We start from the raw sequence: 55,384 nt of genomic DNA on the forward strand, positions 1-55,384 counted from the left end.
TACCGGGACCCGACGACGGGCGAGGGGCGCCTGACGCCCCAGACGATGTCCGAGGCAGAGGTCCGGCGGGTCCACCCGGAAGCGAAGGGGCTGCCCTGGACCGAGGAGACCCGGATGATCGGCGACGGGCCTTTCTGCGCCGAGATGCCGTTGCGGGCCGCAGCCTGAGGCCGGCCAATCCGGACGGGCGGGAAACCGCCCGTTTTTTATGCCCTGGCGGGCGCCAAGACCGCCTCGTTGCCCGGAGCAAGGGGAGCGGTTTCGGGAAGCAAACGGCGCCACGCCCAGGCGTAAGGCGCTGCGTCCCGGACCTTGATCCAGGGACGGTGGAGATCGTTAAGAAGTGCAAGGGGCGGCGCGCCAGCCGTCGATTCGTTTTATCGTATGGGCGCGTGCCGAGCGCTGATCGGAGTCCGTCGCCGGCGTTTACATGAAGGCGCCGAAACCCGGCCAGGGCTTCGCGGAAAGCGCGCTATGTGCCTGTCGTTCGGGCGATCCAGCCAAGCCGGTCCGGGAATTGCTTGGCGAGAAGCGGGCGCGGCGACCTTTGTCCGCGAGAGCCTCGCGGCGCCGAAAGGCCCTGGAACAAGTCAAATAAAGCATCCCGTGGGGGACACGGGCCAAAGGATAGGAGATGGCAATGCCAGACCTCGCCGCCTTGTTGCAGCTCGACGGGCTCGCCCGGCGCCTCGTGTCCCAAGCGAGCCGGGATGAGCTGGCCGAAGCCGCCAGGCTGCTCGCCCTCAACCTGGCGTGCTACCAGCACCGCTATGGGCCCCTGCCCCTCAAGGAACCCGCCATCCCGCCCGCGGAACTCGACGAGGCGCAAGTTGCGCTGGTAACCAACGGAACCGAAATCCTCGTGACGGTGCTGGAGGGATTGCGCTTGTCCCACCGCGGGGACGCGAGAAGCCAGTGAAAGTGCGGTGAGGGCGGCAAGCCTCTCGCCTTTCGAGGGCTTTCCTCCCGCTTCCAGGCAAACCATCCTGTCCCTGCGCCGAGCCACAAAGCCGGCGCTCGCGGCCCGGCCCGAAAACGACGCCGGTCAGTCCCGGGCGCTCACCCGGGAAGTCAGGAGCATCAGGAGACTCAGGCACCCCATCAGCATCGCCGCCATCCCCGCCAGCAGCAAGGTGCCCGCCTGGAAGCCGGCGAGCCAGTAGGCGCCGCTCAGCCTGACCGCCACGGCCACGGCGCACACCAGCACGCCCGCCAGCCCGGCCAGGCGTCCGACCCACAGCAGCAACGTTTCCATCTCTGCCCTCCTCGCTTCGGGGCGCCTCGATCCCCCGGCATCCATCAGCATGCCACAGACGCCCGGAGGCCGGATATCACGGTTCTCCCCGCCGGCGGCACAGCAGCCCCTCCCAGCGGCACGCCGGGTTTAAGCAGCGGTAACGGCGGACGGGATAGAGGAGGCTGAGCAGGCGATCGACGGGACGGCGCCGAATGCGCTCCAGGGGACCGCCGCAGTAGGGACACTTGCGAGCATCCATCACGCGGGACACGACCGCCTCTTGCCGCAACCAAGGAGGACTCACACGAGCTTTGCTGGCTTGCCTTCGCGCGTTGACCGTCGACGACGGGGCGGCACTTGGGATACTGGCCCACCACGAGGGGATTGCGGTGGTGGGCCGTGAGGGATTCGAACCCCCGACCGTTGGATTAAGAGTCCACTGCTCTACCAGCTGAGCTAACGGCCCGGGAGAAAAAACTCAGGACATTATTTGCCCGTCCCGCCCCTCTGTCAACGAGTGCGGCAGCGGGCACTTCCGCCTCCTATTCAGCCGGCGGCGTGGGCGGCGATGAACCGCTTGACCGCCTCGGCGTCCGTATCCATGAGCTCGTAGCGCTGGGGGCGTTTCTCCAGGTCCTCGTAGCCCGGGGGGATTTCCGGGTCGCGGCCCAGCGCCTCGCGGATCGTCTCGGCGAACTTGGCAGGCAGGGCGGTCTCGAGGCAGACCAGCGGCACGTCCGGCTCCCGGTGCTCCAGTCCCACCTTGAGCCCGTCGGCGGTGTGGGTGTCGATCATGACTGCGTAATCGCGGTAGATCCGGCGGATGGTGGCGAGCCGGTCCGCGTGGGTGCTGGAGCCCGACGCGAAGCCGTAGCGCTCCACCTCCCGCCAATAGGGAGTCCCGGCGAGCTCGAAGCCGCCCTCCCGCTCCACGGCCCGCCACAACCGCGCCGTCACCGCGGCATCGCGTCCCACCACGTCGTGGATGAAGCGCTCGAAGTTGGACGCCTTGGAGATGTCCATGGAGGGGCTGGAGGTGTGCACCACCTCGGCGCTCTTGCGAACCCGGTAACGGCCGGTCCGGAAGAACTCGTCCAGCACGTCGTTCTCGTTGGTGGCGAGAATCAACCGCCGGACGGGAAGCCCCATCATGCGGGCGATGTGCCCGGCGAAGATGTTGCCGAAGTTGCCGGTGGGAACGGCGAAGGAAACCTGCTCGTCGTCGCCGCGAGTGACGGCGAAGTAGCCCTTGAAGTAATACACCACCTGGGCGACCACCCGGGCCCAGTTGATGGAGTTGACCGCGCCGATCCGGTAGCGGGCCTTGAATTCGGCGTCCGCATTCACCCGCTTCACGATGTCCTGGCAGTCGTCGAACACGCCGCGGATCGCCAGGTTGAAGATGTTGGGGTCCAGCAGGGAATACATCTGGGCGGTCTGGAACGGGCTCATCTTCCCGTAGGGGGAGAGCATGAACACCCGTATCCCCCGCTTGCCCCGCATGGCGTATTCCGCCGCCGAGCCGGTGTCGCCGGAGGTGGCCCCCAGGATGTTGATCTCCGTCCCCTCCCGCTCCAGCACGTACTCGAACAGATGGCCGAGGAGCTGCATCGCCACGTCCTTGAAGGCCAGGGTGGGCCCGTTGGACAGCCCCAGCAGGTGGAGCCCCGGCTCCAGGGTCTTCACCGGCGTGATGTCGTCGCTGCGGAACACCTCCTTGGTGTAAGTGCGCTGGATCAGCTTCTTCAGGTCCGCCGGCGGGATGTCGTCGACGAAGAGACGGATGATCTCGAAGGCCAGCTCCGGATAAGGGCGGCCGCGCAGGGCGGCGAGCTCGGCGCCGCTCAGGCGCGGATAGGCTTCCGGCACCACCAGGCCGCCGTCGGGGGCGAGTCCCCCCAGCAGGATCCGGCGGAAGGACTGGGGCGCCATGCCGCCTCGGGTGCTCACGTAGCGCATGCTCAGGACTCCGCCTTCAGCGGGCAAGCGCGCCGCCTAGCGCCCCGGGCCGATCGAAATGGCTTCGAGCTCGAACCCATCGGTGTTTTGCTCGTCAGTGCCGGTTCAGCATTTCCAGCCGGATGCGGGTCGCCGGGCCGATGAGGGTGGGCAGCGCCTCGATCTTGCCGATGGCGGCGTTCATGCGCGCCTCGAGGGTCTTGTGGGTGAGGATGATGATGTCCGCCTGATCCTCCCCTTCCGCCGGCTCCCGCTGCAGGATGGCGTCGATGGAAATCTCCAGGTCCGCCAGGACCCGGGTCACGTCGGCCAGCACCCCGGGGCGGTCCAGGGCCCGCAGCCGCAGGTAGTAGCAGGTCTCCACCTGGTCCATGGGCAGGATGGGGATGTCCTGCACCGCGTCGGGCTGGAAGGCCAGGTGGGGCACCCGGTTGTTGGGATCCACCGTGTGCAGCCGGGTCACGTCCACGAGATCCGCCACCACCGCCGAGGCGGTGGGCTCGGCGCCCGCACCGGCGCCGTAGTACAGGGTCGGTCCCACCACGTCCCCCTTCACCAGGATGGCGTTCATCACCCCCTCCACGTTGGCGATCAACTGGCGTGCTGGCACCAGGGTGGGGTGCACCCGCAACTCCACTCCCTCGGGGCGCCGGCGGGTGATGCCGAGCAGCTTGATGCGATAGCCGAAGGCTTCCGCGTAGCGAATGTCCTCCCGGGTGAGCCGGGAGATGCCCTCGGTGTAGCACTTGTCGAACTGCATCGGAATGCCGAAGGCGATGGCGGACATGATGGTGAGCTTGTGGGCGGCGTCGATCCCCTCGATGTCGAAGGTGGGGTCCGCCTCGGCGTAGCCCCGCGCCTGGGCCTCCTTCAGCACCTCCTCGAAGCTCGCGCCCCGGTCCCGCATCTCGGACAGGATGAAGTTGCTCGTGCCGTTGATGATGCCGGCGATCCACTCGATATGGTTGGCGGTCAGTCCCTCCCGCAGGGACTTGATGATGGGCACGCCCCCCGCCACCGCGGCCTCGAAGGCCACCATGACGCCCATTTCCTGGGCGGCGGCGAAGATCTCGTTGCCGTGGAGCGCGAGCAACGCCTTGTTGGCCGTGACCACATGCTTCTTGTTCTCGATGGCGGCCATCACCAGCTCCCGCGCCACCGTGGTGCCGCCGATCAGCTCCACCACGATGTCGATATGGGGATCTCTCACCACCTCGAAGGGGTCGGCGGTCACCCGCATACCCTCCCCCGCGATGGCCTGGGTTTTCTGTGCGTTGCGGTCCGCCACCGTGGTGATGACGATCTCCCGGCCGGCCCGGCGGGTAATCTCCGCTTTGTTGCGCTTGAGCACGCGGAACGTGCCGCCGCCCACGGTCCCCATGCCCAGGAGTCCCACCCTGATCGGTTTCATTTCTCGCTTCGCTCTCTACGCTCCGATGCGCCGCGGGCGGCCGGTCCCGCTCACAGCAGCCCGTCCTTGCGGAACATCTCCTTGATCCCCCGGATCGCCTGGCGGATGCGGGGCTCGTTTTCGATCAGCGCGAAGCGCACGTGATCGTCGCCGTACTCGCCGAAGCCCACTCCCGGGGACACGGCCACCTTGGCGTCTCGGAGCAGCTTTTTCGCGAACTCCAGGGAACCCAGCCCCCGGTAGGCGTCGGGGATCTTGGCCCAGACGTACATGGTGGCCTTGGGGACGCTCACCCTCCAGCCGGCGGAGTGCAGGCCCTGGCACAGCACATCCCGGCGCTTCTGGTACCCCTGGCGGATCTGCTCCACGCACTCCTGGGGCCCCTCCAGGGCGACGATGGCCGCCACCTGGATCGGGGTGAAGGTGCCGTAATCGTGGTAGCTCTTGATCCGGGCAAGGGCCGCCACCAGGTCTTTGTTCCCCACCATGAAGCCCACCCGCCAGCCGGCCATGTTGTAGCTCTTGGACAGGGTGAAGAACTCCACGGCCACGTCCCGGGCGCCCGGCACCTGCATGATGGAAGGCGCCCGGTAGCCGTCGAACACGATGTCGGCGTAGGCGAGATCGTGTACCACGTAGATGTCGTGCTCCCGGGCGAGGGCCACCAGCCGCTCGAAGAAGGAAAGCTCCACGCAGTGGGTGGTGGGATTGCTGGGAAAGCAGCAGATCAGGAACTTGGGCTTAGGGTAGGAGTCCTTGATCGCCTTTTCCAGCTCCTCGAAGAAATCCACCCCCGGCACCATGGGAACGTGGCGGATGTCTGCGCCCGAGATGACCGGGCCGTAGATGTGGATCGGGTAGCTGGGATTGGGCACCAGGACCGCGTCGCCTCGGTCCAGGGTGGCGAGTGCCAGGTGGGCGATGCCCTCCTTGGAGCCGATGGTGACGATCGCCTCCGCATCCGGGTCCAGCTCGACCCCGTAGCGACGCTGGTACCAGGTGCAGATGGCCCGCCGCAGCCGGGGAATGCCCTTGGACACCGAATAGCGGTGGGTATCCGGCCGCTGGGCCGCCTCCACCAGCTTGTCTACGATGTGCTTGGGGGTCGGCCCGTCGGGGTTGCCCATGCCGAAGTCGACGATGTCCTCCCCGCGCCGGCGCGCGGCGAGCTTGAGCTCCCCGGTAATGTTGAACACGTACGGGGGCAGGCGCTTGATGCGCGGAAACTCTTCCATGGTCGCGGGTCAAAAGCGGTAAGCGGCTCGTCAACCCTTTACCGTATCAATAAGCCAAGCCAGGGCCCGGCCGGACAAAAAGTTTATAATGCTACCGAGGAGTAAAGTCCCCTGCAACGACCGCCATGAAACTGCATCTCGCCCAGGTGGCGGACAAGAACGTGGTCACCGGCTACGGGCGCGACCACGTGATGGTTAACCGCCGGCGCTACGACAGAAGCCTGGTGATCCTTCCCGAGCGCCTCATCGAGAACTGGGACGTCCCCGCCTTCCCGGCTCTCGCCCGGGAACACTTCCAGTTTCTCGCCGGCCTCGACGTGGAGATCGTGCTGCTCGGCACAGGGGAGCGGCTGCGCTTTCCCGATCCCAGCCTGTTGGAGCCGCTGGTTCAGGCCGGCATCGGCTACGAGATCATGGACACCTACGCCGCCTGCCGCACCTACAACATCCTCATGGCCGAGGATCGCAAAGTGGTGGCAGCCCTGATCCTGGGCTGAGCGTCCCTTACCCCGGCAGCAATTCGGCGAAGCTCGCCACGGAATCGAATTCCGTGACGGCCGCCTCCCGGGCCGCGGAGTCGGGCCGGCGCACCGCGACGAGGTAGCGGATGCCGAAGGCCCGCGCCGAGCGCAGCACGGGTAGGCTGTCGTCCACCAGGACGGTGCGTCCCGGATCGAAGGGCTCGAGCGCCTGCATCCGCCCCCAGAAACCCGGGGCTTCCTTGGGCAGCCCGAGCCCATGGGAGCAGACGAGCCCGTCCAGATAGCGCTCGAGCCCGGTGCGCTTGAGCTTCAATTCCAGGCTCTTTTGATGGGCGTTGGTGACCAGCACCGCCCGCTTGCCCCGCAGTCGCACCTCCATCAAGAACGGCACCACGTGGGGATGGACCGCGATCAGGTGCTCCACCTCCTCCTTGAGCCGGGCGATGTCCAGGCCCAGCTCCCGGGTCCAGTAGTCCATGCAATACCAGTCCAGGGTGCCGGCCTTGCGGCGGTAGCGCTCGACGAGCTCCTCCCGCGCCCGCTCGAAGCTCAAGCCGTGCTTCTCGGCGTAGCGGCGGGGCACGTGGGCGAGCCAGAAGTGGTTGTCGAAATTGAGGTCCAGCAGGGTCCCGTCCATGTCCAGCAGAACCGTGTCCACCGCGTTCCAGGCGATCATGGCGGCGTCAAAGCTCCGCCAGCACCTTGAGGTGGGCCGCGGCGCTGCGCCCCAGGGCGTGCAGGTCGTAGCCCCCCTCCAGTACCGAGACGATGCGCCCTTCCGCGTAGCGGTCGGCGATTTCCTTGATGCGCTCCGTGACCCAGGCGTAGTCGGACTCCACTAGCATGAGGGAGGCCATGTCGTCGTCCCGGTGGGCGTCGAAGCCGGCGGAAACGAATACCATCTGGGGCTTGAAGCGCTCCAGCGCCGGCAGCCAGTGCTCGGTGACGACGGCGCGGAACTTGGCGCCGTTGCTGTAGGCCGGCAGCGGGATGTTCACCATCCGCTCCGAGCGTCCCTCCACCCCGCTGTAGGGATAAAAGGGATGCTGGAAAGTGGACACCATCATGACCCGCGGGTCGTCGCGGAAGATGTCCTCGGTGCCGTTGCCGTGGTGCACGTCGAAGTCCACGATGGCGACCCGCTCGAGCCCGTGGTGCTCCAGGGCGTGGGCGGCGCCCACCGCCACGTTGTTGAAGAAGCAGAACCCCATCGCTCGGGCGCACTCGGCATGATGGCCGGGCGGCCGCACGTTGCAGAAGGCCGTGTCCGCCTTTTTGCCGATCACCAGGTCGGTTGCTAGAATGGCGGCACCTGCAGCGCGTAACGCCGCCTTCAGGCTGTGGGGATTCATGGCGGTGTCCGGGTCGAGGTGCACCAGCCCCTGCTTGGGGGCCGCCGCTTGCAGCGTATCGAGGTATTCGGGGGCGTGGACCCGCTCCAGTTGCTCCCGGGTCGCCAGCGGAGCCTCCTCGTGCCTCAGGCAGTTCATCAACCCGGAAGCGATGAGCTGATCCTCGATGGCCCGGATCCGGGCGGGGCATTCCGGGTGATAGGAGCCCATGTCGTGCAGCGCGCAGTCGGGATGGGTGATGAGCACCGTGCTCAATCGAGCCTCCTCCATTTGCTGGCCTGGCGTGCGCCGGCGCTTCTGTTGCAAACATCTTACGGCGGCCCCCAGGTCCTGTCCATGACGGTGCATCCGTGACGGTCTCCACCGAAAGGCACTATCTCACGCCCCTCTTCGCTCCCCGGTCGGTGGCCATCGTGGGGGCAAGCGAGCGCCCCGGAACGGCGGGCCGGGTGCTGATGGAGAACCTGCTCGCGGAACAGTTCGAAGGCGCCGTCTATCCGGTCAATCCGAAGCACGCCCAGGTGCTCGGGCGCCCGTGTTTCGGCTCCCTGGACGAAGTGAGCGCCAGCGTGGACCTGGCAGTCGTCGCCGCCCCGGCGGCGGCGATCCCGGAGATCGTCGCCGCCTGCGCCCGCAAAGGGATCCGCGCCGCGTTGATCGTCAGCGACGGGCTGTCTCCCGCCTATCCCCAGGGGCCGCGCCTGCTGCGGCAGACCCTGGCGGCGGCGCGCTCGGGCGGAGTACGCATCCTGGGACCCGCGTGCCCAGGCATCCAGCGGCCCGCGGCCCGCATCAACCTCACCTACAGCCGTTTCCGGGCGCTTCCCGGCACCATCGCCCTCGTCTCCCAGTCCGGGGCTCTCACCAACGCCATCCTGGACTGGGCCCAGGCGGACGGAGTGGGCTTCTCCAGCGTCGTCACCGTAGGCGACGGCGCCGACGTGGGCTTCGGCGAGATACTGGACTACCTGGCCTGGGACGTGGCCACCGAAAGCATCCTGCTGTACCTGGAGGGGGTGTTCGCCCCGCGACGGTTCGTGAGCGCGCTGCGCATGGCGGCCCGGGCCAAGCCGGTGATCGTGGTGAAGACCGGCCGGTGTCCCGCCGCCTACCAGGCCGCCCTCACCCATTCGGGGGCCCTGGTGGGGTCCGACGACGTGTTCGACGCCGTCCTGCGCCGGGCCGGAGCGGTGCGGGTGAAGACCTTCAGCCAGCTCTTTTCCGCCGCCAAGTGCCTGAGCGCCCGCTACCGGCCCACCGGCAACCGGCTCGCTATCGTCACCAACGGAGGGGGCGCCGGGGTCATCGCCGCCGACTGGGCGGCAGGCATCGGCATCGATGTCCCCGCCCTCGCGCCCGCCACCCTGGAGCGCCTCGCCGCAGCCCTCCCCGCCGGCTGGTCCCGGGGCAACCCCCTGGACCTCACGGGGGAGGCGACCGAGGAGCATTACCGCGGCGCCGTGCGCGCCTGCCTCGAGGACGCGGGCATCGACGGCGTGCTGGTGATCCTCACGCCCCATGTCAACACCCGCGCAGCCCGGGTGGCCGAAGCCGTGGCGGAGACCGCCCGGGATTTCAGGAAACCGGTGGTGGGCTGCTGGATGGGAGGCGAGGACGTGGAGGAAGGGCGGCGGATCCTGTCCCATGCCCGGCTCCCCGTGTTCCGCACCCCGGAGCCCGCCGTGGAGGCCTTCTCCCACATCGCCACCCATTACCGCAACCAGCAATTGCTGGTGCAGGTCCCCTATTCCACGTCCCGGGTCGACCGGCCGGATGCCGAGGGGGCGCGCATGGTGATCGAGCACGCGCTGGCGGAGAAGCGCAAGGTGCTCTCGGAGATGGAGTCCAAGTCCCTGCTGGCGGCGTTCCGCATCCCGGTCGCCCGCACCGTGGTGGCGCGCTCCCTTCCCGAGGCGATCGTGGTGGCCGAGCAGATGGGCTTTCCCCTGGCGATGAAAATCAATTCCCCGGACATCCCCCACAAGAGCGACGTGGGTGGGGTGAAGCTCAATATCGCCACCGTGCAGCAACTGCGCTCGGCGTTCAACGAGATCATGGGGAGCGTCGCGGCCCGCCTGCCCGAAGCCCGCATCGATGGCGTAACCCTCCAGCCCATGACGGTGAAGCCCAACGGGCGCGAGCTGATGGTGGGGATCGCCACCGACCCCGTGTTCGGCCCGGTCATCACCTTCGCCGCCGGGGGCATCGTGGCCGAAGTCATGGGGGATCGGACGGTGAGCCTGCCGCCCCTCAATGCGCTCCTCGCGAAGGACCTGATCGAGCGCACCCGGGTGGCCCGCATGCTCGGGCCTTTCCGCAACCTGCCCGCGATCCACATGGACGCCCTCGTCACGGTGCTCCTGCGGGTCTCGGAGATGGCGAGCGAGCTGCCCTGGATCCGAGAGATGGACATCAATCCCCTCATCGTGGACGAAGAAGGGGCCATCGCCGTGGACGCCCGGGTGACCGTGGACCACGCTACCCCCGGCCCAGGGACGCGCTACGCCCACATGGCCATCTGCCCCTACCCGGTGCATCTGATCCAGCGCTGGAATCTCGCCGACGGCACCGAGATCACCATCCGGCCCATCCGCCCAGAGGACGCGGAGCTCCTGCAGGCGTTCGTGCGCAACCTGTCGGAAGAATCCCGCTATTTCCGCTTCATCAGCACGGTGCAGGAGCTCTCCCCCCGGACCGTGGCCCGCCTCACCCAGATCGACTACGACCGGGAGATGGCCCTCATCGCCGTGCTGGCCGAGGGCGAGCGGGAAATGGAACTGGGCGCCGCCCGCTACGTCACCAACCCCGACGGAGAGACGTGCGAATTCGCCCTGGTGGTGGCCGACGCCTGGCAGGGACGCGGGATTGGCACCAAGCTCATGCATTCCCTCATGGAAGTGGCCCGGGCGAACGGCCTCAAGGCCATGGTGGGCGACGTGCTCGCCGGCAACGCCAACATGTTGAGGCTGATGGAAAAGCTCGGCTTCGCCATCGAAAACCACCCCGAAGACCCCAGCCTCAAGCGGGTCCGCAAGGCCCTCTGAGGATCACGACATGGCAAGCGCCGTCGAGCGGGTGGTCCAACAGGCGGGTACCGTCATCCTGGGCAAGGAACGGCAGATCCGGCTGGCCCTCGCCTGCCTCCTCGCCCGCGGGCATCTGCTCATCGAAGACCTGCCGGGGGTGGGCAAGACCACCCTGGCCCACGTGCTGGCCAAGTCCCTGGGGCTCGAGTTCCGGCGCATCCAGTTCACCGCCGACCTGCTGCCGGCGGACATCGTGGGGGTGTCCATCTACGAGCGGGACACGGGCGCCTTCAAGTTCCACCCCGGACCCATCTTCAGCCAGGTGATCCTGGCCGACGAGGTGAACCGGGCCACCCCCAAGACCCAGAGCGCCCTGCTGGAGGCGATGGAGGAGCACCAGGTGACCATCGAAGGGGAGAGCCGGGCCCTGCCCCGTCCCTTCTTCGTCATCGCCACCCAGAATCCGTCCCACCAGGTGGGGACCTTTCCCTTGCCCGAATCCCAACTGGACCGCTTCCTGATGCGCATCCATCTGGGCTACCCGGACCCCCAGGCCGAGCGCGGGCTGCTCAAGGGGATCGAGCGCCGCGCGCTGCTGGCGGAGCTCACGCCCTGCATGGAGGCCGGGGAGCTGGAGGCGCTGCAGCGCCAGGTTCGCCGGGTGCACGCCTCCGATGCCCTGGTGGACTACCTCCAGGCCATCATCGAGTTCACGCGCCGCTCGCCCCTTTTTCACACCGGCCTGTCGCCCCGGGCGGGGCTAGCGCTGCTCGCCGCCGCCCGAGCCTGGGCGCTCATGGACGAGCGGCGCGAAGTCCTGCCGGAGGACATCCAGGCGGTGCTGCCGAGCGTGGTGGGGCATCGGCTGCGGCCCGCCGCCGACCGCCTGGGGGTCGAGGACGGCACCGATCTGAGCGGGCGCATCGTCGCCGCAGTGCCCATCCCGTGAGCATGAGATCGCCGGCAGCGAACGCCTGGGAAACGGGTCCCTGGACGGCGAGGATCCGCGCGGGCCTGGGCGGAACCGCCCGCCGCGCCGGGCATCTTCCAGGATCGGAATCCAGCGGCCGCGACGGCGCTCGGGTCGTGCTGACCCGGCGCCGCATCTTCATCCTGCCGACGCGCCAGGGGCTCGTCTTTGCCGGCATGCTCCTCCTCATGCTGATCGGCGCCACCAATTACCAGTTGAGCCTGGGCTTCGCCTTGACCTTCCTGCTGGGGGCGATGGGCATGGTCTCCATCCTCCATGCCTTCCGCACCCTGGCGGGCCTGGAGGTGTCCGTCGGCAAGACCGCTCCCGCGTTCGCCGGCGAGGCGGTCACCTTCGGGATCGATCTCACCAATCGTTCGCCGAGACCACGCCTGAGCGTCGCCCTCTCCCATCCCGGCAGTCCCACCGTCCACTGCGATCTCCCGCCGGGGCAGACCCGCACCCTGACCGTGTCCATGACGGCGACCCGGCGGGGCTGGCTACGGCTCCAGCGCTTGACCGTGCACACCCGCTACCCCCTCGGGTTGTTCCGCGCCTGGGCACCCGTGGAGCTTAAGCTCCAGTGCCTGGTCTATCCCCGGCCCGAGGATATCCGGCTCCCGCCCCCCGCCGCCCTCCACCCCATGGAAGGAGGACGGGACCTCCTGGGAGCCGGGGAGGATTTCGCTGGCCTGCGGGACTACCGCCCCGGCGATTCGCCCCGGCACATCGCCTGGAAAGCCGCCGCCCAGGAGCGGGGCACCCTCACCAAGCAATTCAGCGGCAACGCCGCGGAAGAAGTGTGGCTGGACTGGGAGCGGCTCGCCGGCCTGGACACGGAGGCCCGGCTGTCCCGCCTCGCCCGCTGGGTGCTGGAGTGCGACGTCCTGGGAATCCCCTACGGGCTGCGGCTCCCGGGGGCAACGCGTCCCCCGGCCCTCACCCCTGAGCACCGCCGCGCCTGTCTCAAAGCCCTGGCCCTATTCGGTCTGGGGGACCCCGTGCGGCCCGACCCGCCCCCCCGCCCATGAGCGCCGCGTCTCCCCTGGAGTCCCGCCCCACCCAGCGCCAGAGCGCCTGGCTGCTCCTCACCCTGGGGCTCGCCGTGGCGCCCCATCTGCCGCGCCTGCCCCTGTGGATGTGCGCCTTCGTGCTGATGCTGGGCTTGTGGCGCTGGTACCTGGCTTTCACCGGCGGCCCGCTGCCGCCCCGGCTGTTGCTTTTCGCCTTCGCCGCCGCCGGGGTAGCCGGCACCGCGCTCCATTACGGCACCCTCTTCGGTCCCTCAGGGGGAGTTGCCTTGTTCATCGTCCTAGTGGCCCTCAAGCTCCTGGAGTCCCGCACGGTGCGGGACGCGGTGCTCCTCGCGTTCCTCGGCTATTTCCTGGTGATCACGGTCTTCCTTTACGACCAGTCGATCCCCATGGCCGTCTACGCCGCCGCGCCGGTCCTGAGCCTGACCGCCCTCCTCGCCGCCTTCGCCCACGGGGCGGGGGATCCCGGGCTGGGCACTCCCTTCAGGACCGCCGCGGCGCTCCTCGCCCAGGCGCTGCCCGTGATGGCGATCCTGTTCCTGTTCTTCCCGCGCCTGCCCCAGCCCTTGTGGGGCGTTCCCCACGAAGCCGCCGAGGGCGTGAGCGGGCTCTCGGACACCATGGCGCCGGGCGATCTGAGCCGGCTGTCCCTGTCGGACGCGGTCGCCTTCCGGGTGGACTTCCAGGGGGAGGCGCCGCCGCCCTCCCGGCTCTACTGGCGCGGGCCGGTACTCACCCGCTTCGATGGCCGGGTCTGGTCCATGTCCCTGTCATCGGGGCCGGGGCCTGGGGCGCTGGAGCCCCTGGATGCGGGCGTCACCTACACGGTGACCCTGGAGCCCCATCAGCGGCGCTGGCTGTTCGCCCTGGACCTGCTCGGCCGCGGCCCGGAAAAAACCTTGCTAACGCCTGACTACCAATTGGTCGCCCAGGCGCCGGTGCGAAGCCGCACCCGCTACACGGCAACCTCTCACCTGCGCTACCGGGCGGAGCCGGGGTTCTCCGGCGAGGCGGCCGAGAGGGCGCTGGAACTGCCTTCCGGCGGCAATCCCCGGGCCCGGGCCCTCGCCCTGACGTGGAAACGGGAGCTGGGAAATCCGGCGGCCATCGTCCAGCGGGCGCTCCAGTTTTTCCGCGCCGAGGGCTTCTTCTACACCCTGCGGCCGCCGCTCCTCGGCGCGGAGCCGGTGGACGATTTCCTGTTCAATACCCGGCGCGGTTTCTGCGAGCACTACGCCTCGAGCTTCGTCTTCCTCATGCGCGCCGCCGGCGTCCCGGCCCGGGTGGTCACCGGCTACCAGGGGGGCGAGCTCAACCCCCTGGGCGGCTACCTGATCGTACGCCAGGCCGACGCCCACGCCTGGGCGGAAGTGTGGCTCGAGCCCTCGGGCTGGACCCGGGTGGACCCCACCGCGGCAGTGGCCCCGGAGCGGGTCGAGCGCGGGCTCGCCTTGGCCGCGGCCTCCGGGGAGCCGCTCCCCGTGCTCATGCGCCCGGGCGGCGGCTGGCTGCGACAGATGCGCCTGGCATGGGACGCCCTGGCCAACGGGTGGAACCAATGGGTGCTGGGCTACGGAGGGGAGCGCCAGCGGAAGCTCCTGAGCCGCATCGGCTTCGCGAGCCCCGACTGGCGCTCCATGGCCGCCCTGCTTCTCGCCGGCACGGGGGCGCTGATCGGAATGCTGGCCGCCGGCTTGCTGTGGCGGATGGGGGAACGGCGGCCGGAGCCGGCGCAGCGGCTCTATCGCCGCTTCTGCCGGCGGCTCGCCCGGCGGGGGCTCGCCCGGCGGCCGGGCGAAGGGCCCAGGGACTACGCGGACCGGGTCGCCGCGGCCCGTCCCGAGCTGGCCGCCCAGGTGCAGGCCATCTCCCAGCTCTACATCGCCCTGCGCTACGGGGCCGAGGGCGATCCGCGCCAACTCAAGCGGCTGCGGATCCTGGTGGGGAGTTTTCGCGCCTGAGCGCTAAAGCAACAGGTCTTTGGACATGCCGCGCCGCTGGAGCAACCGCCGCAATGACTGCAAGGCTTCCACCTGGATCTGCCTCACCCGCTCCCGGGTGAGCCCCAGGCTCTCGGCCAGTTGCTCCAGGGTCGCCACCTCGTGGCCGTTTAGGCCGTAGCGGCGCTCGATCACCCAGCGGTGCTTTTCCGAAAGTTGCTGCAGCCAGTCGCGCACGCAGTGCTCGAGCTGGGTTTGTTCGAGCCACAGATCGGGCGTCGGGTTGGCCTCGTCGGGGATGGACTCCCCGATGGAAAGCATGGGGTCGATGTCCAGAGGCGCGTCCAGGGAGGCGGTGCGCTCGTTGAGGGATAGTACCCGGCGCACCTCCTCCACAGGCCGGTCCAGCAGGTGGGCCACGTCCTCGGCGGTGGGCTCCCGCTCGGAATGGGCCTCCAGGTGGCGCATGGCCCGCAGCACGGTGTTCAGCTCCTTGATCACGTGCACCGGAAGCCGGATGGTGCGGGACTGGTTCATGATGGCCCGTTCGATGTTCTGGCGGATCCACCAGGTGGCGTAGGTGGAGAAGCGGAAGCCGCGCTCCGGATCGAATTTCTCCAGGGCGTGCATGAGCCCCAGGTTGCCCTCCTCGATCAGGTCCATCAGCGCCACCCCGCGATTGACGTAGTGCTTGGCGATGTTCACCACCAGCCGAAGGTTGTGCTCGATCATCTTCTGGCGCGCGGCGAAGTCGCCCTGGCGGGTGAGCCGGGCGAGGCGCAGCTCCTCCTCCGGGGTGAGCAGGGCGTTGTGCCCGATCTCGTTCAAATAAAGCTTGGTGACGTCGGAAAGGAGGTCGCCGGTCAGCGCTTCCGGCTCATACAACGTCTCTTCGGAAGCGAGAGGCGGCTCCGGGGTCGGCTCCAGGGACTCCTCTTCGTGGGAAAAGCTGTCGTTGCTCATGAAGCCCTGTCCGCCGGCAGATACTTGAGGGGATCCACCGGTTTGCCGTAGCGCCGAATCTCGAAGTGCAGCTTTACCTGGTCGGCGTCCGTATTGCCCATCTCCGCGATCTGCTGGCCCTTGGCGACGCTCTGCCCTTCTTTCACCAGGATCTCCCGGTTGTGGGCATAGGCCGACAGGTAGGCACTATTATGCTTGATGATGACCAGCTTTCCATAGCCCCGCAAGCCGCTGCCGGTATAGACCACCTTGCCAGGGGCGCTGGCGTACACCGGCTGGCCCATCCGGCCGGCGATGTCGATCCCCTTGCTCCCCTCGGAGAAGCGGGAAATGAGCTTGCCGGTCACGGGCCAGGCCCAATCTATCTCCCCGTCCCCCTCCGGGTCCGGCCCGGGCCTCGCCTCAGGCTTGGGGTCGGGTTTCGCCTCCGGCTTGGGCGGGGTGGCCGACTCGGGCTTCGCCGCGGCGAGCGGCGTCCCGCTTTTCATCCGGGCGAGGGCCTCCGCCGAGTAGGGGAGCTTGTAGCCCTTCGGCTCGGTCTTAAGGGTGACCGAATCGCCCAGGGGCTTCGCCTCGATGCCCGAAGGCACGACGAGGGGCGCGGTGACCACTCCGCCCGGCTCGCTCGCGGCGGGTGCGAGGGCCGCCGGCGGGGCCGGACGCTTGAGCTTGAGCTCGCGCCCCACCGGGAGCGTCCCCGGGTCGGTGATGCCGTTGATCGCCGCCAGCTCCCGGTAGTCCATCCCGTGCTCCAGGGCAATGCTGTAGAGGGTATCGCCCCGCTTGACCACGTAGACTTCGCCGCGGGAATCCGCCCGGGACGGGGCGGGGACGGTTTTGGCTTGCGGGGCAGCGGACGGGGTGCGGTCGACTACCGGGGCCCCCTGGCGCACGGGCGCGCAGCCCGCCAGCAGGAGGATCCATACGAAGAGAAGCGGGCGTCGATGCCGGTGCATGCGGGATTCGCGGAGTGCCGAACAGCCCCCTCAGCTCACCACCCCAGGAATCAACGGCACAAACTTCACCGACTCGAGAGCGCTTTCCCTGATCCCACTTTCGGTCCGCTCGATCAGGTGCAACACTTGCTCCTGGGCGCCGAGGGGCAGGACCATTCTACCACCGACTTCTAACTGTTCCGTGAGGGAGCGCGGTACGTGGGTCATGGCGGCGGTGACGATGATGCCGTCGAAGGGCGCCGCCTCGGGGATGCCCTGCTGGCCGTCCCCATGCTTCAAGCGCACGTTGTAGAGGCGCAGGTCGCGAAGCGCGGCGCGGGCGCGCTTGAGCAGCGCGCCGATACGCTCCACCGAATATACTTCCTTCGCCAGGCGCGCCAGGACCGCGGTCTGGTAGCCGCAACCCGTGCCCACTTCCAGCACCTTCTTCAGCACCTGGCCGCCCCGCAGCGCCTCGGTCATGCGGGCCACGGTGTAGGGGCTGGAGATGGTCTGACCGAAGCCGAGGGGCAGGGCAATGTCCTCGTAGGCCCGGCTCGCCAGCGCCTCGTCGACGAACAGGTGCCGCGGGAGGCTGCCCATCACGGCGAGCAGCTCCTCGTCCCGAATGCCCCGTTCGCGCAGGCGCTCCACCATGCGGGCGCGGGTGCGCATGGAGGTCATGCCGATGCCGTCGAAGCGGGAGGTCATTCGAACCTGCCCGGGCGCGAAGCCGTGCCCTGGCCCACGGCTTCCGGGTCCCGGCCGGAGCCCTGGAGAGCCGGGGGACGCGTCTGATGCTGCGGGTCGCCGGTGCTCCCCTCTCGGCCCTGGAGGCGCTCCCCGTAGGCCTTCAGCCACTGACGGCACGCCTCCATCTGGGTGAAGCGGGTGAGATCCGCCTGCAGCGGGGTGAGCGACACCGCCCCCCGGGCGACGGCGTGGAAATCGGTGCCTTCGCCCGCGTCCTGGGCGGCCCCCGCGGCGCCCACCCAAAACACGGTCTCCCCCCGGGGATTGACGCTTTTCACCACCCCTTCCGCCTTGTGCCGCTTGCCGAGGCGGGTGACCTGGATGCCGGCGAGCCGTTCGAAGGGCAAATCCGGCACGTTGATGTTGAGCAGCACGGGCTCGGGAAACGGCTCCCGCTGATGGCGCTCGATCAGGTCGGCGACGATCCGGGCCGCCGTGTCGAAATGCTTGTCCCCGTTGGACACCAGGGACACGGCGATCGACGGGATGCCCAGCATGTAGCCCTCCATGGCCGCCGCCACCGTGCCCGAATAGATGGTGTCGTCGCCCATGTTGGCCCCGTGGTTGATGCCCGAGACCACCATCTCTGGCATCTCGTCAAGGAGCCCGGTCACGGCCAGGTGCACGCAGTCGGTGGGGGTGCCGTTCACGTACAGGAACCCGTTGGCCGCGCGCCGCACGGTGAGCGGCCGATCCAAGGTCAGGGAGTTGCTCGCCCCGCTGCGGTCGCGCTCCGGCGCGACCACCGTGATTCTTGCGATTTTGGCGAGGGCTTCGGCGAGGGCGGCGAGACCGGGAGAGAAATAGCCGTCGTCGTTGCTCAGTAGGATCCGCATGGGACAGAAGTCGGAAGTCAGAAATTAGAACACGACCTGCGACCGCCTGGATCGATGCCGCGCGTCCGACGCTTTCTTCGGCTTGCGCCCCTGACTTCCGCCTTCTGAAAAACTGGTCGGGGCGACTGGATTTGAACCAGCGACCACCTGCACCCCATGCAGGTACGCTACCAGGCTGCGCTACGCCCCGAACGCGCAACGGATTATAGCAGAGAACGGGACAACGGCGCGGGTGCGCCCGCTGGGGAACCTTCGCCGGGGGTCCCTCAAAGGCGCAGGGATTCGATAACTTCCTTGAGCTCGCGCTTAAGCTCCCGCAGATCGAGCGGGGTGGAGGCCGCGACACTCGCCCCCTCTTCCAGGCGATGGCGGGCACCGCTGATGGTGAAGCCCTGCTCGTAGAGCAGCTCGCGAATGCGCCGGATCAGCAGCACTTCGTGATGCTGGTAATAGCGCCGGTTGCCTCGCCGCTTGACGGGCTTCAACTGGGTGAATTCCTGCTCCCAGTAGCGCAGGACATGGGGCTTCACCCCGCATAGCTCGCTCACTTCACCGATGGTGAAGTAGCGCTTAGCGGGAATCGGAGGCAACTCTTTGCTGGGCGTTGTCGGGTCCACGATAGGTCTGCTCGACGAGGGCTTTCAATTTCTGGCTAGCGTGGAAGGTCACCACCCGGCGGGCGGTGATCGGGATCTCCTCGCCGGTCTTCGGGTTGCGCCCGGGGCGCTGGGGCTTGTCCCGCAACTGGAAGTTGCCGAAGCCGGAGAGTTTCACGCTGTTTCCGTTTTCGAGGGCTACCCGGATCTCCTCGAAAAAGGACTCCACCATGTCCTTGGCCTCCCGCTTGTTGAGGCCGACCTTTTCGAACAACAGATCCGCGAGCTCGGCTTTTGTTAACGTCATGGAAATTCCCCTTAAATTCGAAGCTTGGCCTGGAACTTGTGCTCGAGGGCCCGCACCAGCAGGGCCACCAGTTCCTCAACCTCCTGGTCGGTAAGGGTTTTCTGAGTATCCTGGAATAACACTCGGAATGCAAGGCTTTTTTTCCCGGGGGGAAGGCCCCCTCCCCGATACACGTCGAAGAGACCCACTTCCACCACCCGGTCCAGGTGGAGTCCCTCCAGGGCGTCCAGCAAGGCCTGGGCGGGCAGCCCCTCGTCCACCAGCACGGCGATGTCGCGGCGTACCAAAGGCAGCTTGGAGACCGGCTGGGCAGCGGGAACTGGCACCCGCAGCGCCTCGGCCAGCTCCACTTCGAACAGGACGGGGGCCTCGGGCAACTCGTATTTTTGCTGCCAGCGGGGATGCAGCGCGCCGATCCATCCCACCTCTACCCCTTCCACCACCACGGCCGCCGAGCGCCCGGGGTGGAGGGCCGGATGGGACCGGGCCACCGTGCGCACCGGCCGGGGGGCAAACAGAGCTTCCAGATCGGCTTTCACGTCGAAGAAATCCACATTCCGGGCCGCCTCCCCCCACTGCTCCGGCAATGCCTCCCCGTAAGCGAGGGCGGCGATGCGCGCCGGCTGGCGCAGTTCCCCGTCTTGACGAAGGAAACAACTGCCTACCTCGAACACCCGCACCCGGGGCTGCTGGCGACTCAGGTTGTAGCGAAGACACTGGAGCAGGCCTGTCCACAGGCTGCCCCGCATGACCCCCATCTGGCTGGCGAGGGGATTCAAGAGGCGCACGGGCTCCCCGTTCCCCGTAAGGTCCCCATTCAGCGCCTCGTCCACGAAGGCATAGGTCACCACCTCCTGGTAGTCCCGGTCCACCAGCCGCTGGCGCAGGGTTTCCTCGCGCCTCACCCCTTCGGGAACCGGGCGTATGGCGGCCACCCCCGAAGGCAGGGTCGCCGGGATGCGGTCGTAGCCATAGAGCCGGGCTAGCTCTTCGATCAGGTCCTCCTCGATCTGCAGGTCGAAGCGGTAGGTATGGGGGGTGACGTAGAACACGTCCCGCTCGTCGACGAAGCGGAACTGGAGCCGCCGCAGCAGCTCGCTCACCTTGGCCGCATCCAGCTCTATGCCCAGCAGGCGCTGCGCCCGCGCCACCCGCAGCCGGATGGGCTCCCGCTTGGGCAGCGTGCCTTCCACCTGGCCGATCGGCCCGGCGCGCCCGCCGCAGATGCCGAGGATCAACTGGGTCGCCCGTTCCATCGCCTGGCGGGTGGCGGCGTAGTCCACGCCCCGCTCGAAGCGGTGCAGCGACTCGGAGGTGAAGCCCAGGCCGAACGCCTTCCCCGCCACCGCCTGGGGGCTGAAGAAAGCCGCCTCCAGAAAAACGTCGGCGGTGGCCGCGCCGACCGCGCTGTCCGCCCCGCCCATGATGCCGGCCAGCGCCAGCGGTTTCGCGGCATCCGCGATCACCAGGAACGGGGCGGTTTCCACCCGCTGCCCGTTGAGCAGGGCGAGCCCCTCCCCCGGGCGCCCGAAGCGCACCACGATTCCGCCTTCGATCCGGGCGAGATCGAAGGCGTGCAGGGGTTGCCCCAGCTCCAGCATCACGTAGTTGGTGACGTCGACGAGGGCGCTCAAGGGACGCACGCCGCTGCGCTCCAGGCGCTGGACCATCCAGTCCGGGGTGGGGGCGGCGGGATTCACGCCGCGGATCACCCGGCCGCAGTAGAGGGGGCAGGCGTCGGGAGCGTCCACCTGGACGGGCAGCGCGTCTTCGATGCTCGCGGCCACCGGCTCGATTTCGGGCAGCCGCAGGCTGGTGGCGGTGATGGCCGCCACTTCCCGGGCAACCCCCGCGACGCTCAGGCAGTCGCTGCGGTTGGGGGTGAGCTTCAAGGTGAAGAGCCGGTCATCCAGATCCAACGCTTCCCGCAGATCCACCCCCACGGGGGCATCCGCGGGCAGCTCCATTAACCCCGATGCCTCCTGGGACAGGCCCAGCTCCCGGGCCGAGCACAGCATGCCCTGGGAAACCACGCCCCGCACACTCACCTCCCGGATGGCTGATTCTGGCAACCGGGCGCCCACTAGGGCGCACGGCGCCTTCATGCCGGGGCGCACGTTGGGCGCGCCGCAGACGATGGTGAGGGGATCGTCCCCCGCGTCCACGCGGCATACCGAGAGGCGGTCCGCGCCCGGGTGTTTTTCTACCGCCAGCACCCGGCCGACCACGACCCCGCTGAAGGGCGGCGCGACTGGCTCCAACGCCTCCACCTCAAGCCCGGCCATGGTGAGGGCCTCCGCCAGCTCCTCGCTGGTGAGGGGCGGATCCACGAAGCTGCGGAGCCAGTGTTCGGAGAACTTCATGGCCCTGGGGCCTAATTGAACTGTTTCAGGAAGCGCAGATCGTTTTCAAAAAACGCCCGGATGTCGTTGACGCCGTAGCGCAGCATCGCCAGCCGCTCGACACCGAGGCCGAAAGCGAAACCCTGATAGCGCTCGGCATCGATGTCGACAAACTTCAGCACGTTGGGGTGCACCATGCCGCATCCGCCTATCTCCAGCCAGCCCTCGCCGAAACTCATGTCGATCTCGGCGGACGGCTCGGTGAAGGGGAAAAAGGACGGCCGGAAGCGCACCTGGAGGGTGTCCCGCTCGAAAAACCGGCGCAGGAAATCGGCCACCACCCCCTTGAGGTCGGCGAAGGTGATGTGGTTGTCGATCCACAGGCCCTCCACCTGGTGGAACATGGGGGAGTGGGTGGCGTCCGAATCCACGCGATAGACCTTCCCCGGGGCGATGATCTTAATGGGCGGGGTATGGCGCTCCATGTAGCGGATCTGGATCGGGGAGGTATGGGTACGCAGGAGCAGCCCGCCCTCCACGTAGAACGTGTCGTGCATGGCCCGGGCGGGATGCCCCTCCGGGATGTTGAGGGCGGTGAAGTTGTAATAGTCGGTCTCGATCTCCGGGCCGGAGGCGATCTCGAAGCCGATGGAAGCGAACAGCTCCTCGATGCGGGCGAGGGTGCGGGTCACGGGATGCATCCCCCCGGTGCCCTGGCCCCGTCCCGGGAGGGTGACGTCGAGGGCCTCGGAGGCCAAGCGTTCTTCCAGCTTGCGCCAGGCGAGCGCCTCCCGGGCGCGGGCGAGGGCCTCCTCCAGCGTCTGTTTCGCCTGGTTGATCCGCGCGCCGGCCGCCGGCCGTTCCTCGGCCGGCAACCGGCCGAGCCCCTTCAGCAGCCCAGTGATGACCCCCGCGCGGCCCAGATAGCGCGCCTTCGCCCTCTCCAGGGCATCCGGGTCCTCGACGCCCTGGAACTCGTTGAGCGCCTCCTGGACGAGCTGATCCAGGCTTTCCATCAACGGCTGAACCATGGGTTTCTCGGGCCCGCCCGCGAACAAAAAGGGAGGCTTCAAGCCCCCGGGGCCGGGCAATCCCTCAGGTGCCGAGGCTCGCCTTGGCTTGCTCCGCGATGCGGGCGAAGGCCGGCTTGTCCAATACCGCGAGATCGGCCAGCACCTTGCGGTCGATCTCGATGGAGGCCTTTTTCAGCCCGTTCATGAAGGCGCTGTAGGTGAGACCGCACTCCCGCGCTGCGGCGTTGATGCGGGCGATCCACAGGGCCCTAAACTGGCGCTTGCGCTGGCGGCGGTCCCGGTAGGCGTACTGCCCCGCCTTCATCACCGCCTGGGTGGCGACCCGGAACACATTCTTGCGGCGGCCCCGGTAGCCCTTGGCCTGGGCGAGTACCTTCTTGTGGCGGGCGCGCGCCGTGACTCCACGTTTGACTCTCGGCATGGGTGCGCTCCTTTACGCGTACGGCAGCATGTTCTTCACCAGGGCCTTGTCGGCCGGGTGAATCATGGTCGTCCCGCGCAGGTTGCGTTTGCGCTTGCGCGACTTCTTGGTGAGGATGTGGCGCAGGTGGGATTTGGTGCGCTTGATCCCGCCGCCGCCCAGCACTTTGAAGCGCTTGGCGGCGCCGCGCTTGGTCTTGAGTTTGGGCACTTTCACTCTCCTTTCTTCGCTCGCCGGGCGGCCCGCATGGGCGGACGCTTCATGACCCGGCGCCGCTTGTATAGCGATCCTTACCTTGGGCCGCTCACTTCTTCTTGGGCGACAGCACCATCACCATCTGCCGCCCTTCCATCTTGGGAAACTGTTCTACCATGCCGTAGGGTTCCAGGTCCGCCTTCACCCGCTCGAGCAGCCGCACGCCGATCTCCTGGTGGGCCATCTCGCGCCCGCGGAAACGCAGCGTCACCTTCGCTTTATCCCCTTCCTGGAGGAAACGAACCAGGTTGCGCAGCTTGATCTGGTAGTCCCCTTCGTCGGTTCCCGGCCGGAACTTGATCTCCTTGACTTGGATCTGCTTCTGCTTGAGCCTGGCTTCGTGTCGCTTCTTGCTCTCCCGGTACTTGAACTTCCCGTAGTCCATGATGCGACAAACCGGGGGCTTCGCCTGCGGCGCGATTTCCACCAGGTCCAGCTCAGCTTCCTCCGCCATTTGCTGGGCGGTGGCCAGGCTCACGATGCCGATCTGCTCGCCGTTTACGCCGATCAGTCGGACCTCGGGCGCGGTGATCTCGCCGTTGATCCGGTGCTGTTTCTCTTGAACGATAGCGTCAGCCCTCCAAGTCAAAAAAAGCTGCGGCCCGCCGCGCTCCGCTCGTCGATACGCGCGGCGGCCACAGCCCTCATCCAGTGCGCCCCTTCTTGGCCAGTTCCCGCTCGACCAGGTTCCAGAATCCTTCTAGGGTCATCGCCCCCAGGTCCTGGTTGCCTCGCGCGCGCACCGCCACTTTCCGCGCCGCCACCTCCTTGTCCCCGACAACGAGCTGGAACGGCACTTTCTGCAAACTATGTTCGCGAATTTTATAGGTTATTTTTTCGTTCCTCAAGTCGCATTCCACCCGCAGCCCCCGGCGCCGCAGCACCTCGCCCACCTCCCGGGCGTAAGCCGCCTGGCCTTCGGAGATGTTCATCACCACCGCCTGGACGGGGGCGAGCCATAGGGGAAACGCCCCGGCGTAGTGCTCGATCAGGATGCCGATGAACCGCTCCATGGAGCCCAGGATGGCCCGGTGGAGCATGACCGGCGTCTTGCGGGTGTTGTCCTCCGCCACGTACTCCGCCCCCAGGCGCTGGGGCATTGCGAAGTCCACCTGGATGGTTCCGCACTGCCACGAGCGGCCGATGGAGTCCTGGAGATGGTATTCGATCTTGGGGCCGTAAAAGGCTCCTTCGCCGGGAAGCTCCTCCCATTGCACGCCGCAGGCGGCGAGCGCCGCCCGCAACGCCCCTTCCGCCTGGTCCCAGATCGCGTCGGAGCCGATCCGCTTCTCGGGCCGCAGGGCCAGCTTGATGGTGACCTCGTCGAAGCCGAAATCGGCGTAGACGCTCAGGGCCAGGCGGTGGAACGCCACCACCTCGGGCTCGATCTGCTCCGAGGTGCAGAAGATGTGGCCATCGTCCTGGGTGAAGGCCCGCACCCGCATGAGCCCGTGCAGCGCCCCGGAAGGCTCGTTGCGGTGACAGGAGCCGAACTCTCCGTAGCGCAGCGGCAGGTCCCGATAGCTGCGTAGCGCACTGTTGAAGATCTGGATATGACCCGGGCAGTTCATCGGCTTCACCGCGTATTGCCGGTTTTCGGACGCGGTGAAGAACATGTTCTCGTGGAAATTGTCCCAGTGGCCCGAACGCTGCCACAGGCTGACGTCCAGGATCTGGGGGCAGCGCACTTCCTGATAGCCGTTTTCCACGTACACCCGGCGCATGTACTGTTCCACCTGCTGCCACACGGCCCATCCCTTAGGATGCCAGAACACCATTCCTGGCGCCTCGTCCTGGGTGTGAAACAGATCCAGCTGGCGCCCGAGCCGACGGTGGTCGCGCTTCTCCGCCTCTTCCAGGGCCTTGAGATAGCGCTCCTGGTCTTCCTTTTTTCCCCAGGCGGTGCCGTAGATCCGCTGCAGCATCTCGTTGCGCGCGTCGCCCCGCCAGTAAGCCCCCGCCACCTTGAGCAGCTTGAAGACCTTGAGCCGGCCGGTGGAGGGCACGTGGGGCCCCCGGCATAGATCCGTGAATCCATCCTGGCGGTACAGAGAGATTTCCTCCCCCTCGGGGATCGCCTCGATGATCCGGGCCTTGTACTCTTCGCCCTGTTCGCGGAAGAACCTGATCGCCGCGTCCCGGGGGAGCACCTGGCGTTCCACTGGGTAGTCCCTTTGGGCGATCTCCGCCATGCGCTTTTCGATCGCCTCCAGGTCCTCAGGGGTGAAGGGACGCTTGTAGGCGAAGTCGTAGTAGAAGCCGTTTTGGATCACCGGGCCGATAGTCACCTGGGCGTCGGGAAAGAGCTCCTTCACCGCGTGGGCCAGGAGATGGGCCGTGGAGTGGCGTAGGATCTCCAGCCCCTCGGGGTCCTTGTCCGTGACGATGGCCACCTCAGCGTCGGACTCGATACGGTAGGAAGTGTCCACCAGCCGCCCGTTGACCCGGCCGGCGAGGGCGGCGCGCGCAAGACCCGGGCCAATGGCCGCGGCGACTTCCGCCACGGTCACCGGCTGGTCGAACGTCTTTTGCGACTTGTCGGGCAGCGTGATGACGACCGACATGGAAATCCTCTCCCGGGGCGCAAAAAAAGTGCGGCCGAGCCGCACCCTTCTTTGAGCGGGGCTCGACCCCTTTTCTCAAGCGTCGGTCGTCATGCGAGTTCGGAACGACATGGGCAACCTGCAAGAGGCTGGTAGGCGCGAGTGGACTCGAACCACCGACCCCCACCATGTCAAGGTGATGCTCTAACCAGCTGAGCTACGCGCCTGAAACGCCCTGAATTCTACCGGAAACCGGGTGTGCCATCAAACCGGAAGCGCACGCGATGGCCTCACCCCAGGCCCGAAGCCCCACCCCGCCCCAAACCAGTGCACGCTCGCCGCGGGCGCACCAAAGACGGGCGCGCCGCCCCGTCGCCCGGCACGGCCAAGGGCATCGGCGGCTCGCCGCAATCAGCTGAAACACAACGTCTTTGACGCCAGTCCTCCGACTGGCATGGTTGTTGCGGACAGGGGCGTCGAACCGCCGCCCTGCAAAGGGCAGAGGTTCACTCACGCGGAGATTGAGCACCCACATCACTCGTCCTCACAAGGGGAGCACGATGAACCGGAAGCAATTCTTGAAAACGGCGCTCGGCCTGGCGGCTGCCCTCTGGTGGGCTGCGCCCCTGCAGGCTGCCGAGACCATCAAGGTAGGAATCCTGCACTCGCTCTCGGGCACCATGGCCATCAGCGAGACGGTGCTGAAGGACGTCGCCCTGATGACCATCGAGGAAATCAACGCCAAGGGCGGGGTCTTGGGCAAAAAACTGGAGCCCGTGGTGGTGGACCCGGCCTCCAACTGGCCCCTGTTCGCCGAGAAAGCGCGCCAGCTCCTTACCCAGGACAAGGTGGCCGTCGTCTTCGGCTGCTGGACCTCGGTATCACGCAAATCCGTGCTGCCCGTGTTCGAAGAGCTCAACGGGCTGCTTTTCTATCCCGTCCAGTACGAGGGCGAGGAGCTGTCCTACAACGTCTTCTACACCGGGGCCGCTCCTAACCAGCAGGCGATTCCCGCGGTCGAATACCTGATGAGCAAGGAAGGCGGCGGTGCCAAACGCTTCTTCCTCCTTGGCACGGATTACGTGTATCCCCGCACCACCAACAAGATCCTGCGCGCCTTCCTCAAGTCGAAAGGGGTCAAGGAGTCGGACATCGAGGAAGTCTACACGCCGTTCGGGCACACCGACTACCAGACCATCGTCGGCAACATCAAGAAGTTCGCCCAGGGCGGAAAGACGGCGGTGATCTCCACGATCAATGGCGACTCCAACGTGCCGTTTTACAAGGAACTCGGCAACCAGGGCTTGAAGGCCACCGACGTGCCGGTGGTGGCGTTCTCGGTCGGGGAGGAAGAGCTGCGGGGCGTCGACACCAAGCCGCTGGTGGGTCACCTGGCGGCGTGGAACTACTTCATGTCGCTCAAGAATCCGACCAACGAAGAATTCATCAAGAAATGGGCGGCGTACGCCAAGGCGAAAAACCTGCCCGGCCACCGGGACAAACCCATCACCAACGATCCGATGGAGGCCACCTACATCGGCATCCACATGTGGAAGCAGGCGGTGGAAAAGGCCAGGACGACCGATGTCGATAAAGTCATCGCCGCCATGGCGGGCCAGACCTTCAAGGCCCCTTCCGGCTTCACCGTGAAAATGGACGAAAAAAACCACCACCTCCATAAGCCGGTGTTCATCGGCGAAGTGCGGGCGGACGGCCAATTCAACGTGGTGTGGAAAAGCAAGGGCCTCGTCAAGGCCCAGCCGTGGAGCCCCTACATCCCCGGCAACGATAAGAAGAAAGACGAACCGGAGAAGAAGTAAGTTGTGCCCGCCCGCGGCCGGGACGCTTCCGGGCCGCGGCGTTTCCCCTTTTGCCTGAACCTGCTTCCTGGGCCTCATAGCGTCGTGAAACGACTGCTGCATCTCATCGCCCCCATCCTGTCGCTACTGCCGCTCTGCGCGCTGGCGATGGCGCCGCAACGGCTCCAGGCCCTGGCCTTCGGCGACAGTGACGAGAAGATCGCCGCGATTCGCGAAATCGCGGCAGGAGGCGACCACTCGGCGCTGCCGGTGCTCCAGGCCCTGGAAAACGCCGAGCTCCACACGACCCCCGATGGCCGGGTGCTCATCGTCAAAGACGGTGCGGTCATCGACGCGGCCACAGGCGGGAAAGTGGAGCCGACGCCGGAACAGCTCGACGAGGTGGTCGTCAACAACCGGATTCGCAGCGAACTGGCGACCGCCATCGCCAGCCTTAAGCTGTTTTCCAAAAACCGCGCCGAGCGCCTGGCGGCGGCACAGGCGCTGCAAGCCGGCGCGGACGAATCGCTGCTGCCGGCGATCTCCCGGGCCCTCGCCCAGGAGACCGACCCCCGGATCAAAGAAAAGCTGCAACTGGCCCAGGCCGGACTGCAGCTGGCCAGCCCCGATCCGGCCACCCGCCTCTCCGCCGTCAGGACGCTTGCCGCCAGCAGCGATCCCAACACCCGGACGCTGCTGCTCGCTTTGCTGGCGAAAAAAGCCGATGGCTACGCCGAGCCCGATCCCACCGTGCGCGCCGAGGCCGAAAAATCCTTGCGGGCGGTGGAGAGCCGGCTGGCGATGGGCGAGCGGGCGGCCCAGGTCTTCAGCGGTGTGAGCCTGGGCAGCATCCTGCTGCTCGCCGCCTTGGGACTTGCCATCACCTACGGCCTCATGGGCGTCATCAACCTGGCCCATGGCGAGCTCATCATGGTGGGCGCCTACGCCACCTACGTGGTGCAGAACCTGTTCCGCAGCCATCTGCCCCATGCGTTCGACTTCTACCTGCTGTGCGCCGCCCCGGCGGCGTTCGTCACTTCGGCCCTCGTCGGCATCGCATTGGAACGCAGCGTGATCCGCCACCTGTACGGGCGGCCCCTGGAGACGCTGCTCGCCACCTGGGGCATCAGCCTGATCCTGATCCAAGGAGTCCGCACGCTCTTCGGCGCCCAGAACGTCCAGGTCGAGAACCCGTCCTGGATGTCGGGCGGTGTAGAACTGATGAGCAACGTGGTGTTGCCCTACAACCGGATCGTCATCATCCTGTTCGCCGGCATGGTCGTCCTGCTGGTGGCCGTGCTGCTCGCCCGAACCCGCCTCGGTCTGTTCATCCGCGCCGTCACGCAGAATCGGTCCATGGCGGGCTGCTGCGGCGTCCCCACCGCGCGGGTGGACACCTACGCTTTCGGCTTGGGCGCCGGCATCGCCGGGCTCGCGGGGTGCGCCCTTTCCCAGATCGGCAACGTCGGACCCGACCTCGGCCAAGCCTACATTGTGGACTCCTTCATGGTCGTGGTGTTGGGCGGCGTCGGGCAGCTCGCCGGCACGGTCTACGCAGCGCTCGGCCTTGGCGTCGTGAACAAGTTCCTCGAAGCATGGCAAGGCGCCGTGCTGGCCAAGATCGCCGTGCTGGTCTTCATCATCCTGTTCATCCAGAAACGACCCCAGGGCCTGTTTGCCCTGAAAGGGCGGACCGCGGAGAGCTGACCGATGCGCACGCCCTTCTGCGTCCGCCTGGGACGTCTCTACGGTCCGGCCGGCTGGACCTCGGTAGCGCTCGCCGCCGCCATCTTGCTGGTCCTGTTCCCGATCCTCAACCTGGCAGTGCCCGCCGGAAGTCCGCTGCACATCCCAGACTACCTCGTGACGCTTATCGGCAAAATCATGTGCTACGCCATGGTCGCACTCGCCCTGGACCTCATCTGGGGCTACGCCGGCATCCTGAGTCTGGGCCACGGCCTGTTTTTCGCCCTCGGCGGCTACGCCATGGGCATGTATCTCATGCGTCAGATCGGCCGCGACGGCCATTACCAAAGCGATCTTCCAGACTTCATGGTCTTTCTGGACTGGAAAGAGCTCCCCTGGCACTGGTGGAACACTGACCAGTTCTGGTACGCGGCGCTGCTCGTGGTGCTGGTGCCAGGACTGCTCGCCTTTGTATTCGGCTATTTCGCGTTTCGCTCCCGCATCAAGGGCGTGTACTTTTCCATCATCACCCAGGCCCTCACCTTCGCCGCCATGCTGCTGTTCTTCCGCAACGAGACCGGCTTCGGGGGCAATAACGGATTCACCGATTTCAAGCGCATCCTCGGCTTTCCCATCGCGACCCCCGAAACCCGTATGGCGCTGTTCATGGTCACCGGAGCCGCGCTCCTCTTGACGCTGATCGCCGCGCGCTTCATCGTCACTTCCAAGCTGGGCCGGGTGCTGACCGCCATCCGCGACGCCGAGAGCCGGATCATGTTCTCCGGCTACAACCCTTTGCACTACAAGCTGTTCATCTGGACGCTCTCCGCCGTCATCTGCGGCATCGCCGGGGCCCTGTACGTGCCGCAGGTGGGCATCATCAACCCCAGCGAGATGTCGCCCGCCAACTCGATCGAGATCGCCATCTGGGTTGCCGTCGGCGGCCGCGGAACGCTCATCGGCGCGCTCGTGGGCGCCGGCATCGTCAACGGGGCGAAGAGTTGGTTCACGGTGACGTTCCCCGAGTTCTGGCTCTATTTCCTAGGGCTTCTGTTCATCGCGGTGACGCTCTTCATGCCGCGCGGAATCGTCGGGCTCGTGCAGCAACTCGCGGCACGCAAACCATGAAAGCCGGAAGCATGGCCGTTGACCACAGCGCCGCCAGCGGCTCGACCGCCTTCGGTCACGTCCTGCAGCCGGGCGAGCTGGATATCTCCCACGGCACCATCCTCTACCTGGAAAACATCAGCGTCAGCTTCGATGGGTTCAAAGCCCTCAACGACCTCAACCTGGTCATCGACGCGGGGGAGCTGCGATGCGTCATCGGCCCCAACGGCGCCGGCAAGACTACCATGATGGACGTGATCAGCGGCAAGACGCGCCCGGACAAGGGAAAAGCGTTCTTCGGCCAGACCATCGACCTGACGCGCCTCACCGAGCCGGAAATCGCCCAAGTCGGCATCGGACGCAAGTTCCAAAAGCCCACCGTGTTCGAGCAACATACGGTGTTCGAAAACCTGGAGCTGGCGATGAAAACCGACAAGGGCGTGTTTGCCAGCCTATTCGCCGAGCTGGACGACGTCCAGCGCGACCGCATTGCGGAAACGCTGCGCCTGGTGCAACTGGCCGATCAGGCGGACCGCCCGGCCGGGCTCTTGTCCCACGGCCAGAAGCAGTGGTTGGAAATCGGCATGCTCCTGATGCAAGAGCCCAAGCTGTTGCTGCTGGACGAGCCGGTGGCGGGAATGACGGACGAGGAAACGGAGCGCACCGCAGAGCTGTTCATTTCCCTCGCTGGCCGCCACTCCCTGATCGTGGTGGAGCACGACATGAAGTTCGTCAGCCACATCGCACGCAAGGTCACCGTCCTGCATGAAGGCAGCGTGCTGACCGAAGGTTCCATGGAGACAGTGCAGAACGACCCGCGGGTGGTCGAGGTGTATCTTGGACGCTGAATCCTTGACCGCCGAGGTATGGAGCTTCCATTCGAAAAACGCGAGAAAGTTGTTTTCTCCGCCTCTGCCCGCGGTTAAACGCCCATATGCTGAGCGTTGAAAATCTCAACCAGTTCTACGGCGGAAGCCACATCCTGCGCGACGTGAGCTTCGAGGTGCCGCCAGGGAAGGTGACGGCGCTGCTGGGCCGCAACGGCGTGGGCAAAACCACTCTGCTCAAGTGCCTGATGGGCGTCATCCCGGCAGCTTCGGGTACCATCCGCTTCGCCGGGCAGGATATCACCCGCTGCCCTTCGCACCGGCGCGCGCGGACCGGCATCGGATACGTGCCTCAGGGGCGGGAGATTTTTCCCCGACTCACGGTGGAGGAGAACTTGCGCATGGGGCTTGCTTCGCGCCATCCGGCAACGCCGCTTCCGGCGCGCATTTTCGAGCTGTTTCCCGCGCTCAAGACCATGCTCAGGCGCCGCGGGGGCGACCTCTCCGGCGGCCAACAGCAGCAGCTTGCCATCGGCCGAGCGCTCGCCATGACGCCGAAGATGCTCATCCTGGACGAGCCGACCGAGGGGATCCAACCCTCCCTGATCAAGGACATCGAGCGCGCGATCCGCACGCTCGCCGAAGGCGGTGAAATGGCCATCCTGTTGGTGGAGCAGTACTACGATTTCGCCCGCTCGCTGGCCGACCAGTACCTGGTCATGGAACGCGGCGAAATCGTCAAGCGCGGCGCGGGAGCCGACATGGACCGCGACAACGTGCGAGGCTACCTCGCCGTATAATTCGGGGATGATTCCCCGCGAGCAGGTTGCCGCCACGGGATGGCATGGAGCGCTCACGTTGCGCTACGACAGGGATGGCCCGCGCACGCGGCTGGTGGAGCGCGCCCACTCGGGTCCCTTGGCGGTCCAGAAGCCGTTCTACCCGGAAGGAGAAGCCGTCTGCCACACAGTGCCACTGCACCCGCCCGCAGGACTGGCTGGAGGCGACCGGCTGGATCTCTGCGTACAGTTGATGTCGGGCGCCCATGCGCTCCTCACCACCCCCGGAGCCAACAAGTGGTACCGTTCCGCGGGTCCAGAAGCGGCTCAGCGGCTGCGCTTCGACGTGGAAGATGATGCAACGCTGGAATGGCTGCCCCAAGAGACCATTGTGTTCGATCAAGCGCGTGCTGTCATGCATTGCGACGTGCATCTAAAGGAGCGCAGCCGCTACATCGGCTGGGAGATCCTGTGCCTGGGACGCACGGCGCGAGGCGAGCGTTTCTCCCGCGGCACCGTGAAGCTCAGCACCCGGCTGTGGCGCAACGGGCGACCCTTGTGGCTGGAACAAGGAATTCTGGCGGGTGGCGGACCGGTACTGACATCGCCGGCGGGCCTCGCCGGCCAGCCGGTCTGCGGCACGCTGCTCGCGGTCGCCGATCACATCCCGCCGGAGCTGCTGGAGCGCTGCCGAGACGTGGCGCCGGCGCAAGGCTGCGCGGGCGGCATCACTGCGCTCCCGGGGCTGCTGGTGGCGCGCTTTCTCGGTCCGAGCGGGCAGGCTGCGCGCCGGTATTTCGGCCAGTTGTGGGCATTGATCCGCCCGGCTCTGTGCGGGCGGGCGGCGTGTCCGCCGCGGATCTGGAACACTTGATCATCCAGGGACCGCACGGCAGGACTTAATGCGGGAGGAAATCGCATGGAGCTGACACCGAGAGAGAAAGACAAACTGTTGGTCTTCACGGCAGCGCTTCTGGCCGAGCGGCGCAAGGCCCGGGGACTGAAGCTCAATTACCCGGAAGCGGTCGCTTACCTCAGCGCTGCCATCATGGAAGGCGCTCGCGACGGCCGGAGCGTGGCCGAGCTCATGCGCTGGGGCGCCACCCTGCTCAAGCGCGAGGACGTGATGGAAGGCGTGGCCGAGATGATCCCCGAGATCCAGGTAGAAGCCACTTTCCCCGACGGCACCAAGCTGGTCACCGTCCACAATCCGATCGTTTGAAAACGGAGCGTCCGATGATTCCCGGCGAAATCCACGTGCAGCCCGGCGAAATCGAGTTGAACGCGGGCCGCGCCACGGTCACCCTGGAGGTGGCGAATACCGGCGACCGGCCCATCCAGGTCGGGTCCCATTATCACTTCTTCGAGACCAACGAGGCGCTGAGGTTCGATCGCCAAGCGGCGTACGGCTTCCGGCTCAACATCCCCGCCGGCACCGCAGTACGGTTCGAGCCTGGTCAGAGCCGTACCGTGGAGCTGGTGGCCCTGGGCGGTGAGCGGAAAGTGTACGGGTTCGCCGGCAAAGTGATGGGGAGACTGAGATGAGCGCCCAGATCTCCCGTCAAGCGTATGCCGAGATGTTCGGACCCACCGTGGGCGACCGTGTCCGCCTGGCGGACACGGAGCTCTGGATCGAAGTGGAAAGGGACTTCACCGTATACGGCGAAGAGGTCAAATTCGGCGGCGGCAAGGTCATCCGCGACGGCATGGGCCAGAGCCCGCGCACCGCTGGCGAGGTCGCCGACACGGTGATCACCAACGCCCTGATCGTGGACCACTGGGGCATCGTCAAGGCGGACATCGGCATCAAGGGCGGACGCATCGCTGGCATCGGCAAGGCGGGCAATCCCGACATCCAGCCCGGCGTGGACATCGTCATCGGGCCGGCGACCGAGATCATCGCCGGCGAAGGCATGATCGTAACAGCAGGCGGCGTCGACGCCCACATTCACTTCATCTGCCCCCAGCAGATCGAAGAGGCATTGATGTCCGGCATCACCACCATGATCGGCGGCGGCACGGGGCCCGCGACCGGCACCAAGGCCACCACCTGCACCCCTGGCCCCTGGCATATCCGATCGATGTTGGCCGCGGCGGAAGCCTTTCCCGTGAACCTGGGCTTTCTCGGCAAGGGCAACGCCAGCCTGCCGGAGCCGCTCAAGGAACAGGTGCGGGCCGGCGCCATGGGGCTGAAGCTCCACGAGGATTGGGGGACCACGCCGGCGGCCATCGACAACTGCCTGAACGTCGCCGACGAAATGGACATTCAGGTGGCGATCCACACCGATACGCTCAATGAATCCGGCTTTGTCGAGACCACCCTGCGCGCGTTCAAGGGGCGTACTATCCATACCTACCACACCGAGGGGGCCGGGGGCGGCCACGCGCCGGATATCATTCGCGCCTGCGGCGAGCCCAACGTGCTGCCCTCCTCCACCAACCCAACGCGGCCGTACACGGTCAACACCGTCGACGAGCATCTGGACATGCTCATGGTGTGCCACCACCTGGATCCCAGCATCGCCGAAGACGTGGCGTTCGCCGAATCCCGCATTCGCCGCGAGACCATCGCGGCAGAGGACATTCTCCACGATCTCGGGGCCTTCAGCATGATCTCGTCCGACTCCCAGGCCATGGGCCGGGTGGGCGAGGTGATTCAGCGCACCTGGCAGACGGCCCACAAGATGAAGGTGCAGCGCGGCTGGCTTGCGCCCCCTGGCCCTCGCCTCCACCCCCTTTCCCAGGAAGCGATGAAAACGTCTGACCCTGCGGTGCAGGAAAATCCCAGGAATGACAACTTTCGCGTCAAGCGATACGTGGCCAAGTACACCATCAATCCGGCCATCACCCATGGCATCGCCCACTTGGTGGGCTCCGTGGAAAAAGGCAAGCTCGCCGACCTGGTGCTGTGGCGGCCAGCCTTCTTCGGCGTCAAGCCGGCATTGGTGCTCAAAGGCGGCATGATCGCGGCGGCCGCCATGGGAGATCCCAATGCGTCCATTCCCACCCCGCAACCGGTGCACTACCGGCCCATGTTCGCCGCCTTCGGTGCCGCGCTGCGCACCTCGGTCACCTTCGTGTCACAAGCGGCGCTGGACGACCCACAACTGCGTGCGCTCGGGTTAAGGAAGCCTCTGGAGCCCGTGCGCGGCACCCGCACCCTCAGCAAACGGGACATGATCCACAATGATTACGCGCCCAGGGTCGAAGTGGATCCGGAAACCTATGAGGTACGCGCAGACGGGGAGCTCCTCGTCTGCGAGCCGGCGCACGTGCTGCCCATGGCGCAGCGATACTTTTTATTCTGAAAGCATGCTCGTGATCGAACGGCGCTACGAGGGTCCCGAGCCTCCCACCGAGCGGCTGGTGCTGCCGTTCGAACTGCGCTGCAGAAGCCGCTTGCGCACGCGCCTGGAAACCGGCGAAGAAGCGGGCCTGTTCCTTGAGCCCGGCACGGTGCTGCGCGGTGGTGACCGGCTGCTCGGGAATGACGGGCGCGTGGTGGAAGTGGTGGCGGCCCCCGAGCGGCTCATGGAAGCCCGCAGTGAGGATCCGGCGCAATTGGCCCGCCTGGCCTATCACCTCGGCAATCGCCATGTGGCTGTAGAAGTGGGGCCGCAATGGCTACGCTTTGCGGCCGACGCGGTGCTCGAACAAATGCTCGTGGGTCTCGGCGCCCGGGTGACGGAAGTGGTGGCGCCGTTTGAGCCCGAGGGTGGCGCCTACCGCCACGGACACGGCCACGGAAAGGGCCGGCCCGCGATTCATCATTTCGAATGACGATGACCGCGAGATATGGTGCCTCTCTATCCAGGTTATTGCAGCTGGCGAGCCCCGCGTTGCCAGTGGGCGGGTACACCTACTCCCAGGGGCTGGAATGGGCCGTGGCCGAGGGAACGGTGCACGACGAGCAAAGCGCCGGCCGTTGGGTTGCGGACCTGCTGGAATTTGTCGTGGGCTCTTTCGAAGCGCCCCTGCTGGCGCGACTCATGACCGCCTGGAGAGCCCGCGACGATCGAGCCGCAGCCGAGCTGAATGCCTGGTTCGTGGCGAGCCGCGAAACGGCGGAGTTGCGGGCGGAGACGCTGCAGATGGGCTATTCCCTGGTGCGCCTCGTCCGAGAGCTCGACGCCTTCGACGAGGCCGAGCTGGCGAGGCTCGAGTCCATCCCCGAGCCGGCGTACCCGACGGCCTGGGGATGGGTGGCGGCCGCGTGGGGATTGCCCACCTTTGAAGCCGTGGCTGCCTACCTTTGGGCGTGGGCTGAAAACCAAGTCATGGTGGCGATCAAGACGGTGCCGCTGGGGCAGAGCGCCGGCCAGCGGCTGCTGCTCGCGTTGGGCACGCGCATCGAAGAAGTCGCGCGCCGATCGATCCGGCTGGACGACCACGCTTTCAGCAACTTCGCCCCGGCCTTCGCCCTCGCCAGCTGCCGCCACGAGACCCAATACAGCCGGTTGTTCAGATCTTGAGGAGGTCACCCCATGAGCCGCAATCAGCCTCTGCGCGTCGGCATCGGCGGCCCGGTAGGCTCCGGCAAGACCGCGCTCACCCTCGCCCTGTGCCGCGCCCTTCGGGACCGCTACGAGATCGCGGTCGTGACCAACGACATCTACACGAAGGAGGACGCCCAGTTCCTGGTGCGCCACGAGGCGCTTGCCCCCGAGCGGATCATCGGCGTGGAGACGGGCGGCTGCCCTCATACCGCGATCCGCGAGGACGCCTCCATCAACCTGGAGGCGGTGGCCCGACTCAGTCACGCTTTCCCGGCGCTGGACATCGTGTTCGTGGAAAGCGGCGGCGACAACCTGGCGGCCACCTTCAGCCCGGAACTCTCCGACCTGACCCTGTACGTGATCGACGTGGCCGCAGGCGACAAGATCCCACGCAAGGGCGGGCCTGGAATCACCAGGTCGGATCTGCTGATCATCAACAAGATCGACCTCGCGCCGCTCGTGGGGGCGTCGCTGGAAGTGATGGCGCAGGATGCGCGCCGCATGCGCGGTCCGAGGCCCTTCGTCTTCAGCAACTTGAAGACCGGTCAGGGCCTTGAGGCCATCATTGCGTTTATCGAGACCCACGGCATGCTGACGCCCCGTTCTGCCCCGACTCAACCGACACCTTGATTTTTCTTTTCTTCTTGGAGGCCAGCGAATGACGTCCAAAAACTTTCTGACACTCATCGTCCTGTTCACGATCAGCGGCCTTGGCGGAATCGCCATCGCCCACACGGGCCATGACGAGCTCGCGTCTTTCAGCGTCGGCTTCCTGCACCCGGTCCTCGGCCTGGACCATATGGTAGCCATGGTGGCCGTGGGGGTTTGGGCCGCCCAGCTCGGTTCTCGGGGAAGGCCGCGGCTTCTGGCTTGGTTTCTTGCGGCGACGCTCGGTGGCTGGCTCATCGGAGCGTGGGGAATCCCGCTGCCGGGCACAGAGGCCGGCGTTGCGCTCTCCAGCGTAGTGCTCGGCCTATTGATTCTGCACGCGGTCCAGCCACCTACTGCCTTCGCCAGCGCTATCGCCGCGACGTTCGCCATCATTCATGGCTATGCCCATGGGGTGAAAATGCCGGTGGCTGGGGATGCTCTAGCGTACGTCGCCGGCTTTATGCTGGCGAGCGTCCTATTGATTGGCATGGGTATTGGCATGGCCTGGGTAGGAAGCGCTCAAGCAGGACGGCTGCGGATGCTGCTGCCGTTGGCGGGAGCCTCTGCCACCACTGCAGGCTTGGTGTTTCTGCTCGCCGTCTTCTAGACCGCCGAACCGGCAAGGTCAGAGCCATCCCTGAGATAGGCTGGCCACCCCTAGGAAGGACAGAAACCCCACCACGTCAGTCACGGCGGTGAGGAAGATGGTGGAGGATTGGGCCGGATCCTGTCCCAGGCGAGTGAGCAGGATAGGGATCGACGCCCCTGCGAGTCCGGCAGCCACCATGGACACCACCATGGCCGCGGCGATGACCGCCACCAGCCCGGGGGAACCGCTCCACAGGTACACCCCCAAGGCGCAGGTGGCCGCCACCGCCAGGCCGTTCAGGAGCCCCACCCGGATCTCCTTGAACACCACCCACGAAAGATGCCGCGGGCTGATCTCCCGCAGGGCCAGCCCGCGCATGGTGACCGCCAGGGCCTGGCCGCCTGCGTTGCCCGACTGACCCGCCACCACGGGCATCAACACCGCCAGGGCAGTGACCTTGGCGATGGTGTCCTCGAACAGCCCCACCACCGAGGCGGCCAGGAAGGCGGTGGCCAGGTTGACGTGCAACCAGGGCAGGCGCTTCACCACGGCGAAGGACACCTTCGACAGGGCCCGCTCGTCCTTGCTCGCCCCCACCATGGTCTGGATGTCCACGCTCACCTCCTCCTGGAGCGCCGTGACCAGGGCGCCCTGGTGGATCACACCGATCAGGCGCCCGGCCACGTTCACCACCGGCAGGGCCGGGACCCGGTGTTGCTCGATCCGCTCCACCACCTCCTCCCTGGGCGCCAGATCCAGCACCGCCGCCGTCACCGGGCGGGAGAGCTGGGCCAAGCTCTCCTCCGGCGGCGCCACCGCCAGGTCCTGCAGCTCCACCCGGCCGGCCAGATGCCCTTCCTCGTTCACGAGGAACAGCTCCCGCAGGGCCCGGGTTCGGCGGAATCCCCTCATCCGGGCAAGCGCTTCCGCCACAGTCATGTCAGCTCGGAAGCCCAACACCCGGGGATCCATGAGCCTGCCCGCCGAGTCGGGGGGATAAGCCATCAGCCGCTCCGCCAGCCGAGCCGCCGCCGGATCCATGTGGGCGAGCCAGTGGGTCCGGGCTTCCGCTTCCAGGTCCAATAGCAGCTCGGCGGCGAGCGGCGGGTCCATCTCCGAGAGAAGCCGCGCCACCGTGGCCTCGGGCAGCCGCTCCAGCAGCCGCTCCTGCACGTCCGCTGCCAACAGTTCCCACACCGGCACCACCAGGGCGGGGGGCTGGGCGGCGATCACCTCCGCCGCCTCCGCGGCGGGCATGGCCTCCAGGCGGCGAGCAGCCTCCCGGGGATAGTCCTTGAGATAGCGGCTCTCCAGAGCCGCTTCCGCTGGGAGTCGGGCGTCAGCGCTCATCGGATTTCCTCGTTCCGTCGATAGGTTGTATGGCGGGTAGGACTCCCACCACCATTTGGGCCAGGGCGGCCAGCACCTGCCAGTAGGCAGCGGCAAGCCCGGCGCCTAGGTGGCCTTCGGCGGCCTCCAAGGGCGGCTGCCGCGCCGGGTTGACCGCGCTCCGGTGCAATCGGCCCACGAGCCGATTGTCCCGCTCCACCACCGGCAGCGCGTGGAACTCGGCCCACCCGGAATGCTGCGCCACCGAGGCCAGAGTGGCGAGCGCCGACACCGCATGGACAGGGGGCCGCATCAGTTTCATCAAGGTGTCCCTCGGCGTCGCCTTGACCAGTACCGCCAGGGGCACGACCCCCAGTAAGCGCCGCTGTCCGTTAACCACGAGCAGGGCATCGCCCGGGTCCCCGTCGAAGGCGCGCACCTGCGCAAGCGCCTCCTCCGCCAGGGTACCGGGAGATGCCGTCGGGGGCCAGGGATCCATCGCCGCGCCACAGGTGCCGCGGGGATAGCCGATCAGCAGGCGCAGGGCCACCGCCGTGGCGACCGGCAGCGCCTGGAGCAGCCGGGCCTGGCGTTCACTCGAGAGCTGCTGGAGCAACCCGGCCGCTTCGTGGGGGCTGAGGCGCTCCACCAGGGCAACGGCGGTTTTGTCGTCCAGCAGCGCGAGCAGCCTCCCGCCGTAAAGGGGCGCCATATACCGAAGAAGCAGTGCGCCGAGCCGCGCCGGCAGCCGCGCCACAAAAGCAGCGCTTTCGGGCGCGGGCAGACCCTCTAGCACCCGGGCCGCATCCGCCGGATGCCCTTCCACAAAGGTTAGTGTGAGCCCGTTCACCTCAGGCTTCCCCACCCCGGTCGGTGAGCAGCACGATGGGCTCCTCGTTAAACACCTTGGCCGGAACGGTAATCCGGCCTTCCTCAGCATCGAGCACGATAGACACGGGGGTAAGATCCAGGATCGTCCCTTCCAGTCCGGCCACCCGGATGCGCTGCCCCACGCCGAAGGCCTGGCGCAGGTAGTGGGCGCCGATCAGGTTGGCCACGTAGGCCCGCGCCCCTAGGCTCACCGCGAGGGCCACGCCGCCGATCATGGCGGCCATCACCACGGCGGCCAGGATCACTAAGAAGGTAATCTTGACCCCGATCTGGTCGGCGCCGATCACCACGGCGGTCGTGAGAATGGTGATCTGGACGATGCGGGCGAGCAGCGCCCGCTGGGCTTCCGATAGGGTGGACAAAGTCGCCGCGGTCAGGTCCCGGGCGAGGCCCGACAGGAGCACGCCGGCCAGGATGATCAGGACCCCCGCTGCCAGGGTCGGCACGTAGGCCACCAGCCCCGCGAGCCAGGAGGAAAAAACGTCCAAGCCCAGCACGTGGGTGGCCGCGGCGGCGAAGAAGAGGATCACCACCCAGAACAGGACGCTGCCCACCCCTTCCGCCGTGGCGGAGGGGATGCGGGGCGGCTCGACTCCGCGGGTCCGGGACAGCCGGTAAAGCAACAGCTCCAGCACGCCGATCAGCCGCACCGCCCCTCCCCGCAGGAGGCGGGCCGCGAGCCAGCCCGCCAACAGGAGCGCTACCGCGCCGAGAAGGTTAGGCGCGGTACTGGCGAGACGCTCCCCCACCTGCAGGAAGGCGTTCTCCAGGGACGCGCCGAGTCTCTCCCACGCCGTCATGGGTTTTCCCTCCCTCTTAAGCAACCCGGAGGTTCCCGGTTCTAGTGCCGGACCGCATGCACCACGCCAGGCACCTCCCTCACCAGGGCGAGCAGGCGCTTCAGCTGTTCCAGGTTGGCAACGCGCAGGGTGAAGAACATGTGCGCCACGGAGCCCCGGGTGTGGGTGTTGGCCGCGGTGATGTTGATCCGCTCCCGGGCCACCACCTCGTAGATGTCCCGCAGCAGGCCCGGCCGGTCGTTCGCTTCCACCACCACGTCGGTCTCGAAGGTCATGCCCTCGCGCACCCGCCAGGCGGCGTCCATCACCCGGTCGGGATGGCGCTCGATCAGCTTGGCGAGGGTGGCGCAGCCCCGCCGGTGGACCGACACCCCGCGGCCGCGGGTCACGTAACCGAGGATCGGGTCGGGGGGCGCCGGCCGGCAGCAGCGGGCGAAAACGGTGAGCAGATCCCCCACCCCGCCCACCAGGATGCCCGTGGCGGAAGGGGCGGCCTGGGGCCGCGGCCCCAGCGCTTCTTCCGGCGCCGCCGGGGCGGTTTTTTCCCCCAGGGCCTGGGCCAGGGCCCGGTGGTTCACGTCCCCCCGGGCCACCGCCGCGAAGAGGTCCTCCACCTTGGAGAAATGGAGCCGCTGGGCCACCTGCTCCAGGCCCATGGCCGCCAGGCCCCGGCGGGAGAGCTCCCGCTCCACGATCGCCCGGCCCTCGGCCAGGGTCTGGGCCAGCTCCTGGCTCTTGAAATACTGGCGCACCTTGGCCCGGGCGCGGGGGCTGCGGAGGTAGCCCAGCTCGGGATTCAGCCAGTCCCGGGACGGCCCGCCCTGCTTGGCGGCGATGATCTCCACCCGCTGGCCGTTCTCCAGGCGATAGGTGAGGGGCACGATGGCCCCATTCACCCGGGCGCCGCGGCAGCGGTGCCCCAGGTCGGTGTGCACGGCGTAGGCGAAATCCACCGGAGTCGAGCCCCGGGGCAAGTCGATTACCCGCCCCTGGGGGGTGAGCACGTAGACCGTGTCCTGGAAGAGGGCGGTCTTGAACTGCTCGGCCAGCTCCGCGCTGTCGGCGAGCTCCTCCTTCCACTCCAGGAGTTGCCGCACCCAGGCGATCTTGTCGTCGTAGCGGGGATCCTCCCGCCCGCCTTCCTTGTAGCGCCAGTGGGCGGCCACCCCGAGCTCCGAGTGCTGGTGCATCTCGAAGGTGCGGATCTGCACTTCCAACGCCTTGCCCTCCGGGCCGATGACGGCGGTATGGAGCGAGCGGTAGTGGTTGCCCTTGGGCTTGGCGATGTAGTCGTCGAACTCCTTGGGGATCGGCGTCCACAGGTTGTGCACTACCCCCAGCGCCGTGTAGCAGTCCTTCACCTCCTTCACCAGGATGCGCACCGCCCGGGCGTCGTAGATCTCCTCGAAAGGCACCCGCTTGCGGCGCATTTTTTTGACGATGCTGTAAATGTGCTTGGGCCGCCCGGTGATCTCGGCCTGGACCCCGGCGCGGGCCAGCTCCTCCTTGAGGGCCGCGACCACGCGCCCGATGTAGCGTTCCCGATCCACCCGCCGCTCGTCGAGCTGGGCGGCGATTTTCCTGTAGAGAGCGGGCTCCAGGAGGGAGAAGGCCCGGTCCTCCAGCTCCCACTTGAGCTGCCACACCCCGAGCCGGTTGGCCAGCGGGGCGAAGATATCCAGCGTCTCCCGGGCGATCGCCCGGGCAGCTTCGTCGGGGGTCTCCGACATCGCCAGGGCCCGCAGGGTCTGGAGCTGGTCAGCCAGCTTGATCAGCACCACCCGCAGGTCCTCCACCATGGCGAGCAGCATCTTGCGCAGGGCTTCTGCCTGCCCCTGCTGGGCGGCGGTGCCGGAAAGGGCGTGGATCTGGCCCATGCGGGCGACCCCTTCCGTGAGCCGGGCGATGGCGGGGGAGAACTCCGCCGCGAGCCTTTCCGCGGCGTTTTCCAGCCGGCCGTGGGCGTCCATGAGGAGCGCCGCCGCCAGGGCGTCCGAGTCGAGCCGCAACAGGTTGAGGATCTCCATGACCCCCAGCGCGTGCTCCAGCAGCCCTTCCCCGGTCGGCCGTCGGGCGTCGCCGTAGAGGGCTCGCGCCTTCTCCAGCGCCCGGCCGAGCAGCGCTGCCTCGGAAGCGCCGAGCCGAGGAAGCACCGCGGTCATCGCGGCGGGAAGCCGCGCCTCGAGCGCGGCGGAGTTCGGTGCGCTGGTCAAAATCACGGAATTCATTATGACACGAAGGCTTTGCCCGGGCGGGCCGGGCACGGTCGCGAGCTAGATCCCTCAGCGCTCGGCAGCGTGCCAGTAGCGCCGCGACACCTGGCGATGGGCGACGATCTCCATGCCGGGCTGCGGCCCGAAGTGCGCCCGCACCGCCCCGTCCCGGTCGCTGCGGAAAGCCGCCGCACCGAGCGCCCGGTAACGCTCCACCACGTCGGGGCGGGGATGGCGGAAAGGATTGCGATAGCCTGCCGTGAACACCACCGTCTCGGGTCGGGTAGCGGCCACGAACGCAGGCGACGAGGAGCCGCCGCTGCCGTGGTGGGGCGCGATGAGCAGGGTGACGTCGAGCCCCGGGCCATAGGCTTGCACTAGGCGCCGTTCGACGGCCCGCCCGATGTCCCCCGGCAGCAGCACACTGCCGCCAGCGGCGGCGATGCGGAGCACGCAGCTCAGGGCGTTGTCGTCTCGGCGCGGATCGGCGTAGTCCGAGGTCTCAGGGCTCAAGAACTCGAAGCGCACCCCGTCCCAGTCCCAGCCTTCCCCCGCCCGGCAGACGCGATGCTCGGAGGCGGCGCCCCGGAGGGGATGGCCCTCGGGCAGGGACGACCACATCCGGGCGACGGGCAGCGCCGCCAGCACCGAACGAGTTCCCCCCGCGTGGTCCGCGTCGTCGTGGCTTACGACCAGGGCGTCCAGGCGCCGGATCCCCTCCCCCCGCAGGAAAGGCACCACCACTCGCTCGCCGCTGTCCGCGTCCGGTCCGAAGGCGGGTCCAGTGTCGTACACCAGGGCGTGGTTCTCCGTGCGCGCCACCACCGCCAGCCCCTGGCCCACGTCCAGCACGTCCACCCACAGCTCCCCGGGACCGGGCCGCGGCGCGGCCGTAAGCCCCAGGGGCAGGAGCAGCACCACCCCCACCCAGCGGGCGGGAAAACCCTTGGGGAGCAGGAGCCACAACAGCCCGGCGACGGCCAGGGGTACGCTCCACCCGGGCGGTGCGTGCTGCTGCCACACCGCGGCCGGCAACGCGGCGAACCAGGCCAGCGCCGCGCCGCCGGCCGCCATGGCCTCATGGGCGGCGATGAGCAAGAAGTCCAGGGGAAGGAGCGCCCCCGCCAAGGTGAGGGGCACCACCCCCAGGCTCACCAGGGGAATCGCCAGGGCGTTGGCGATGGGGGAGATCACCGAGAACTGCTGGAAAAGGGCGAGGAGCAGGGGCAGGAGCGCCAGGGTCACCGCGCCCTGAATGCGCGCCCATTGGACGAGGCGCGGCGGCGTCCCGATGCGGCCCGAAGCCACGTAGAAGATGGCGGCCACGGCGCCGAAGGAAAGCCAGAACCCGGGGGACAGGACGGCCCAGGGGTCCAGGGCCATGACCACGAACAGGGCGGCCGCCAGGACCCGGGAAGGGGACTCGACCCGCCCGGTCCAGAGGGCCAGGGCCACCACCGCCAGCATGTAGAAGGTCCTCTGGGTGGGCACCGCGAAGCCGGCCAGCAAGGCGTAGGCGAGGGCCGCGGCGGCGCCCGCCGCGATCCCCGCCTTCGCCGCCGGCAGCCGCAGAGCGAGCCCGGGTACGCGCCGCCACAGGGCCCGGACCAGGCCAAACACCAGGCCCGAGACCAGGGTGACGTGCAATCCGGAAATGCTCATGAGATGGTTCACCCCGGTGCGGGTGAAGACCTCCCACTGGCTGCGGGGGATCGCGTCCTGGTCGCCGATGGCAAGGGCGACGATCACGCCGGCGTAGGGGCGAACCCCGAGTACCCCGTACAGGCGCTCCCGTACCGCTTCCCGGGCCCGCAGCACCCGGGACGAGGGCCCGCCGTCCACGCCGAGCCGGGCGCTCGGCAAGCGTTCCCGCACGGTGCCGGTGGCGCGGACCCCCCGCTCCAGGAGCCAGGCCTCGTAGTCGAACCCGTGGGGGTTGGCCGTGCCGTGGGGACGACGCAGCCGGACGGTGAAACGCCAGCGCTCCCCGCCCCTGACGGGCGGGACCCAGGCCCCGTCCTCGTTCTCCCGCCGGGGCCAGGTGAGGAGGAGCCGCGCCGGTACCTCGGCCTCCGCCGGGAACCGGTCTCGCACCTGGAACTCGAACCGGGTGCCGTACTCCAGTCGCCGCGGCAAGCTCGCCACCACGCCTTCCACTTCCACGTCCCGGCCTTCCCACTCGGGAGCGAGGGCGTCCGCGAGCCGCAGGTCGGCGCGAAGCTGACCCCACAGAAAGCCGAGGACGAGGCCCGCCGCCGCGAGCCCCACGCTCCGCCGCCAGGGACACCGGCTCCCAGCGGCAGCCCAGCCCAAAGCGAAGGCCACGGGCGCGAGCCAAAGCCAGCGCCGGTCGGGAAGGGACGCCTGCTGCTGGAGCAGGAAAGTTCCCAAAAGAAAGGCGAGCACCGCGACGCGCACGGGCCGTCAATTTACCCGAAGTTGCGCCGCGCGGGACTTGTTCAGAGGTCCCTTAGTGTAAGATTGATCTTCGCCTCGCGCCCAGGGCCACGCTCCTTGTCCCGTCCGGCGCCGGCCTGCGGGTTCACGTGCATGCCCAGGAAATACTTTAGGAAATACCTACCGACGCTGGAAAGCGTCAAAGGCAACCGCTTCCTTTCGGTCTTCGGCAAGACCCTGCACCACCACAACCTGTGGCATCTCCACCGGCGCTCGGTGGCGGGCGGTGTCGCCGTAGGCCTCTTCTCGGGGCTCATTCCGGGTCCATTCCAGATGTTGGTCGCGGCGATCCTGGCGGCGATCCTGCGGGTGAATCTCCCAGTCGCCCTGCTGGCGACCCTCTACACCAATCCCTTCACCATCGTCCCCTTGTACTTGGCAGCCTACAAGCTGGGCACCCTGGTCACGGGCGGCGGCAACCGGGCGCTCCCCCTGGAGCCCCTAGAGTTTGGCCACGTGCCTTTCAAGGAATGGATCCCCGCCCTCGTCGACTGGACCGCCTCCCTGGGCAAGCCCCTGCTGATCGGCCTGCCGATGCTGGCGGTCCTGCTCGCTGGCCTGGGCTATTTCGCGGTCCTCGGGTCCTGGCGCCTTTACTACTCGATCCAGTGGCGCCGCCGCCGGGCCCGCTTCGCTCGCTCCGTCCCCCGCCACCCCTCCTGATCCCCATGACGCCCCTCTACTGGGAACAGGCCAAGCGGGAGCTGGCCGGCTCGGACCCGGTGATCCGCCGGCTCATCCGGCGCCACGACGGGCTGGCGCTGCGCCGGCGCAGCGACGCCTTCACCGCCCTCGCCCGCTCCATCGTCGGCCAGCAGATCTCGGTCAAGGCCGCGGAATCGGTGTGGCAGCGGCTCGCCGCCGCCTGCGGCGCCGTAAGCCCCCAGGCCCTGCTCCGGCTGGACGAGGAGGCGCTGCGCGCCTGCGGGCTATCCGCGCGCAAGGCGGACTATCTGCGGGACCTGGCGCGCCGCTTCAGCGACGGCTCCATTTCCCTGGAGGCATGGGAGCAACTGGAGGATGAGGCGCTCATCGGGGAACTTACCCAGCTGCGGGGAATCGGCCGCTGGACAGCGGAGATGTTCCTGATCTTCTACATGCTGCGCCCGGACGTGCTGCCCTTGGACGACATCGGGCTGCAGCGGGCCATGAGCCGGCACTACAACGACGAGCGACCCCTGTCCAAGCTCAAGATGCGCTCCATCGCCAGGCGCTGGATCCCGTGGCGCTCGGTGGCCACCTGGTACCTGTGGCGCAGCCTGGATCCGATTCCGGTGGAATACTAGAGCCCCATGACCCACGAAGAATTCGTCTCCGGCTACCGCAGCGGCGCGCTGCGAGTGAAAATCGATCGGGCCCTGGCGGAAAAGCTCCTGTCCCGCCGGCTGCTATTGCCCCTGGTGGCGCTGCCGGTCCTGGGAGCCGGGGTGGCCTTGGCGCTGATCGGCCAGCTGTGGCTCGGGATCCTGGTCTTCCTGGCGGGCTTCGTCGGACCGCGCCTCATCAAGCGCTCGGCACCCAATTTCGTGGTCACCCAGGCCCTCCAGGATGAAGCCTGGTACACCGAGGCGGTGCAGGCCGGCGTGCTGAAGATCGAGGACCCGGCCGAGGAGAAGGCAACAGAACAGCGGTAAATGGTTCGTCAACCATTTACCGTAGGCTCAATAAACGGCCTTCGCCGGTACCAGCACCCCTTCCTCCAGCCGGAGAACGCGCTGGGCGCCGGCCGCGATCTCCGGGTCGTGGGTAGCGATCACGTAGCTGGTCCCGAGCCGCTCGTTCAACTCCAGCATCAGGCGGAACACGCTGCGGGCGGTGTGGCGGTCCAGGTTACCGGTGGGCTCGTCCGCCAGCACGCACAGGGGCTCTGTCACCAGCGCCCGGGCCAGCGCCGCCCGCTGGCGCTCGCCCCCCGAGAGCTCCCCAGGGACGTGGTGCTGGCGCGCCGCCAGCCCCACCTGCTCCAGCATCCGCGCCGCCCGGGCAGCCGCCTCCTCCTTGGGCAGGCGGCGGATCAGGAGCGGCATGGCCACGTTTTCCAAGGCGGTGAATTCCGGCAACAGGTGATGGAACTGGTAGACGAAACCCAGGGTCCGGTTGCGGAGCCGATTGCGCTCCGCTTCGCTGATCGCGTGGATGTCCTGCCCCTGCACCCGCACCTCTCCCGCCGTGGGCGGGTCGAGCCCTCCGAGCAGATGCAGCAGGGTGCTCTTACCCGATCCCGACGCGCCGACGATGGCGAGGCGCTCGCCGGGCTCGACGGTCAGGTCCACCCCCAGCAGTACTTCCACTGCAGTGGGACCCTCCCCGTAGGTCTTGCGCAATCCCCGGCAGGCGATCACCGGCCTCGCCTCCTCCCGCGCCGGCGCCCCGGCCCGCGCGCCGCTCACCGGGGCCGTGCGGTCATTCATAGCGCAGCGCCTCCGCCGGGTTCACCCGGGAAGCCCTGAAACTCGGGTAGAGGGTGGCCAGCAGGCTCAGGGCGAGGGACACGCCGGCGATGGTGATCACGTCCTTCGATTGCAATTCCGACGGCAGCTCGCTGATCTGGTAGACGTCCTTGGCCAGGAACTGGACGCCGAACAGGCCCTCGATGAAGGGCACCACCACGTCCACGTTCCACGCCAGCAGCACCCCGCCCGCCACGCCCAGCAGGGTGCCGATCACGCCAATCAGGGAGCCCTGTACCATGAAGATGCGGGTGATGCTCCCGGGGGTCGCCCCCATGGTGCGCAGGATGGCGATGTCGGCCCGCTTGTCGGTCACCACCATCACCAGGGTGGAGACGATGTTGAACGCGGCCACCGCCACGATCAGGGTGAGGATGATGAACATGACGCGCTTTTCGATTTCCACCGCGCGGAAGAAGTTGCTGTGCTGGCGGGTCCAGTCGCTCACGTACAGGTCCCCGGGCAGGGTCGCCGAGAGCTCCCGCGCCCTCCGCGGCGCGGCGAACAGGTCGTCGAGCTTGAGCCGCACGCCCGAAACGGCGCCGCCCAACTGGAACAGGGCCTGGGCATCGGCCAGGTGCACCAGGGCGAAGCCGCTGTCGTATTCGTACATGCCCACTTCGAACACGCCCGCCACGGTGAACTGCTTGAGCCGGGGCAGGATGCCGGCCGGGGTCACCATCCCCTGGGGCACCACCAGCACCACCTTGTCTCCCGGGAAGACGCCCAGGATGCGGGCCAGGTCGATTCCCAGCACGATCCCGAACCCGCCGGGCTCGAGGGCCTCGAGGCTGCCCGAGCGCATGTGGTGTCCCACGTCGGCGACCCGGGATTCCGCCGCCGGGTCGATGCCCCGCACCACCACCCCCTGCACCCGGCTCTGGTGGGTAAGCATGCCTTGCCCGAGCACGTAGGGCGCGGCGGCCAGCACGCCGGGATGTTTGAGCGCCTGAGCCTCTACCTCCCGCCAGTCCCGCAGCACGTTACCCGGGCCCGAGATCTGGACGTGGGAAACCACCCCCAGGATGCGGGCCCGCAGCTCCTTCTGGAATCCGTTCATCACCGAGAGCACCACGATCAACGCCGCCACCCCCAGGGCGATGCCGGCCATGGAGATGAGGGAGATGAAGGAGATGAAATGGTTGCGGCGCTTGGCGCGGGTATAGCGCAGGCCGACGAAGACTTCGTAAGGTTGCAATTCAGGCCGTCGCTTTCGAAGGAAGGCGGGCCAGAGTCTGCCACATTCTTCCGGTGCACGCACCCCGGGCCGCCCGCCGGGAAGAGGAGCTCCTCCGAGGAGCCGGTGTACAATGCCCCCTCCAACCGCGCCGCGCGGTCCTTGTGCCCCCGTGATCGTCCATCTGCTGGTTCCCCACCTTCTTGACCTTCTTGATTTCGACGCCTCGGACCCCTCGCCGTTCGCAGATCTTTCCCTCGAGGGCCTGGAGCGGCTCCTGTCCCGGGGCCGGTGGCAGCCGGCCGAGCCCGCAAGCCCGGAAATCTGGCTATGCCGAGCGTTCGGCGTCGAGCGCCAGCAGGACTGGCCGGTCGCCCCCCTCACCCTGGCGCTGGACGAGGGCGCGCCGGGCGGCGCCTACTGGCTGCGGGCCGATCCGGTCCATCTTCAGGTCGAGCGGGATCGGGTGCTGCTCGCCGACAGCGGCGCGTTCGAAGTGAATCAGGCGGAAGCCGCCGCCCTCACCGACACCCTGAACCGGCATTTCGCCGAGGAAGGGCTCGCCTTCTACCCCATGCGGCCCGACCGGTGGTACCTGCGCCTGCCCGCCGTCCCCCGGCTCCAGACCCGGCTCATCGCCGAGGCGATCGGGCGGGACGTGGACGCTTTTCAGCTCACGGGCGAAGACGCGCCCCGCTGGCAGCGCCGGCTGACCGAGATTCAGATGCTACTCCATGAGCATCCCGTCAATCTCCGGCGGGAGGCGGAAGGGCGGCCGCCGATCAACAGCGTCTGGCTGTGGGGGGGCGGGCGCGAGGTCCCCGCACCCCGGCCCGTCTTCAGCACCGTGTACGCCCGCGACGTCCTGGCGCTCGCCCTCGCCCGGGCCGCCGGCGTTGCGGCGCGCGCCCTCCCCCCTTCGGCCCGGGAATTCTTCGCCGGCCCTCGGGAGGAGGGTGAGGTGCTGGTGGTCCTGGACCGCCTCCGGGGCGCGGTCCAGTACGGGGACGTCCAAGGCTGGCGGGAGGGCCTCGCCGCCCTGGAAGGGCAGTGGTTTGCTCCCCTGGAAGCCGCCCTCGGCGCGAAGCGCTTCGAGCGCCTGGTGGTGACCCCGGTTCCCGCCCCCGTGCAAGTCCAGGTCCGGGCTTCGGACCTGCGCCGTTTCTGGCGAAGGAAGCGACCGTTGCCCGTGTGGGCGGCGAGAAGCCGGGGAGGCTGACCGTGCCCCGGCTCATCTCCCGGGAAGTCCCCTCCGACGCCGAGCAGGCTCTGAGGGGAGCGGGAATCCATCCCGTGCTGGCCCGGCTTGCCGCGGCCCGGGGCGTCGCGGCGCCGGAGGAGCTTTCCGCCCGCTTCGCCGCCCTGCTCCCCTACGACGGGCTGCGCCAGGTGAGGGAGGCGGCCCGGCTCCTGGCGGAGGCGATCCAGGCGGGCAAGCGGCTCCTGATCGTGGCCGACTACGACGCGGACGGCGCCACCGCCTGCGCGGTGGGGCTGCGAGCGCTCAAGGCCTTCGGCGCCCGGGTGGATTACTTGGTGCCCAACCGTTTCGAGACGGGCTACGGCCTCAGCCCTGAGATCGTGGAACTGGCCGCTCACCTGAAGCGCCCGGACCTCCTCATCACCGTGGACAACGGCATCGCCGCCGTGGAAGCGGTGGAGGCGGCCCGCCGGCTGGGGATGGAGGTGGTGATCACCGACCACCACCTGCCCGGGCCCGTCCTGCCCCGGGCGGCGGCCATCGTCAACCCCAACCAGCCCCAATGCCCCTTTCCCAGCAAGGCCCTGGCCGGCGTCGGCGTCCTGTTCTACCTGATGCTGGCTTTGCGGGCGGAGCTGCGCGCCCGCGGAGCCTTCGCCCGGACGCCCGAGCCCAACTTGGCCCGGCTCTTGCCCCTGGTGGCCCTCGGCACCGTGGCCGACGTGGTGAAGCTGGATCACAACAACCGCATCCTAGTGCACCAGGGGCTCGCGCGCATCCGGGCCCTGGACGCGCCCCCCGGTGTGCTGGCCCTGTTCCAGGCCGCGGGGCGCGACCCGCGCCGGGCGAGCGCCTACGACCTGGGCTTCTGCCTGGGCCCGCGCCTGAACGCCGCGGGACGGCTCGCCGACATGAGCTTAGGGATCGAGTGCCTCACCACCGACGACCCGGTCCGGGCCGAGGCCATCGCCGCGGAGCTGGACCGGCTCAACGCGGCGCGCCGGGACATCGAGGCGGACATGCACGAGGCGGCCCTGGAACGTCTGGAAGACTTCGACCCCGGAAGCCGCTGGAGCCTCGCTCTCTACGAACCCTCCTGGCACCAGGGGGTGATCGGCATCCTCGCCGCGCGGCTCAAGGAACGCTTCCATCGCCCCGTGATCGCTTTCGCACCGGGGCAGGCCGGCGAGCTCAAGGGTTCCGGCCGCTCCATCCCGGGCCTCAACCTGCGGGACGCCTTGGATCTCGTGGCCAAGCGCCGGCCCGGGTTGATCGTCCGCTTCGGTGGCCACGCCGCCGCGGCGGGCCTGACCCTGCCGGCGGAGGGGCTAGAGGCGTTTCGCGAGGCCTTCGAAACTTGCGCGCGGGAGCTGCTCACCGAGGCTGACTTGGAACAGATCCTGGAGACGGACGGCCCCCTCGATCCCCGGGACGTCGACCTGGAGCTCGCCCGGCTCCTCGCCCGGCACGTCTGGGGCCAGGGGTTTCCGGAGCCCCTGTTCGACGACTGCTTCCTGGTGGAATCCCAGCGGGTGGTGGCGGGCCGTCATCTCAAACTCAGGCTTGCCAAGGCGGGCGCCCGATTCGACGCCATGCTGTTCTTCCACGCCGGGGAGCTGCCCTCCCGCATTCGCGCCGCCTACCGGCTGGAGGTCAACGAGTTCAACGGCGAGGAGCGGGTGCAGCTCACGATCCGGCACTGGGAGCCGGCCTGAGCCTGTCCTATTGAGGCTCCAGTAAATGGTTGACGAACCATTTACCGCCGAGCGTCGTCAAGCCTTTTTAGGACGCTCGGTAGCGGCCGCGCGACGTTATAATTTGTCATTTTACAGAATCTTCCGCCCATGGACGCCGAAACCCTCAACGACATCGAGCAATCCCTGGAAGACCTGGCCCGGCGCACCTCCGAACTGCGGAGGTATCTTTGACTACGATGCCAAGAAAACGCGCCTGGCCGAAGTCGTGCGCCTGAGCGAGGACCCGGCGGTCTGGAACGACCCCCGCCGCGCCCAGGAGCTGGGACGCGAGCGCAAGGCCCTGGAATCGGTGGTGCTTCGCCTTTCGCGCCTCGGGCAAGAGCTCAAGGACGCCGGGGAGCTCTTCGCCCTGGCGCGGGAAGAACGGGACGAGGCAACCCTCGCCGCGGTCGCCGCCGACGCGAAGCGCCTGGAGAAGCAGGTGGCGGAGATGGAATTTCACCGCATGTTCTCCAACCCCATGGATCCGAACAACTGCTTCATCGACATCCAGGCCGGTTCCGGCGGCACGGAGGCCCAGGACTGGGCCCAGATGCTGGAGCGCATGTACCTCAAGTACTGCGAGCGCAAGGGCTTCGACGTGGAAGTGCTGGAGGAATCGCCGGGGGAGGTAGCGGGCATCAAGAGCGCCACCCTGAAGGTGACAGGCGACTACGCCTACGGGTGGCTGCGCACCGAGACGGGAGTGCACCGTCTGGTGAGAAAGTCCCCTTTCGACGCCAACGCCCGGCGGCACACCTCCTTCGCCAGCGTCTTCGTCTACCCGGAGGTGGACGACTCCATCCAGGTGGAGATCAACCCGGCGGACCTGCGCATCGACACCTACCGGGCGAGCGGCGCCGGCGGCCAGCACGTGAACCGCACCGACTCGGCGGTGCGCATCACCCATCTCCCCACCGGCATTGTGGTCCAGTGCCAGAACGACCGCTCCCAGCACCGCAACCGGGCCGAGGCCATGGCCATGCTGAAGGCCCGGCTCTACGAGCTGGAGCTGCGTAAGCGGGAGGCGGAGCGGCAGAAGCTGGAGGAATCCAAGACCGACATCGGCTGGGGCCACCAGATCCGCTCCTATGTCCTCGACCAGTCCCGCATCAAGGACTTGCGCACCGGCGTGGAGATCGGCAACACCCAGGCGGTGCTGGACGGGGACCTGGACGAATTCATCACCGCGAGCCTCAAGCAGGGGGTGTGACTGGCAGGTCCTGGCCGGATCCGGAAGGCCCACTCCCGGGCTTATTGCGCAGCGCGCGAACGGGGGGAGCCTTGCGACACGTTTTGGCTTTTGTGTCACAATCAAACTCCTCGGGAGGAACGCATGAAAACGCTCACCGTCCGCGAGGCCCGGGAAGCTCTGAGTCATCCCGAACGGTTGTTCGCTGACCACGACGAAGTCCTGGTCGTTCGTCGCGGGAAACCGATCGTTCGCATTCTGCCCGCAACCCCGAAGCGCAAGGTGCGCTCGCTCGCGAAATTTCGGGCCGGCCAACGCATGCAGCAGGTGCCGAGCGAGGCCGTCATCGGCCAAGATCGCGAAGAAAGCGGTCGATGATCTATGTGGACACCAGCGCGCTCATGAAGCGCTATATCGCAGAGCCCCAGAGCGCGCCTTTCGACGCCTTCTTCATCGCCCACGCGCCGGTGGCCGCCAGCCGCCTGACGCTGGTGGAGATGCGCTGCGGCCTGGCGCGGCGGCGCCGCGCAGGACATATCGACCGGCGCTTGGAAAAGCGCGCCCTGGAGGAAATACGCACCGACATCCAGGATGGCGCCATCGTCCTTTATCCCGTCAGCGACGCTTCCGTGGCGGATGCCTTCCATCTGCTCGGTCGCGTCGCGAATACGCCGCTGCGAACCCTAGACGTGCTGCACCTTTCCCTGGCCGAGTCCCTGGGCGCCTCCGGTTTCGCGACTTCCGACAGAAATCAGGCCGAGGCGGCGCGCGCCCTCGGCTTTCGGGTGACGACCTTTTTCTGACCGGACACCTCCCATGACCGGCAACACTTCCGAAACCATGCCGCTGGAAGAAAACCAGATCATCGCCGAGCGCCGGGCCAAGCTCGCCGAGCTGCGCCGCCGGGGCCCGGCCTTTCCCAACGATTTCCGCCGCGACGCCCTGGCCGCCGATCTCCACGGAAAGTACGGCGCGATGAGCAACGAGGCGCTGGAGCCCCAGGCCGTCCAGGTGGCAGTGGCGGGCCGCATGATGTTGAAGCGCCTCATGGGCAAAGCGGCCTTCGCCACGCTCCAGGACATGAGCGGCCGGATCCAGATCTACGTCACCGTCAACGATGTGGGCGCCGAGCAACTGGAAGCGTTCAAGCACTGGGACCTGGGGGACATCCTGGGGGCACGGGGTACCCTCTTCAAGACCAAGACCGGGGAGCTCACGGTGAAGGCGCAGGAGCTCAGGCTCCTCGCCAAGGCGCTGCGCCCGCTGCCGGAAAAGTTCCACGGTCTCGCCGACCAGGAACAGAGGTACCGGCAGCGCTACCTGGACCTGATCACCAACCCGGAAGCGCGGCAGGTGTTCGTCACCCGCACCCGGGTGGTCCAGGCCCTGCGGGAGTTCCTGAACGCCCGGGGCTACCTGGAAGTGGAAACGCCCATGATGCACCCGATCCCCGGCGGGGCCGCGGCCCGCCCCTTCGTGACCCACCACAACGCCCTGGACATGGAGCTCTACCTGCGCGTCGCCCCCGAGCTCTACCTCAAGCGGCTGGTGGTGGGAGGGTTCGAGAAGGTGTACGAGATCAACCGCAACTTCCGTAACGAGGGGATCTCCACCCGCCACAACCCCGAGTTCACCATGCTGGAGTTCTACGAGGCCTACCAGGACTACCGCTTCCTCATGGGCTTCACCGAGGAGATGCTGCGGGAGGTGGCGCTCCAGGTGCTGGGAACCACGCGGCTCACCTACGAGGGCCGGGAAATCGATCTCGCCAGGCCCTTCGCCCGCTACACCATCCTGGAGGCGATCCAGGCGTTCCACCCCGAGTACACCGATGCCCGGCTCGCCGACCGGGCCTTCCTCGTCAAGGAGCTCGAACGGCTCCAGGCGCCCTACAAGCCCCAGGACGGCCTCGAAGGGCTGCAGCTCAGCCTGTTCGAGGAAACCACCGAGCGCCTGCTGTTCGAGCCCACCTTCATCCTGGACTATCCCGCGGAGGTCTCGCCGCTCGCCCGCCGCAGCGACGCCAACCCGGAGGTGGCCGAGCGCTTCGAGCTCTACATCGCGGGCCGCGAGATCGCCAACGGCTTCTCGGAGCTGAACGATCCGGAAGACCAGGCCGAGCGCTTTCTCGCCCAGGCGCGGGCCAAGGCGGCGGGGGACCTGGAGGCCATGCACTTCGACGCCGACTATATCCGCGCCCTGGAATATGGGCTTCCGCCCACGGCGGGCGAGGGCATCGGGGTCGACCGCCTAGTGATGCTCTTCACCGATCGCCCCAGCATCCGGGACGTGATTCTCTTTCCCCAACTCAAACCCCAGTAGCCTCGACGATTCTCCCGACGCGCGTAAATCTTGCCCTATACCGTCAGCGGG

The 55,384-nt window shown here is 67.6% G+C and carries 54 protein-coding genes, 3 tRNA genes and 1 pseudogene (1 of these 58 cut by a window edge); 28 read left to right on the forward strand and 30 right to left on the reverse strand.

Annotated elements, in window-relative coordinates:
- Positions 1–634 precede the first annotated feature (634 nt).
- A complete protein-coding gene (locus ACUVYZ_RS09895) occupies positions 635–919 on the forward strand; it encodes a hypothetical protein (protein ID WP_439934442.1) in 285 nt (94 codons plus the stop codon).
- A gap of 126 nt (positions 920–1,045) precedes the next feature.
- On the opposite strand, the gene ACUVYZ_RS09900 is transcribed toward ACUVYZ_RS09895, so the two are convergent.
- The 6 genes from ACUVYZ_RS09900 to alaC form a co-directional block, all read right to left on the reverse strand.
- Complete coding sequence (locus ACUVYZ_RS09900; protein WP_439934441.1) at positions 1,046–1,255, reverse strand: hypothetical protein; 210 nt, start codon at positions 1,253–1,255, stop codon at positions 1,046–1,048.
- A gap of 76 nt (positions 1,256–1,331) precedes the next feature.
- Positions 1,332–1,508, reverse strand: coding sequence for a hypothetical protein (locus ACUVYZ_RS09905; protein ID WP_439934440.1), 177 nt, complete (start codon positions 1,506–1,508; stop codon positions 1,332–1,334).
- Between the two features lie 119 nt (positions 1,509–1,627).
- Positions 1,628–1,703, reverse strand: a tRNA-Lys gene (locus ACUVYZ_RS09910).
- An 80-nt stretch (positions 1,704–1,783) separates the two neighbouring features.
- The gene (thrC, locus tag ACUVYZ_RS09915; RefSeq protein WP_439934439.1) at positions 1,784–3,196 is read right to left on the reverse strand and encodes a threonine synthase; all 1,413 of its coding nucleotides are present in this window, start codon (positions 3,194–3,196) and stop codon (positions 1,784–1,786) included.
- A gap of 94 nt (positions 3,197–3,290) precedes the next feature.
- The gene (locus tag ACUVYZ_RS09920) at positions 3,291–4,607 is read right to left on the reverse strand and encodes a homoserine dehydrogenase (protein WP_439934438.1); all 1,317 of its coding nucleotides are present in this window, start codon (positions 4,605–4,607) and stop codon (positions 3,291–3,293) included.
- 50 nt (positions 4,608–4,657) lie between these two features.
- Positions 4,658–5,842, reverse strand: coding sequence for an alanine transaminase (gene alaC / locus ACUVYZ_RS09925; RefSeq protein WP_439934437.1), 1,185 nt, complete (start codon positions 5,840–5,842; stop codon positions 4,658–4,660).
- A 125-nt stretch (positions 5,843–5,967) separates the two neighbouring features.
- On the opposite strand from alaC, the gene ACUVYZ_RS09930 reads away from it, so the two are divergent.
- Entirely contained in the window at positions 5,968–6,339 is a 372-nt protein-coding gene (locus tag ACUVYZ_RS09930; RefSeq protein WP_439934436.1) for an Mth938-like domain-containing protein, read from the forward strand.
- Positions 6,340–6,346: 7 nt separating this feature from the next.
- Here ACUVYZ_RS09930 and yrfG read toward each other — a convergent pair whose 3' ends face one another.
- Both yrfG and ACUVYZ_RS09940 read right to left on the reverse strand, forming a co-directional pair.
- Positions 6,347–7,000 (reverse strand): GMP/IMP nucleotidase, encoded by a 654-nt coding sequence (gene yrfG / locus ACUVYZ_RS09935; RefSeq protein ID WP_439934435.1) that lies wholly within the window; start codon positions 6,998–7,000, stop codon positions 6,347–6,349.
- A gap of 7 nt (positions 7,001–7,007) precedes the next feature.
- Positions 7,008–7,931 (reverse strand): histone deacetylase family protein, encoded by a 924-nt coding sequence (locus ACUVYZ_RS09940; RefSeq protein ID WP_439934434.1) that lies wholly within the window; start codon positions 7,929–7,931, stop codon positions 7,008–7,010.
- Positions 7,932–8,026: 95 nt separating this feature from the next.
- Between ACUVYZ_RS09940 and ACUVYZ_RS09945 the strand changes: the two genes are divergently transcribed.
- The 4 genes from ACUVYZ_RS09945 (at position 8,027) to ACUVYZ_RS09960 (ending at position 14,667) form a co-directional block, all read left to right on the forward strand.
- Positions 8,027–10,720, forward strand: coding sequence for a bifunctional acetate--CoA ligase family protein/GNAT family N-acetyltransferase (locus tag ACUVYZ_RS09945; RefSeq protein ID WP_439934433.1), 2,694 nt, complete (start codon positions 8,027–8,029; stop codon positions 10,718–10,720).
- A 10-nt stretch (positions 10,721–10,730) separates the two neighbouring features.
- Entirely contained in the window at positions 10,731–11,651 is a 921-nt protein-coding gene (locus ACUVYZ_RS09950; protein ID WP_439934432.1) for an AAA family ATPase, read from the forward strand.
- A gap of 137 nt (positions 11,652–11,788) precedes the next feature.
- Complete coding sequence (locus tag ACUVYZ_RS09955) at positions 11,789–12,703, forward strand: DUF58 domain-containing protein (RefSeq protein ID WP_439934431.1); 915 nt, start codon at positions 11,789–11,791, stop codon at positions 12,701–12,703.
- A complete protein-coding gene (locus ACUVYZ_RS09960; RefSeq protein WP_439934430.1) occupies positions 12,700–14,667 on the forward strand; it encodes a transglutaminase TgpA family protein in 1,968 nt (655 codons plus the stop codon). Before ACUVYZ_RS09955 ends, ACUVYZ_RS09960 begins: the two co-directional genes overlap by 4 nt.
- 3 nt (positions 14,668–14,670) lie before the next feature.
- Here the strand turns inward: ACUVYZ_RS09960 and rpoS are convergent, their stop codons facing one another.
- From rpoS to ACUVYZ_RS10030, 14 genes and pseudogenes are all read right to left on the reverse strand, one after another.
- The gene (gene rpoS, locus ACUVYZ_RS09965; RefSeq protein WP_439934429.1) at positions 14,671–15,609 is read right to left on the reverse strand and encodes an RNA polymerase sigma factor RpoS; all 939 of its coding nucleotides are present in this window, start codon (positions 15,607–15,609) and stop codon (positions 14,671–14,673) included.
- Positions 15,606–16,565: a peptidoglycan DD-metalloendopeptidase family protein gene (locus ACUVYZ_RS09970; protein WP_439934428.1), complete on the reverse strand. Its 960-nt coding sequence runs from the start codon at positions 16,563–16,565 to the stop codon at positions 15,606–15,608. Before ACUVYZ_RS09970 ends, rpoS begins: the two co-directional genes overlap by 4 nt.
- Positions 16,566–16,595: 30 nt before the next feature.
- Positions 16,596–17,255 (reverse strand): protein-L-isoaspartate(D-aspartate) O-methyltransferase, encoded by a 660-nt coding sequence (locus ACUVYZ_RS09975; protein WP_439934427.1) that lies wholly within the window; start codon positions 17,253–17,255, stop codon positions 16,596–16,598.
- Between the two features lie 140 nt (positions 17,256–17,395).
- A pseudogene (surE, locus tag ACUVYZ_RS09980) lies at positions 17,396–18,133 on the reverse strand (5'/3'-nucleotidase SurE); the annotation flags it as partial.
- 113 nt (positions 18,134–18,246) lie between these two features.
- A tRNA-Pro gene (locus tag ACUVYZ_RS09985) sits at positions 18,247–18,323 on the reverse strand.
- Between the two features lie 76 nt (positions 18,324–18,399).
- Positions 18,400–18,750 (reverse strand): MerR family transcriptional regulator, encoded by a 351-nt coding sequence (locus ACUVYZ_RS09990; RefSeq protein ID WP_439934426.1) that lies wholly within the window; start codon positions 18,748–18,750, stop codon positions 18,400–18,402.
- A complete protein-coding gene (locus tag ACUVYZ_RS09995; RefSeq protein WP_333843682.1) occupies positions 18,704–19,036 on the reverse strand; it encodes an integration host factor subunit alpha in 333 nt (110 codons plus the stop codon). The genes ACUVYZ_RS09990 and ACUVYZ_RS09995 overlap by 47 nt, the downstream gene beginning before the upstream one ends.
- Positions 19,037–19,047: 11 nt before the next feature.
- Entirely contained in the window at positions 19,048–21,399 is a 2,352-nt protein-coding gene (gene pheT / locus ACUVYZ_RS10000) for a phenylalanine--tRNA ligase subunit beta (protein WP_439934425.1), read from the reverse strand.
- An 11-nt stretch (positions 21,400–21,410) separates the two neighbouring features.
- Positions 21,411–22,394 carry a phenylalanine--tRNA ligase subunit alpha gene (pheS, locus tag ACUVYZ_RS10005; protein WP_439934451.1) on the reverse strand — a complete coding sequence of 328 codons (984 nt, stop codon included), beginning with the start codon at positions 22,392–22,394 and terminating at the stop codon, positions 21,411–21,413.
- Positions 22,395–22,473: 79 nt separating this feature from the next.
- Positions 22,474–22,833, reverse strand: a complete 360-nt coding sequence (gene rplT / locus ACUVYZ_RS10010; RefSeq protein WP_439934424.1) for a 50S ribosomal protein L20 — start codon at positions 22,831–22,833, stop codon at positions 22,474–22,476.
- Positions 22,834–22,845: 12 nt separating this feature from the next.
- Positions 22,846–23,043 carry a 50S ribosomal protein L35 gene (gene rpmI, locus ACUVYZ_RS10015; RefSeq protein ID WP_439934450.1) on the reverse strand — a complete coding sequence of 66 codons (198 nt, stop codon included), beginning with the start codon at positions 23,041–23,043 and terminating at the stop codon, positions 22,846–22,848.
- 94 nt (positions 23,044–23,137) lie between these two features.
- Entirely contained in the window at positions 23,138–23,677 is a 540-nt protein-coding gene (infC, locus tag ACUVYZ_RS10020; protein WP_439934423.1) for a translation initiation factor IF-3, read from the reverse strand.
- A 55-nt stretch (positions 23,678–23,732) separates the two neighbouring features.
- Entirely contained in the window at positions 23,733–25,652 is a 1,920-nt protein-coding gene (thrS, locus tag ACUVYZ_RS10025; RefSeq protein ID WP_439934422.1) for a threonine--tRNA ligase, read from the reverse strand.
- Positions 25,653–25,781: 129 nt separating this feature from the next.
- Positions 25,782–25,858 (reverse strand) — tRNA-Val (locus ACUVYZ_RS10030).
- A gap of 333 nt (positions 25,859–26,191) precedes the next feature.
- Between ACUVYZ_RS10030 and urtA the strand changes: the two genes are divergently transcribed.
- From urtA to ACUVYZ_RS10095, 13 genes are all read left to right on the forward strand, one after another.
- The gene (urtA, locus tag ACUVYZ_RS10035) at positions 26,192–27,451 is read left to right on the forward strand and encodes an urea ABC transporter substrate-binding protein (RefSeq protein WP_147799861.1); all 1,260 of its coding nucleotides are present in this window, start codon (positions 26,192–26,194) and stop codon (positions 27,449–27,451) included.
- Positions 27,452–27,598: 147 nt separating this feature from the next.
- Positions 27,599–29,137, forward strand: a complete 1,539-nt coding sequence (urtB, locus tag ACUVYZ_RS10040; protein ID WP_439934449.1) for an urea ABC transporter permease subunit UrtB — start codon at positions 27,599–27,601, stop codon at positions 29,135–29,137.
- Positions 29,138–29,140: 3 nt separating this feature from the next.
- Positions 29,141–30,244 (forward strand): urea ABC transporter permease subunit UrtC, encoded by a 1,104-nt coding sequence (gene urtC, locus ACUVYZ_RS10045; protein WP_439934421.1) that lies wholly within the window; start codon positions 29,141–29,143, stop codon positions 30,242–30,244.
- Between the two features lie 11 nt (positions 30,245–30,255).
- Entirely contained in the window at positions 30,256–31,071 is an 816-nt protein-coding gene (gene urtD / locus ACUVYZ_RS10050; RefSeq protein WP_439934420.1) for an urea ABC transporter ATP-binding protein UrtD, read from the forward strand.
- Positions 31,072–31,157: 86 nt separating this feature from the next.
- Entirely contained in the window at positions 31,158–31,850 is a 693-nt protein-coding gene (gene urtE / locus ACUVYZ_RS10055; RefSeq protein ID WP_439934419.1) for an urea ABC transporter ATP-binding subunit UrtE, read from the forward strand.
- Positions 31,851–31,857: 7 nt separating this feature from the next.
- The gene (locus ACUVYZ_RS10060; RefSeq protein ID WP_439934418.1) at positions 31,858–32,703 is read left to right on the forward strand and encodes an urease accessory protein UreD; all 846 of its coding nucleotides are present in this window, start codon (positions 31,858–31,860) and stop codon (positions 32,701–32,703) included.
- 45 nt (positions 32,704–32,748) lie between these two features.
- A complete protein-coding gene (gene ureA / locus ACUVYZ_RS10065) occupies positions 32,749–33,051 on the forward strand; it encodes an urease subunit gamma (protein WP_147799866.1) in 303 nt (100 codons plus the stop codon).
- A 14-nt stretch (positions 33,052–33,065) separates the two neighbouring features.
- Positions 33,066–33,374, forward strand: a complete 309-nt coding sequence (locus ACUVYZ_RS10070) for an urease subunit beta (RefSeq protein WP_439934417.1) — start codon at positions 33,066–33,068, stop codon at positions 33,372–33,374.
- The gene (gene ureC / locus ACUVYZ_RS10075) at positions 33,371–35,137 is read left to right on the forward strand and encodes an urease subunit alpha (RefSeq protein WP_439934416.1); all 1,767 of its coding nucleotides are present in this window, start codon (positions 33,371–33,373) and stop codon (positions 35,135–35,137) included. The genes ACUVYZ_RS10070 and ureC overlap by 4 nt, the downstream gene beginning before the upstream one ends.
- 4 nt (positions 35,138–35,141) lie before the next feature.
- Positions 35,142–35,609 (forward strand): urease accessory protein UreE, encoded by a 468-nt coding sequence (gene ureE / locus ACUVYZ_RS10080; RefSeq protein WP_439934415.1) that lies wholly within the window; start codon positions 35,142–35,144, stop codon positions 35,607–35,609.
- 2 nt (positions 35,610–35,611) lie between these two features.
- Positions 35,612–36,301 carry an urease accessory protein UreF gene (locus ACUVYZ_RS10085; RefSeq protein ID WP_439934414.1) on the forward strand — a complete coding sequence of 230 codons (690 nt, stop codon included), beginning with the start codon at positions 35,612–35,614 and terminating at the stop codon, positions 36,299–36,301.
- A gap of 12 nt (positions 36,302–36,313) precedes the next feature.
- Positions 36,314–36,955, forward strand: coding sequence for an urease accessory protein UreG (ureG, locus tag ACUVYZ_RS10090; protein ID WP_439934413.1), 642 nt, complete (start codon positions 36,314–36,316; stop codon positions 36,953–36,955).
- Positions 36,956–36,983: 28 nt separating this feature from the next.
- Positions 36,984–37,583, forward strand: a complete 600-nt coding sequence (locus tag ACUVYZ_RS10095) for a HupE/UreJ family protein (protein WP_439934412.1) — start codon at positions 36,984–36,986, stop codon at positions 37,581–37,583.
- An 18-nt stretch (positions 37,584–37,601) separates the two neighbouring features.
- Here ACUVYZ_RS10095 and mgtE read toward each other — a convergent pair whose 3' ends face one another.
- The 5 genes from mgtE to ACUVYZ_RS10120 are packed head-to-tail and all read right to left on the reverse strand — an operon-like array spanning position 37,602 to position 45,216.
- Positions 37,602–38,915: a magnesium transporter gene (mgtE, locus tag ACUVYZ_RS10100; RefSeq protein WP_439934411.1), complete on the reverse strand. Its 1,314-nt coding sequence runs from the start codon at positions 38,913–38,915 to the stop codon at positions 37,602–37,604.
- A complete protein-coding gene (locus ACUVYZ_RS10105; RefSeq protein ID WP_439934410.1) occupies positions 38,905–39,744 on the reverse strand; it encodes a magnesium transporter MgtE N-terminal domain-containing protein in 840 nt (279 codons plus the stop codon). The genes mgtE and ACUVYZ_RS10105 overlap by 11 nt, the downstream gene beginning before the upstream one ends.
- Position 39,745: 1 nt before the next feature.
- Positions 39,746–40,585, reverse strand: coding sequence for a mechanosensitive ion channel family protein (locus ACUVYZ_RS10110; protein ID WP_439934409.1), 840 nt, complete (start codon positions 40,583–40,585; stop codon positions 39,746–39,748).
- A gap of 41 nt (positions 40,586–40,626) precedes the next feature.
- Positions 40,627–42,813, reverse strand: coding sequence for a RelA/SpoT family protein (locus ACUVYZ_RS10115; protein WP_439934408.1), 2,187 nt, complete (start codon positions 42,811–42,813; stop codon positions 40,627–40,629).
- Between the two features lie 54 nt (positions 42,814–42,867).
- Complete coding sequence (locus tag ACUVYZ_RS10120; protein WP_439934407.1) at positions 42,868–45,216, reverse strand: DNA internalization-related competence protein ComEC/Rec2; 2,349 nt, start codon at positions 45,214–45,216, stop codon at positions 42,868–42,870.
- 132 nt (positions 45,217–45,348) lie between these two features.
- Here ACUVYZ_RS10120 and ACUVYZ_RS10125 point away from each other — a divergent pair, with 132 nt between their 5' ends.
- From ACUVYZ_RS10125 to ACUVYZ_RS10135, 3 genes are read left to right on the forward strand one after another with little or no spacing between them, the layout of a single operon-like run.
- Positions 45,349–45,918 carry a DUF2062 domain-containing protein gene (locus tag ACUVYZ_RS10125; RefSeq protein WP_439934406.1) on the forward strand — a complete coding sequence of 190 codons (570 nt, stop codon included), beginning with the start codon at positions 45,349–45,351 and terminating at the stop codon, positions 45,916–45,918.
- A 5-nt stretch (positions 45,919–45,923) separates the two neighbouring features.
- Positions 45,924–46,541, forward strand: coding sequence for a DNA-3-methyladenine glycosylase family protein (locus ACUVYZ_RS10130; protein WP_439934405.1), 618 nt, complete (start codon positions 45,924–45,926; stop codon positions 46,539–46,541).
- A 6-nt stretch (positions 46,542–46,547) separates the two neighbouring features.
- Positions 46,548–46,889, forward strand: a complete 342-nt coding sequence (locus ACUVYZ_RS10135) for a hypothetical protein (protein ID WP_439934404.1) — start codon at positions 46,548–46,550, stop codon at positions 46,887–46,889.
- A 27-nt stretch (positions 46,890–46,916) separates the two neighbouring features.
- Here ACUVYZ_RS10135 and lolD read toward each other — a convergent pair whose 3' ends face one another.
- Positions 46,917–47,666, reverse strand: coding sequence for a lipoprotein-releasing ABC transporter ATP-binding protein LolD (gene lolD, locus ACUVYZ_RS10140; RefSeq protein ID WP_439934403.1), 750 nt, complete (start codon positions 47,664–47,666; stop codon positions 46,917–46,919).
- A complete protein-coding gene (locus ACUVYZ_RS10145; protein WP_439934402.1) occupies positions 47,659–48,903 on the reverse strand; it encodes a lipoprotein-releasing ABC transporter permease subunit in 1,245 nt (414 codons plus the stop codon). Before ACUVYZ_RS10145 ends, lolD begins: the two co-directional genes overlap by 8 nt.
- Before the next feature lie 151 nt (positions 48,904–49,054).
- Between ACUVYZ_RS10145 and ACUVYZ_RS10150 the strand changes: the two genes are divergently transcribed.
- The 6 genes from ACUVYZ_RS10150 to lysS all read left to right on the forward strand — a co-directional run bounded on the left by ACUVYZ_RS10150 (position 49,055) and on the right by lysS (position 55,333).
- Positions 49,055–50,101 carry a phosphoglycerate mutase gene (locus ACUVYZ_RS10150; protein WP_439934401.1) on the forward strand — a complete coding sequence of 349 codons (1,047 nt, stop codon included), beginning with the start codon at positions 49,055–49,057 and terminating at the stop codon, positions 50,099–50,101.
- Between the two features lie 2 nt (positions 50,102–50,103).
- Positions 50,104–51,798, forward strand: coding sequence for a single-stranded-DNA-specific exonuclease RecJ (recJ, locus tag ACUVYZ_RS10155; RefSeq protein WP_439934400.1), 1,695 nt, complete (start codon positions 50,104–50,106; stop codon positions 51,796–51,798).
- 129 nt (positions 51,799–51,927) lie between these two features.
- Positions 51,928–53,032, forward strand: a protein-coding gene (prfB, locus tag ACUVYZ_RS10160) for a peptide chain release factor 2 (RefSeq protein ID WP_439934399.1) whose coding sequence is annotated in 2 segments (ribosomal slippage) — positions 51,928–52,008 and positions 52,010–53,032 — 1,104 coding nt in all. Because the reading frame shifts where the segments join, the coding sequence is not laid out codon by codon here.
- Between the two features lie 123 nt (positions 53,033–53,155).
- On the forward strand, positions 53,156–53,389 hold the full coding sequence (locus tag ACUVYZ_RS10165; protein WP_439934398.1) for a type II toxin-antitoxin system Phd/YefM family antitoxin: 234 nt from the start codon (positions 53,156–53,158) through the stop codon (positions 53,387–53,389).
- Positions 53,386–53,814, forward strand: a complete 429-nt coding sequence (locus ACUVYZ_RS10170) for a type II toxin-antitoxin system VapC family toxin (protein ID WP_439934397.1) — start codon at positions 53,386–53,388, stop codon at positions 53,812–53,814. Before ACUVYZ_RS10165 ends, ACUVYZ_RS10170 begins: the two co-directional genes overlap by 4 nt.
- A gap of 13 nt (positions 53,815–53,827) precedes the next feature.
- Positions 53,828–55,333, forward strand: a complete 1,506-nt coding sequence (gene lysS, locus ACUVYZ_RS10175) for a lysine--tRNA ligase (protein ID WP_439934396.1) — start codon at positions 53,828–53,830, stop codon at positions 55,331–55,333.
- A gap of 43 nt (positions 55,334–55,376) precedes the next feature.
- Here the strand turns inward: lysS and ACUVYZ_RS10180 are convergent, their stop codons facing one another.
- Positions 55,377–55,384, reverse strand: the 3' end of a protein-coding gene (locus tag ACUVYZ_RS10180) for a cytochrome P460 family protein (RefSeq protein ID WP_439934395.1). It continues 526 nt past the right edge of the window; the window shows 8 of its 534 coding nt (coding positions 527–534); the start codon falls outside the window, past its right edge; the stop codon is at positions 55,377–55,379.

Source organism: Pelomicrobium sp. P1 (assembly GCF_052805615.1).

Excerpts from the sequence above, each read along its gene's own strand:
- ACUVYZ_RS09895 (WP_439934442.1), top strand. The coding sequence starts at position 635 with ATGGCAATGCCAGACCTCGCCGCCTTGTTGCAGCTCGACGGGCTCGCC.
- ACUVYZ_RS09900 (WP_439934441.1), bottom strand. The coding sequence starts at position 1,255 with ATGGAAACGTTGCTGCTGTGGGTCGGACGCCTGGCCGGGCTGGCGGGC.
- thrC (WP_439934439.1), bottom strand. The coding sequence starts at position 3,196 with ATGCGCTACGTGAGCACCCGAGGCGGCATGGCGCCCCAGTCCTTCCGC.
- ACUVYZ_RS09920 (WP_439934438.1), bottom strand. The coding sequence starts at position 4,607 with ATGAAACCGATCAGGGTGGGACTCCTGGGCATGGGGACCGTGGGCGGC.
- alaC (WP_439934437.1), bottom strand. The coding sequence starts at position 5,842 with ATGGAAGAGTTTCCGCGCATCAAGCGCCTGCCCCCGTACGTGTTCAAC.
- ACUVYZ_RS09930 (WP_439934436.1), top strand. The coding sequence starts at position 5,968 with ATGAAACTGCATCTCGCCCAGGTGGCGGACAAGAACGTGGTCACCGGC.
- yrfG (WP_439934435.1), bottom strand. The coding sequence starts at position 7,000 with ATGATCGCCTGGAACGCGGTGGACACGGTTCTGCTGGACATGGACGGG.
- ACUVYZ_RS09950 (WP_439934432.1), top strand. The coding sequence starts at position 10,731 with ATGGCAAGCGCCGTCGAGCGGGTGGTCCAACAGGCGGGTACCGTCATC.
- ACUVYZ_RS09960 (WP_439934430.1), top strand. The coding sequence starts at position 12,700 with ATGAGCGCCGCGTCTCCCCTGGAGTCCCGCCCCACCCAGCGCCAGAGC.
- rpoS (WP_439934429.1), bottom strand. The coding sequence starts at position 15,609 with ATGAGCAACGACAGCTTTTCCCACGAAGAGGAGTCCCTGGAGCCGACC.
- ACUVYZ_RS09970 (WP_439934428.1), bottom strand. The coding sequence starts at position 16,565 with ATGCACCGGCATCGACGCCCGCTTCTCTTCGTATGGATCCTCCTGCTG.
- ACUVYZ_RS09975 (WP_439934427.1), bottom strand. The coding sequence starts at position 17,255 with ATGACCTCCCGCTTCGACGGCATCGGCATGACCTCCATGCGCACCCGC.
- ACUVYZ_RS09995 (WP_333843682.1), bottom strand. The coding sequence starts at position 19,036 with ATGACGTTAACAAAAGCCGAGCTCGCGGATCTGTTGTTCGAAAAGGTC.
- pheT (WP_439934425.1), bottom strand. The coding sequence starts at position 21,399 with ATGAAGTTCTCCGAACACTGGCTCCGCAGCTTCGTGGATCCGCCCCTC.
- pheS (WP_439934451.1), bottom strand. The coding sequence starts at position 22,394 with ATGGAAAGCCTGGATCAGCTCGTCCAGGAGGCGCTCAACGAGTTCCAG.
- rplT (WP_439934424.1), bottom strand. The coding sequence starts at position 22,833 with ATGCCGAGAGTCAAACGTGGAGTCACGGCGCGCGCCCGCCACAAGAAG.
- thrS (WP_439934422.1), bottom strand. The coding sequence starts at position 25,652 with ATGTCGGTCGTCATCACGCTGCCCGACAAGTCGCAAAAGACGTTCGAC.
- urtA (WP_147799861.1), top strand. The coding sequence starts at position 26,192 with ATGAACCGGAAGCAATTCTTGAAAACGGCGCTCGGCCTGGCGGCTGCC.
- urtB (WP_439934449.1), top strand. The coding sequence starts at position 27,599 with ATGGCGCCGCAACGGCTCCAGGCCCTGGCCTTCGGCGACAGTGACGAG.
- urtC (WP_439934421.1), top strand. The coding sequence starts at position 29,141 with ATGCGCACGCCCTTCTGCGTCCGCCTGGGACGTCTCTACGGTCCGGCC.
- urtD (WP_439934420.1), top strand. The coding sequence starts at position 30,256 with ATGGCCGTTGACCACAGCGCCGCCAGCGGCTCGACCGCCTTCGGTCAC.
- urtE (WP_439934419.1), top strand. The coding sequence starts at position 31,158 with ATGCTGAGCGTTGAAAATCTCAACCAGTTCTACGGCGGAAGCCACATC.
- ACUVYZ_RS10060 (WP_439934418.1), top strand. The coding sequence starts at position 31,858 with ATGATTCCCCGCGAGCAGGTTGCCGCCACGGGATGGCATGGAGCGCTC.
- ureA (WP_147799866.1), top strand. The coding sequence starts at position 32,749 with ATGGAGCTGACACCGAGAGAGAAAGACAAACTGTTGGTCTTCACGGCA.
- ACUVYZ_RS10070 (WP_439934417.1), top strand. The coding sequence starts at position 33,066 with ATGATTCCCGGCGAAATCCACGTGCAGCCCGGCGAAATCGAGTTGAAC.
- ureC (WP_439934416.1), top strand. The coding sequence starts at position 33,371 with ATGAGCGCCCAGATCTCCCGTCAAGCGTATGCCGAGATGTTCGGACCC.
- ureE (WP_439934415.1), top strand. The coding sequence starts at position 35,142 with ATGCTCGTGATCGAACGGCGCTACGAGGGTCCCGAGCCTCCCACCGAG.
- ACUVYZ_RS10085 (WP_439934414.1), top strand. The coding sequence starts at position 35,612 with ATGACCGCGAGATATGGTGCCTCTCTATCCAGGTTATTGCAGCTGGCG.
- ureG (WP_439934413.1), top strand. The coding sequence starts at position 36,314 with ATGAGCCGCAATCAGCCTCTGCGCGTCGGCATCGGCGGCCCGGTAGGC.
- ACUVYZ_RS10095 (WP_439934412.1), top strand. The coding sequence starts at position 36,984 with ATGACGTCCAAAAACTTTCTGACACTCATCGTCCTGTTCACGATCAGC.
- mgtE (WP_439934411.1), bottom strand. The coding sequence starts at position 38,915 with ATGAGCGCTGACGCCCGACTCCCAGCGGAAGCGGCTCTGGAGAGCCGC.
- ACUVYZ_RS10110 (WP_439934409.1), bottom strand. The coding sequence starts at position 40,585 with ATGACGGCGTGGGAGAGACTCGGCGCGTCCCTGGAGAACGCCTTCCTG.
- ACUVYZ_RS10115 (WP_439934408.1), bottom strand. The coding sequence starts at position 42,813 with ATGAATTCCGTGATTTTGACCAGCGCACCGAACTCCGCCGCGCTCGAG.
- ACUVYZ_RS10125 (WP_439934406.1), top strand. The coding sequence starts at position 45,349 with ATGCCCAGGAAATACTTTAGGAAATACCTACCGACGCTGGAAAGCGTC.
- ACUVYZ_RS10130 (WP_439934405.1), top strand. The coding sequence starts at position 45,924 with ATGACGCCCCTCTACTGGGAACAGGCCAAGCGGGAGCTGGCCGGCTCG.
- ACUVYZ_RS10135 (WP_439934404.1), top strand. The coding sequence starts at position 46,548 with ATGACCCACGAAGAATTCGTCTCCGGCTACCGCAGCGGCGCGCTGCGA.
- lolD (WP_439934403.1), bottom strand. The coding sequence starts at position 47,666 with ATGAATGACCGCACGGCCCCGGTGAGCGGCGCGCGGGCCGGGGCGCCG.
- ACUVYZ_RS10165 (WP_439934398.1), top strand. The coding sequence starts at position 53,156 with ATGAAAACGCTCACCGTCCGCGAGGCCCGGGAAGCTCTGAGTCATCCC.
- ACUVYZ_RS10170 (WP_439934397.1), top strand. The coding sequence starts at position 53,386 with ATGATCTATGTGGACACCAGCGCGCTCATGAAGCGCTATATCGCAGAG.
- lysS (WP_439934396.1), top strand. The coding sequence starts at position 53,828 with ATGACCGGCAACACTTCCGAAACCATGCCGCTGGAAGAAAACCAGATC.